Annotated in this window: 28 protein-coding genes and 1 pseudogene; 9 read left to right on the top strand and 20 right to left on the bottom strand. The window is 61.1% G+C overall.

Going from position 1 to position 42,427, the window contains the following annotated elements; all coding sequences use genetic code 11:
* Window positions 1–191 precede the first annotated feature (191 nt).
* From HX801_RS30595 to HX801_RS30585, 3 genes are read right to left on the bottom strand one after another with little or no spacing between them, the layout of a single operon-like run.
* Window positions 192–743, bottom strand: coding sequence for a GNAT family N-acetyltransferase (locus tag HX801_RS30595; protein WP_003214088.1), 552 nt, complete (start codon window positions 741–743; stop codon window positions 192–194).
* Window positions 744–747: 4 nt separating this feature from the next.
* On the bottom strand, window positions 748–1,209 hold the full coding sequence (locus HX801_RS30590; RefSeq protein ID WP_003214086.1) for an LEA type 2 family protein: 462 nt from the start codon (window positions 1,207–1,209) through the stop codon (window positions 748–750).
* 13 nt (window positions 1,210–1,222) lie between these two features.
* Window positions 1,223–2,650: a nucleobase:cation symporter-2 family protein gene (locus HX801_RS30585; RefSeq protein ID WP_003214084.1), complete on the bottom strand. Its 1,428-nt coding sequence runs from the start codon at window positions 2,648–2,650 to the stop codon at window positions 1,223–1,225.
* Between the two features lie 235 nt (window positions 2,651–2,885).
* On the opposite strand from HX801_RS30585, the gene HX801_RS30580 reads away from it, so the two are divergent.
* The gene (locus tag HX801_RS30580; RefSeq protein WP_177023337.1) at window positions 2,886–4,511 is read left to right on the top strand and encodes a methyl-accepting chemotaxis protein; all 1,626 of its coding nucleotides are present in this window, start codon (window positions 2,886–2,888) and stop codon (window positions 4,509–4,511) included.
* Window positions 4,512–4,660: 149 nt separating this feature from the next.
* Here HX801_RS30580 and HX801_RS30575 read toward each other — a convergent pair whose 3' ends face one another.
* The 5 genes from HX801_RS30575 to HX801_RS30555 form a co-directional block, all read right to left on the bottom strand.
* Window positions 4,661–5,638 carry a D-glycerate dehydrogenase gene (locus HX801_RS30575; protein WP_177023336.1) on the bottom strand — a complete coding sequence of 326 codons (978 nt, stop codon included), beginning with the start codon at window positions 5,636–5,638 and terminating at the stop codon, window positions 4,661–4,663.
* Complete coding sequence (locus HX801_RS30570; RefSeq protein WP_003214078.1) at window positions 5,638–6,933, bottom strand: MFS transporter; 1,296 nt, start codon at window positions 6,931–6,933, stop codon at window positions 5,638–5,640. The genes HX801_RS30575 and HX801_RS30570 overlap by 1 nt, the downstream gene beginning before the upstream one ends.
* Window positions 6,934–6,988: 55 nt before the next feature.
* Window positions 6,989–7,933, bottom strand: coding sequence for a sugar kinase (locus HX801_RS30565; RefSeq protein ID WP_177023335.1), 945 nt, complete (start codon window positions 7,931–7,933; stop codon window positions 6,989–6,991).
* A complete protein-coding gene (locus tag HX801_RS30560; protein ID WP_177023334.1) occupies window positions 7,926–8,708 on the bottom strand; it encodes a sugar phosphate isomerase/epimerase in 783 nt (260 codons plus the stop codon). The genes HX801_RS30565 and HX801_RS30560 overlap by 8 nt, the downstream gene beginning before the upstream one ends.
* Window positions 8,709–8,796: 88 nt before the next feature.
* Window positions 8,797–9,855 carry a LacI family DNA-binding transcriptional regulator gene (locus HX801_RS30555; RefSeq protein WP_177023333.1) on the bottom strand — a complete coding sequence of 353 codons (1,059 nt, stop codon included), beginning with the start codon at window positions 9,853–9,855 and terminating at the stop codon, window positions 8,797–8,799.
* A 276-nt stretch (window positions 9,856–10,131) separates the two neighbouring features.
* On the opposite strand from HX801_RS30555, the gene HX801_RS30550 reads away from it, so the two are divergent.
* The 3 genes from HX801_RS30550 to HX801_RS30540 all read left to right on the top strand — a co-directional run bounded on the left by HX801_RS30550 (window position 10,132) and on the right by HX801_RS30540 (window position 16,801).
* Window positions 10,132–12,123, top strand: coding sequence for a hypothetical protein (locus tag HX801_RS30550; RefSeq protein WP_177023332.1), 1,992 nt, complete (start codon window positions 10,132–10,134; stop codon window positions 12,121–12,123).
* A 144-nt stretch (window positions 12,124–12,267) separates the two neighbouring features.
* Complete coding sequence (locus HX801_RS30545) at window positions 12,268–14,301, top strand: hypothetical protein (RefSeq protein WP_177023331.1); 2,034 nt, start codon at window positions 12,268–12,270, stop codon at window positions 14,299–14,301.
* A 232-nt stretch (window positions 14,302–14,533) separates the two neighbouring features.
* Window positions 14,534–16,801, top strand: coding sequence for an autotransporter outer membrane beta-barrel domain-containing protein (locus HX801_RS30540; protein ID WP_177023330.1), 2,268 nt, complete (start codon window positions 14,534–14,536; stop codon window positions 16,799–16,801).
* Between the two features lie 67 nt (window positions 16,802–16,868).
* On the opposite strand, the gene HX801_RS30535 is transcribed toward HX801_RS30540, so the two are convergent.
* From HX801_RS30535 to HX801_RS30505, 7 genes are all read right to left on the bottom strand, one after another.
* A complete protein-coding gene (locus HX801_RS30535; RefSeq protein WP_177023329.1) occupies window positions 16,869–20,735 on the bottom strand; it encodes an Ig-like domain-containing protein in 3,867 nt (1,288 codons plus the stop codon).
* 125 nt (window positions 20,736–20,860) lie between these two features.
* On the bottom strand, window positions 20,861–21,460 hold the full coding sequence (locus HX801_RS30530) for a LysE family translocator (RefSeq protein ID WP_177021201.1): 600 nt from the start codon (window positions 21,458–21,460) through the stop codon (window positions 20,861–20,863).
* Window positions 21,461–21,649: 189 nt separating this feature from the next.
* Entirely contained in the window at window positions 21,650–25,846 is a 4,197-nt protein-coding gene (locus HX801_RS30525; protein WP_177023328.1) for a YncE family protein, read from the bottom strand.
* A gap of 125 nt (window positions 25,847–25,971) precedes the next feature.
* Window positions 25,972–26,811 (bottom strand): AraC family transcriptional regulator, encoded by an 840-nt coding sequence (locus HX801_RS30520; RefSeq protein ID WP_102369235.1) that lies wholly within the window; start codon window positions 26,809–26,811, stop codon window positions 25,972–25,974.
* An 82-nt stretch (window positions 26,812–26,893) separates the two neighbouring features.
* A complete protein-coding gene (locus HX801_RS30515; RefSeq protein ID WP_003214055.1) occupies window positions 26,894–27,535 on the bottom strand; it encodes a DUF1345 domain-containing protein in 642 nt (213 codons plus the stop codon).
* Between the two features lie 43 nt (window positions 27,536–27,578).
* The gene (locus tag HX801_RS30510) at window positions 27,579–30,671 is read right to left on the bottom strand and encodes an efflux RND transporter permease subunit (RefSeq protein ID WP_177023327.1); all 3,093 of its coding nucleotides are present in this window, start codon (window positions 30,669–30,671) and stop codon (window positions 27,579–27,581) included.
* Window positions 30,672–30,683: 12 nt separating this feature from the next.
* A complete protein-coding gene (locus HX801_RS30505) occupies window positions 30,684–31,841 on the bottom strand; it encodes an efflux RND transporter periplasmic adaptor subunit (RefSeq protein WP_177023326.1) in 1,158 nt (385 codons plus the stop codon).
* Window positions 31,842–32,146: 305 nt separating this feature from the next.
* Between HX801_RS30505 and HX801_RS30500 the strand changes: the two genes are divergently transcribed.
* The 4 genes from HX801_RS30500 (at window position 32,147) to nudC (ending at window position 36,023) form a co-directional block, all read left to right on the top strand.
* Entirely contained in the window at window positions 32,147–32,848 is a 702-nt protein-coding gene (locus tag HX801_RS30500) for a response regulator transcription factor (protein WP_008430287.1), read from the top strand.
* Between the two features lie 3 nt (window positions 32,849–32,851).
* Window positions 32,852–34,147 (top strand): ATP-binding protein, encoded by a 1,296-nt coding sequence (locus tag HX801_RS30495; RefSeq protein ID WP_003214046.1) that lies wholly within the window; start codon window positions 32,852–32,854, stop codon window positions 34,145–34,147.
* A gap of 223 nt (window positions 34,148–34,370) precedes the next feature.
* A complete protein-coding gene (locus tag HX801_RS30490) occupies window positions 34,371–35,183 on the top strand; it encodes a crotonase/enoyl-CoA hydratase family protein (RefSeq protein WP_177023325.1) in 813 nt (270 codons plus the stop codon).
* A gap of 6 nt (window positions 35,184–35,189) precedes the next feature.
* Window positions 35,190–36,023, top strand: a complete 834-nt coding sequence (gene nudC, locus HX801_RS30485) for an NAD(+) diphosphatase (protein ID WP_008430294.1) — start codon at window positions 35,190–35,192, stop codon at window positions 36,021–36,023.
* On the opposite strand, the gene HX801_RS30480 is transcribed toward nudC, so the two are convergent.
* The 3 genes from HX801_RS30480 to HX801_RS30470 all read right to left on the bottom strand — a co-directional run bounded on the left by HX801_RS30480 (window position 35,991) and on the right by HX801_RS30470 (window position 38,757).
* The gene (locus tag HX801_RS30480) at window positions 35,991–36,770 is read right to left on the bottom strand and encodes a TSUP family transporter (RefSeq protein WP_003208505.1); all 780 of its coding nucleotides are present in this window, start codon (window positions 36,768–36,770) and stop codon (window positions 35,991–35,993) included. The genes nudC and HX801_RS30480 overlap by 33 nt on opposite strands.
* A gap of 195 nt (window positions 36,771–36,965) precedes the next feature.
* Window positions 36,966–37,682: a phosphatidylcholine synthase gene (gene pcsA / locus HX801_RS30475; RefSeq protein ID WP_003208507.1), complete on the bottom strand. Its 717-nt coding sequence runs from the start codon at window positions 37,680–37,682 to the stop codon at window positions 36,966–36,968.
* Between the two features lie 148 nt (window positions 37,683–37,830).
* Complete coding sequence (locus HX801_RS30470; protein ID WP_177023324.1) at window positions 37,831–38,757, bottom strand: class I SAM-dependent methyltransferase; 927 nt, start codon at window positions 38,755–38,757, stop codon at window positions 37,831–37,833.
* A gap of 191 nt (window positions 38,758–38,948) precedes the next feature.
* Between HX801_RS30470 and mdeB the strand changes: the two genes are divergently transcribed.
* The gene (gene mdeB / locus HX801_RS30465; RefSeq protein ID WP_177023323.1) at window positions 38,949–41,627 is read left to right on the top strand and encodes an alpha-ketoglutarate dehydrogenase; all 2,679 of its coding nucleotides are present in this window, start codon (window positions 38,949–38,951) and stop codon (window positions 41,625–41,627) included.
* Window positions 41,628–41,751: 124 nt separating this feature from the next.
* Here mdeB and HX801_RS30460 read toward each other — a convergent pair whose 3' ends face one another.
* On the bottom strand, window positions 41,752–42,240 hold the full coding sequence (locus HX801_RS30460) for a DUF1289 domain-containing protein (protein ID WP_003208512.1): 489 nt from the start codon (window positions 42,238–42,240) through the stop codon (window positions 41,752–41,754).
* A gap of 52 nt (window positions 42,241–42,292) precedes the next feature.
* A pseudogene (locus HX801_RS30455) lies at window positions 42,293–42,427 on the bottom strand (ribonucleotide-diphosphate reductase subunit beta); the annotation flags it as partial.

The following is a 42,427-nucleotide window of genomic DNA, read 5'->3' as shown; positions in this document are numbered from 1 at the left end:
GGCCAGGGATGGCCCATGACGGCGGCCCACGGTCCAAAGCCGGAGTGAGGGCACACCGAGCCCAAGCGAGGTGCCGAGTGGTGGGGCAAGAGCGTTTTGCTTACTTTTGCGCTCTTCAAAAGTGAGCCGCTGTAAGAGCGGAACCAATCTCAGCCATCACCGAAATAACGGATATACACCCAAAACCCACCTCAGCCCCGCCGACTCCCCAGCCATTCCTCCCGGGTAATCTCCCAGATATCCTTGGGCAAACTCCCAGCGACAAACTGCCCCTCATCGGTCCTGACCAACCGCATCCCCGTCCGCTCGGAAATCCTGCGAGACGCCACGTTCGGCGCCGCCTTGGGCACGCGCATCACAGGCCGCTCCAGCACCTCAAACCAATACTCAGTCACCGCCGCACTGGCCTCGGCCATCAACCCCTGGCCCTGCCACTGCGGCGCCAGCCAAAAGCCGCGGTTGTTGTCCACCTCATCCATCAGGCTGACATTACCAATCAACACCCCAGGCGCGCTTTTCAGGCGGATCGACCAATGCCACTCCTCACCCCGAGCCATCGCCGGCAATGCAACATGCTCCAGATAGCTGCGCGCACCGTCCGCCGGGTACGGCCAGGGCACCAGGGCATTCAGGTAACGCACCACTTCCCAGTGCGGAAATTGCTGCTGGACACCCTCGGCATCCTCCAGCGTCAACGGCCGCAGGATCAGCCGTTCGGTATACAGCGTAGGTTGCGCATCCATGTCGTTACCATGTGGCAGTGTTGGGAAAGTCCAGGGTCCCGCGATCCACAAAACGCATGGTGCCAAACAGGCCACCCGCGAGTTTCCCGCGCAACACGTACGGCAGGTTATTCAAACTCTGGGTCTGGCTCAAGCCAAGGGTCTGGCGCAACACGGAAAACGCCGAAACGCTCACCGGCACCGTCAGCACCGTCTCCGAAAAGCGTGGGATCGAGCCACCCTGGTCACTCACCCCGGACGCCAGCGGCCGGCCATTGACCTCCAGGTCCAGGGCCACGCCGCTGTAGTCGATGGCTGTTTCATTCGGATTTTGTATCCGCAGCTTCACCGCGAAACGCACTTCCAGGTCCTGGCTCTGCAGCGGCTCGATGCCCACCACGTTGATGTTCACCGGGTCGCGATTGGGAAACAGCGCGCACGCGCTCAGGGTGAGTAGCAGCAGTGACAAAACCATGAGCTTGCGCATAAAACGGGTTCTCCTATTTCGTGACGTCCGGGTCCTGCATCACTTTGAGGGTGGAGGCTTCCGGATCAAATTCATCTTCTTCCAACTCTATGAACTCCTCAGGCAGGAAGATGTTCAGCACGATAGCGCAGAACGCCCCCACGGTGATTGGCGACTCGAAGATGTTGTGCAGTGCCTTGGGCAGCTCGCGCAGTACTTCCGGCACTGCTGCCACACCCAGGCCCATGCCCAGGGAGATCGCCACGATCAGCACATTGCGCCGGTGCAGCCCGGCTTCGGCGAGGATCTTGATCCCGGCCACGGCCACGGTGCCGAACATGATCAGCGTGGCGCCACCGAGTACCGGCTTGGGCATCAGTTGCAACACCGCGCCGATCATCGGGAACAGCCCCAGCAGCACCAGCAGCCCGGCAATGAAGTACGCCACATAACGGCTGGCCACGCCGGTCAACTGGATCACCCCGTTGTTCTGGGCGAAGGTCACCATCGGCAAGCTGTTGAAGGTGGCCGCCATCACCGAGTTGAGGCCGTCGGCCAGCAGGCCGGACTTGATGCGCTTGATGTACAGCGGGCCCTTGACCGGCTGTTGCGAGATCATCGAGTTGGCGGTCAGGTCACCGGCGGCTTCCAGGGGCGAAATCAGGAAGATCACCGCCACCGGGATAAACGCCACCCAGTCGAACGAAAAACCGTACTTGAACGGCACCGGTACGCTGATCAGTGGCAACTGGGGCAGGGCGCCCAGGTCGACGCGGCCCATCCACCAGGCCACCACAAAACCCAGGGTCAGGCCGATCACGATCGAACCCAGGCGCAGGAACGCGTTGTTGAAGCGGTTGAGCACCACGATGGTCAGCAGCACCAGGGCCGCCAGGCCCATGTTGCCGGCGGCGCCCAGGTCGCTGGCGCCATAACCGCCGGCCATGTCGGTGACGGCCACCTTGATCAGCGACAAACCCATCAAGGTAATGATGGTGCCGGTGACCACCGGGGTGATCAGCTTGCGCAGCTTGCCGATGAACTGGCTGAGCACCACTTCGATAAACGCCGCGAAGAAGCAGATGCCGAAGATCGTCGACAGGATCTCATCGGTGCCGCCGCCCCGGGCCTTGACCATGAAGCCGGCACTGAGGATCACGCTGATAAACGAAAAACTGGTGCCTTGCAGGCACAGCAGGCCCGAACCCACCGGGCCGAACTTGCGGGCCTGCACAAAGGTGCCGAGCCCGGACACAAACAACGCCATGCTGACCAGGTACGGCACTTCGCTTTCCAGGCCCAGCACGCCGCCGACGATCAGCGTCGGGGTGATGATCCCGACAAAGCTGGCCAGCACGTGCTGCAGGGCGGCAAATATCGCCGCGCTGAAGTGCGGACGGTCGTCGAGGCCGTAGATCAGGTCGGATTTATAACGGGGGCGAGGGGTTTGAGTGTCAGACAAAATACGGGCCCGGGTAGGAAAAAGGAGGCGCAGGATGCCAGAAAGTGCCAGTTGTCAGAAGTGTGAAAAAATATTTCGAATCATCCCCCATTAAATCCTCAAGCCGGCCGATACCGTTTATAGGCCCACATACCTATTACAACAGTGGCGCCAGCCGGTCAGAGCGGCGCGTTGACGCCCACTGACCGTGTCGCGGCAGGGATGCTCGCAGCCACTACTTCTAAGAGCGCCCCCTATGTCCCTTCGTAACCTGAATATCGCACCTCGAGCTTTTCTCGGTTTCGCCTTCATCGCGTTGCTTGTCGTTATTCTTGGGGTGTTTGCGGCGAACCGCATGACCCTGATTCGTCAGGCATCGGTCGACATGGGCTCCAACCAACTGCCCAGCGTCGGGTATCTGGCGACCATGACCGAAAACGTCCTGCGCCTGCGGATTCTCTCTTTTCGTGTGCTGGTAAACCGTGAGCCGGCGGCTCTGGATGAGGCTCAAACCCGCATGGGTGTGCTGGTGGACAAGGTCAAGACGGCACAGGCCGCTTATGCAGGCATGCCAGCCGGGAACGAAGAGGCGGCGCTGTACAAAACGTTCTCCCTCACGCTCGACAATTATCTGAAGGCCCAGGCCGAGATGGTTGCCTTTTCACAGCAGAACAAGGTCGAAGAGATGCGTGCCTTGATCAATAGCCGTATCAAGGACGGCACCGACCAGATGGGCGAGCAGTTGAATAAACTGATCGCCATCAACGCTGCTGACGCGAAGCAGGCCGACACCGAGGCCGGGCAAAGTTATCAGGATGCAATCACTGGCATCATCGCAGTCTCCGTGATTGCTGCGTTGATGACCGTACTGCTGGCCTGGCTGCTGACGCGCAGTATCGTGACGCCCTTGCGCAAAGCGCTGGAGGTTGCTGAAACCATCGCTGGCGGTAACCTGAGCAAAGCGATCGAAGACGACGGCAAGGACGAACCGGCCCGCCTGATCGGCGCCTTGGCCGCGATGCAGAACAACCTGCGCCAGACCATCCAGCACATCGCCGGCTCAGCCACGCAGTTGGCCTCCGCCGCTGAAGAGCTCAGCGCCGTCACCGAAGAAGCCTCCAAGGGCCTGCAACAGCAAAACAACGAAATCGACCAGGCCGCCACCGCGGTCAACGAAATGACGGCCGCCGTGGAAGAAGTGGCGCGCAACGCGGTGTCCACCTCCGAGGCCTCCAGCCAGTCTAACCAGGCTGCGCGGGAAGGGCGCGACCGAGTGGTGGAAACCGTCGGCGCGATCCAGACCATGACCCAGGACGTGCAAAACACCTCGGTGCTGATCGAAGGCCTGGCCACCCAGGGCCGTGACATTGGCAAGGTGCTGGACGTGATTCGCGCGATTGCCGAGCAGACCAACCTGCTGGCCCTCAACGCGGCGATTGAAGCGGCGCGTGCCGGTGAAGCCGGGCGTGGTTTTGCGGTGGTGGCGGACGAAGTGCGGGCCCTGGCCCATCGCACGGCGCAGTCGACCCAGGAAATCGAGAAAATGGTCGCCGGCATCCAGAGCGGTACGGGTGAAGCGGTGCAGTCCATGCAGCAGAGCAACCAGCGCACCCAAAGCACCCTGGAAATGGCGCGGGCTGCCGGTGTGGCCCTGGAGCAGATCACCCAGTCCATCAGCCTGATCAACGAGCGCAACCTGGTGATCGCCAGTGCGTCGGAAGAACAGGCTCAGGTGTCCCGCGAAGTGGATCGCAACCTGGTGAACATCCGCGACCTGGCGACGCAGTCGGCGGCGGGTGCCAACCAGACCAGCGCGGCCAGCCATGAGCTGTCGCGCTTGGCGGTGGATTTGAACGGGATGGTGGCCAGATTCGTCATCTGATCTGAAATGCGATAAAAAAATGTGGGAGCGGGCTTGCTCGCGAAAGCGGTGTATCAGTTGATGCATTCGGTGGCTGACACACCGCCTTCGCGAGCAAGTCGAGTCGTCGCACCGCCGCTCCCACATTGGCTTCTGTGGTGCTTCAGGAATCAGTGTTTCCAGGCGGCTGGGTTCACCAGGTTCTTCGGCTTTTCACCGGCCAGCGCCGCCAGCAGATTGTCCACCGCGCACTTGGCCATCGCCTCCCGCGTTTCATGAGTCGCTGAACCGATATGCGGCGTCGCCACCACATTGTTCAAGCGCAACAACGGCGAGTCATGCTGCAGCGGCTCGCGCACAAACACATCCAGCCCCGCCGCACGAATCGTGCGCTGTTGCAACGCCTCGATCAGCGCCGGCTCGTCCACCACCTTGCCCCGGGAGATGTTGATAAAGATCGTCTCCGGGCCCATCAACGCGAACTCTTCAGCACCGATCAAACCTTCGGTTTCAGCCGTCAGCGGCAAGGTCAGGCACACAAAATCGGCTTCCCGGAGCAGGTCCGGCAGGCTGCGGTATTGCGCGTCAAACCGCGCCTCCACTGCAGGTTTTGGCGAGTGGCTGTGGTAGATCACCGGCATGCCGAACCCGAAGTGCCCACGCTGGGCCAATGCTTCACCAATCCGGCCCATGCCGATAATGCCCAGGGTCTTGCCATGCACGTCGCTGCCGAAATGCAGCGGGCCGATGTTCTGGTTCCAGTTGCCGGCGCGCACCATATTGGACAGCTCCACCACTCGCCGGGCGGTCGCCAGGATCAGGGCGAAGCCGGTATCGGCGGTGGTTTCGGTCAGCACGTCGGGGGTATTGCTGAGCAGGATGCCGCGCGCGGTCAGGTAGTCAATGTCGTAGTTGTCGACACCGACCGACACGCTGGCCACGGCCTCAAGGTTTGGCGCCAGATCCAGCAGTTTGGCATCCAGGCGCAGGCTGGCACCCAGCAACCCCTGGGCCGTCGGCAAGGCTTCACGCAGTTTGGCCAGGCCGCTTTCATCCAGCGATTCAATAAGCGTGACCTCGGCCTGTTCATGCAGGCGGGCCATCAGCGGTGCTGAGAGTTTCTTGTAGAGCACGACAGACTTTTTCATCAGGTCTTTACCTTCAATTCAAGGGATTGCAGCGGGGCGCGCTCGCGGTCACTGGCGCCGGGCTTGAGAAAGATCGTCAACACCACCGACACCAGCAGCGCACCACTCATCAGCAAGTACGAGGCGCCGGGCGATCCAGTGCTGCTGTTGAGGTAGCCCACCAGGTACGAACCGCCGAACGAACCGAGGGCGCCCATGCTGTTGATCAGCGCCATGGCGCCGCCGGCGACGTTGGCCGGGAGGATTTCCGGGACGATCGCAAAAAACGGCCCGTAAGGCGCATACATACAGGCCCCGGCGATCACCAGCAGGGTGTACGACCACCAGAAGTGTTCGGCGCCGAGCACGTAGGACGCATAAAACGCGATGGAGGCGATCAGCAACGGTGGCCACACAAAACGTTTACGTTTTTGCAGTTTGTCCGAGCCCCAGGACACCGCCAGCATGCCGATCACCGCCGCCAGGTACGGCAGCGCCGACAGCCAGCCGGCCTCGACCATGTCCATTTTCAGGCCGGCCTTGAGGATCGACGGCAGCCACAGCACGAAGCCATACACGCCAATGCTCCAGCAGAAAAACTGCAGCGCCAGGATGATCACCTTGGGTGAGCGAAAGGCCTCGGCGTAGTTCTTTACCGCCTTGATGCCCACTTGTTCTTCGGCGAGGGCGGTTTCCAGGTCTTTTTTATGCTGGGCGCTCAGCCATTTGGCGTCTGCGGGTTTTTCATCCGCCAGCTTCCACCAGATAAACGCCCACAGCACCGCCGGCAAACCTTCGATGATAAACATCCAGCGCCAGCTGAAATGCTGCACCAGGTAGCCCGAGACCACCGACATCCACATCATGGTCACCGGGTTGCCGAGGATCAGGAAGGTGTTGGCCCGCGAGCGTTCCGCGCGGGTGAACCAGTGGCACAGGTACACCAGCATCGCCGGCATCACGGCGGCTTCGACCACCCCGAGCATGAAGCGGATCACGATCAGCATGTAGGCGTTGGACACCATGCCGGTCAGGGTAGCCAGGCCGCCCCACAGGATCAGGCTGACGAAAATCAGCTTCTTCACGCTGCGTTTCTGCGCGTAGATCGCACCGGGCACCTGGAAGAAAAAGTAGCCAAGGAAGAACAGCGCGCCGAGCAATGACGACATGCCCGGGGTGATCATCAGGTCTTCGGCCATCCCGGAGGCGGCGGCAAAGCCGTAGTTGGCGCGGTCCAGGTACGCCAGGCTGTAGGTGATAAACACGATGGGCATGATGTACCACCAACGGCGGGTGGCGAGTTTCAACGGTTCCATAAGGTTGCTCCTGAGCTTGTTGTAGTTGTGGCAACAGGTAACTCGGTGATGCTGATTAACCGGCTTTCTGGGTGTGGGGCAGATCGGTTCTGAACGGCAAGCCTTCCATGTCGCCACGGCTCTGCACCGCGCGGCTGCCGATCCAGTTGCCGCGCTGCACGGCTTCGCTGAAGCTCAGGTTTTCCAGGAGCGCGCTGATCATGCCCACGGCAAATCCATCGCCGGCGCCGACCGTGTCGACCACCTTGGCCACTGGCACGGCGGCGACAAACCCCTGGTCCAGCTGGGTGCGGTAATACGCGCCGTGGGGCCCGAGCTTGATGGCCACGGCTTCCACGCCCTGGTCGAGGTAAAACGCGGCGATGTCGGCCGGGTCTTCAAAACCGGTGAGCAAGCGGCCTTCGCTCAAGCCCGGCAACACCCAGTCCGCCAGGCAGGCGAGGGCGTTGATTTCGCTGATCATGCGTTGCTCGTTCGCCCACAGGGACGGGCGCAGGTTCGGGTCGAAGGACACGCTGCGCCCGGCCTCGCGCATTTGTGTCATCAACTGGCGCGACAGGTCGCGGGTGGCGTCCGACAGCGCCGGCGGAATGCCGGTGGCGTGCAGGTGCCGGGCTTGCAACAGCTCAGGCTTGATCGCCTCGACCGACAGATGGCTGGCGGCCGAGCCACGGCGGAAGTACTCCACCTGCGGATCATCGCCGGCTTCCTCGCGGGACTTGAGTTGAAAGCCCGTGGGGTGCAGCGGGTCCACCGCCACATGGGTGCAGTCCAGGCCTTCGTTCTGCAAGGTGTCCACCACGAAGCGCCCGAGGGAATCGTCACCCACGCGGCTCAGCCATGCGACGTTGAAGCCCAGGCGTGACAGGCCGATGGCGACGTTGCTGTCGGCGCCGGCAATACGCTTGTGAAATTGGGCAACCTGGGCCAGGTCGCCGGTCTGTTCGGCGACAAACATCGCCATGGTTTCACCAAACGACAGGATATCGATCTCAGACATGTGCGTTCTCCACGCGGGGCTGGCCGAGGACGGCGAGGGCGGCGACCTGCTGGGCGGTGACCTGCACCAGGTCATTGCCTTGCAGCGGAAATTCCACGGCCCGGGTAATACCTTGAGTCATGTGCTTGAGCAGTTGTTCCCACAGATGCAGGTCGGCGGCGCCCGGCGGCAAAGCCACCAGCTTGCCGTCGGCGCGGCGGGCCACGGCCTTGCAGTGCAGGTAATCCACGTGGCGGCCCAGCAGGCGTGCAGCGGTGGTCGCCGATTGGTCTTGCCATTGCCAGTTGCCGATATCGAAGGTCATTTTCACCGGCACCGCCAACCGCTCGACTTCGTTGAAAAAGCGCTGCATCGGCTCGATGCGCCCGCCGTGCAGGGTCTGGTCGTTTTCCACCAGCAGCTTGACCGGATGCCGGTTGAGCAGGGCGCTCAAACTGTCGAGGTCGTTGGTGTCGGTGAAATAGCCCAGGGAGACTTTCAGCCAGCGGGCGCCGAATGCCTGGGCGCGGTCGAGGGTGGCGGCCAGTTCGGCATTGGGCTGCGAGCGACCGGCCACCCATAGTTCCAGGGGCGATGAGAACACGCACTCCAGGCCTTGATCGGCTGCAGCTTGCGCCAGCTCATGGGGTTGTTCGGTGGTCAGCAGCTCTTCGCGCCATTCGATGCGTTGCGCGCCGGCGGCAGCCAGCACCTCGACGAAACTCAACTGGCCTTGCTGGCGGACCAGGTCGGCACCGTAACTGGAAAGGCTGATGGAGACGGGGTATTTATGCATTGTTGTGGACCTCTGAAACCGGTTTCATTTTTATTCGCAAAATAAACGTGTGGGAGCTGGCTTGCCTGCGATGGCGGCGGTCAGCCGCCTACTGCTTCGCCGGAGAAACCGTTATCGCAGGCAAGCCAGCTCCCACAAGGGATTGGGTCGAGCCCCGGATAATCAGTTGTGGCAAGAAGTCCAGGGTGCGTGGGGGCTGGCTATCGCCGCGCAAACGCTTGAGTAAACAGTCAAACGCACTGGCGCCAATGGCCTCGGTGGGCTGGGCGAGGGCGGTGATGCCGTTGCCCACCAGCGGGTACCAGTCGAGGTCATCCAGGGCGATCAGGCCCACGTCATCAAACAGGTTGCAGCCTAGATTTTTCAACGCACGGGTACAGGCCAGTGCCGCGATTCCGTTGGCGCAGAACAACGCCTTGGGGCCGGATTTGCCTAGAAACTTTTGCAGACGCTGTTCCAGTTCGCCGTCCAACTCCAGTACGGCGCCGGTCAACGTCGGACGGTTGGTCATCTCCGCCTTGAAACTGTCCAGGCGCTCAAGCCGCGAGCTGGTGCCGTCGGTGGCTTCAGTCACCAACAGCAGGTCGCGATAGCCTTGCTGTTCCAGATGCTCCACGGCCATGCGCACCGCCACCGGGTTGTCCAGCCCTACCAGGTCGCTGTGCAGCGGTTCGACCTTGCGGTCCACCAGCACCAGGGGCATTTCCCGTTGCAGTTCCAGCAATTGGTCCAGGTGATGGCCGAGGGTATTCACGATCAGCCCTTCGATATTGTAGGCACGCAGGGCCGCCAGGTGCTGGCGCTCCTGCTCGTCATCGCGGTCGGTGTTGCACACCACCAGGCTGTAGCCGTGCTGGCGGCAGGCGGTTTCCACGCCATGCATCACGGCAATTGAATAGGGGTTGCGGATATCGGCTACCAGCATGCCGATCAGGCGGGTGCGCCCGCGTTTCAGGCCGCGGGCCATCTGGTTGGGGCGATAGCCCAGCTCATCGATGGCCTGCTCGATGCGCAGGGCGATGGCATCGGAGAGCAGGGCACGGTCGTCGCCGATAAAGCGCGACACGCTGGCCTTGGATACACCGGCGCGCTCGGCGACGTCCAGCATGGTCACGCGGCTGCGTTGGGCGGCGGAAAAAGTAGTCACGGCGGCGGCCTTTCTTATTGGATTTATCTGGGTTCCAAGGCGAAACCAATTGCTGAAACCGGTTTCAGGAAACACCAAGTAGGAAATTTCGTCAAGCGCTGCTCAGTAACCGCCCTGGCAGCAAGGCCGAGCAAAAAGCGACGAATGGAGGGGGCTACCTGTTAATTCTGACAGTATCCGGCCGGAGGAATCGGGCGCTTAATTCTCTCAACGCCACTTGGTATACACACGCCGCCTGCCGGCAGGCCACTGTCCACCGTGTTGAGGATTAAACCCATGTCTGACGTCTCTGAATCCACTTACCTGATCAAACCCTTGGGCGCGGACGACGGGGGCACTGTGTTGCTGGACCCGATGGACATACCCGGCGTCGACAGTGGTGACCCCCGGGGCGTGATCCCGCGCTCGCGCCTGCAGGGCCCGCTGCAGGTCAACATTCCGATGTGGAACCCGCGACCTGAGCCGCTGCTGGATGAGCCGCACATCGTGCGCCTCCGCTGGGTGTGGGCGGGTGTCGATGAGGAGGTTGATTCGCGGCAGGTGTTTGGCCCGCCACCCCCTTTGCCTGCGATGATCTCACTGGAGGTGCCCCTGTCACGATTGACTGATGAGGGCTCCGGCACCGCGCAACTCTACTACACGGTCCAGGACTCCTTTGGCGGCGTCAGTGTGCTGAATCCCAGGAGAACACTCACCATCGATCTGGACTCGCCTGAGTTACTGAACCCTCTGGATACTGTGGATTTTGTAGTTGCCCCGACCCCGAACGTCGATGAGCAATACCTGCTCGATAACGTGCCGGTGGCGTTCAATATTCCGTTCTACACCGTGCGCGCGGACAGGGACCGGATTGAATTCTACCTGTCCAACCGGGATAACCCGCCGCTAAGCGCGGCGGACGCCGAGTACGTGATCGCGTTAGCCTCAGACCCGCTGGTTGCTTACGTGGACCCCGATATTTTTCGCAGGTTGAACAACGGTGACGCCTATATTTTCTACCGCATTTTTGACGAGGCAGGCAATTTCAGCAGCCAGAGTGCCGGACTGCTGTTTCAGCTGGCACTGACGCCGTTGCCGAGCAACTTGCCGCGTCCGCAAATTCGGCCACCGGCATACGACGACGGCCTGATCAAGCGCGATGATGCACGTCGTGGCGTGTTCATGCGCATTGACCCCGCCTACGACGATTGGGCGCCGGGGGACCAGGTAATCGCCTACTGGAATGCCCGTCCGACAGTCCCGCAGCCAGTACTGAGCTTCCCTTGTGATGTGGAAATTCCATGGCTGACCCTCAGGGGGCCTGCGCCTGTACTGATTCCCGAAGCGGCGGTGGTGCGCTACGAAATCATTCGCGGAGCCCTGCCTCCATTTCGTTCCTTATCGGAACGGTTCAATGTCGACCTGACGATTGCCGGCCAGGACCATCCCAATGCGCCCGCATTGCTTAACCCGACCCTGGCCAGCGTCACGGTGATAGGGCGCGGCTCCAAGACTCCCAATCAGCTCAATCATCTGGATCGTGGGCTGGCTGCCCAGGCATATGTTCCTTTGTTTGCAGATCCGGTTGCGGGTCAATTGCTCAGTCTGTTCTGGAACGGTGTTGGCCCGGTGGCCAGCCATCCCGTGCAGTTGGGGGAGGTAGGAGGGCAGTTGGTGTGGTTTACCGATATTCCCTGGAATCTGATCGAGGGGACGGTCAATCCACGTCTGCCGGTCCATTACCTCACCAGTAATGGGGTCAACGAACAACAGTCGCCGCCAACTTTTGTGAATGTCGATGTGACGGCGCTGATTGATTTTACTCCTCCGCAAGTTCAGCACACCCTGACTAGCGAGTATGTGACCTGTTGTTCTTCGCCTTCGCCTTTATATGGCGTGCATTGGTTGATTCCGGGCAATATCGGCCTGCAACTTAACGACGAGGTGCGTTTTCACTGGCAAGGCTATGCGCGTAATAACTGGGTTGATCCTATTGCTGGCACTGAATACGAAGAAACCATCCAAGTGCTGCAACCCCATATTGATAACGGTATTAAAGTTGTGGTGGAACCGTTCGACCGGACCTTGGAGCCTATGCGCGAATACGGTTCAGCTGTGGCCAGTTTCGAAGTGTGGCGCAACCTGGGCAAGGTGGGTGACTCCCGGCCAGACGTCAAGGGGAGCGGACACATCCGTGTCGACCTGACCTTTCCAACGGGTGGGTTTTGTAAACCCGGGGATGTCATTAGTTGCACCAGTGATGGAAAGGCAACGTTGGTCAAAGATTAAAGGACTGGGTGTATTTGTTGTTGTGCAGGGAATAGTCGGCGTGTGATAGGCGTGCAAGCGCTTTGTCTCGCGACGCGAACGGCTACGTCAATGGTAGGGAAGTGTGGGTGAGATGTAATTCGTCTTAATATCTGGAGACACGTAATGAAAAAGGACACGCTCGACTTTATCCGTAACTATGCAAAGAATCGAAGTGCCAATACGAGTGATGACGCCTTGCCTGATGGTATTCTTGAAGGTGAGGTGCCTGGCTACCCTGGATTGCTTTCACGGGAGTACAACCTGCGTGAGAATTTGAATTTCTCTATTCCACTATGGCCTGACGCCGATACCCATCCGTTTCTTGACGATCAAGTCAGTGTTTGGTGGAAAAATTTCGATGACACCGAGTGGGGCACGCCCATTTATAATTTCACCGTTGTTGCCCCAGGGCCTGAGACAGTGGTGAACATTGCTCAAGGTCGGCGGCCCGCGGGGCGGTACCAAATCAAGTACGGAATTAACGTACGTGGCGTTGACAACTATTCCGAATCAGATCCGCAGACCATTGTCGTTGACCTGACACCACCGTATGCCATTTCCCCCGATGCACCGCCGGCGCCGATTCCGCCTGCCGACCTGCCGACACCTGCCGACCGCGACTACTTTGAAAGCAAGCCCAATGAGTCTGCAGTGTTTACGATCCCGGATTATGTGGCGCATGGTCGGGCAGACGGCGATTGGGCGTATCTTTACTATAATGGCTCCGATACGCCCTATGCACCCAACCCGCCCGATCCTTCGCCACGCTGGAATCTGCCTGCGGACCTGAGCTTTCCATTGCCATTATCCGTGGTTGACGCCAATCCGGATGGCCTGCGCAATTTGCGGTATGAGTTGTTCGACGCGGCAGGGAATTGGGCGCGGCTTTCGACTGCCTACGAGATGGACGTGGGCCTGTTTCCAGCGCCCGAGAACCTGCTGGCCCCCCTGGTTGACCGAACCTCTCCCCCCGGCGATGTATTGATTGATCGGGCGGACGTTGCGCTGGACGGCGGCATGATCGTGCGTATTCCTGAATATACGAACTTTCTGCGCGGCGTCGATGGAGATGAATTCCTCGTCACATTGAGGACAAGCATCACCACCGTTAACTTGGAGGCCCAGCCACTGGGCAACAGCCGTTTCCCGGCGGAGGTTTACGTTCCGTACAGGGTGCTGGAAATCCTGTATGGGGCCACTCGAGGGCTATTGCCGTTGACGGTTTCCTATGTGGTGCGGCGGCGGTCTGTCAACAACCCGGCGACACCGACCACCACCGTCAACCTGGACCTGTTTGTTGTCGGCCCCACTCCCATTGGCCCGGACCCGATCAACGATGACCTGCTGCCCGTAGTCGTGAACGGGGTGGACGCAACCGGTACCGAGGGCCCCGACGACGAACTGGAGCGCGACCACGCCAACCGGCCTGCAATTGCTCGGGTAACGTTATGGAGTACGGCACCCACACCGGATGCCAGCGACTTTACGATCCGCCTTTACTATTCGGGCGAACTCGTTGCTACCCAACCGGTGACCGGCGCCTCGGCTGGCCAGGTGATTCCGCTCTCAATCCCGTGGAGCTTCATTGAGCGTCATGGCAATGGCCGCAAGACGGTGTTCTACACCATTGCCCAAGGGGCCAGCACCAACCGCCAGTTTTCCCCTGACACGACGGTGACGGTGAATGCCAACTTCAAAGAGCTTGCCCCGCCGGTGGTACGACATCTGTCGGACGGAGGGGCGATCAACTGCGCTACGTTCAGGCCTGAAAATCCTCCCGGAAACGTTGTGGTGTTTATCCCGCCTTCGGAGCACTTTGAACTGAGGATGGTGGTTACGCTGCACTGGCAAGGCTACAGCGACAATGCAGGAATGGTAGCGGTCCCGGCAGCAGTGGGTCGTGTGGACTCCATACCGCTCACGCAAGCCATGATCAATTCTGGGTTCGAGTTGCTCCTGGGGCCCTATGAGACCATCTACAAACCCATCCAGCCCAACTCGGGTGCAAGGCTGGCCGGCTCCGCGCGGATCTGGTACACCATCAACCTGCCTGAAGGACCATTACCTTCCGATGAAGCGCATCCTCTTGTTCGCGGGGTTCGGATAGGTGGAACGAATGGCTTTTTCTGCGACGGTACTGCCGTCCCGCTTCCTTGATACTTGTTTGAGCCCTAATGCCAAAGAGGAGCCTTGCTCCTCTTTGGCATTTTTGCCGTTGGGTCGACTACAAACTGCATTCACTTTCAGCACAGCACCTTGGGATTAGTCCTACAGATGTTGGGAACAGCTCTGGGTACCTTGGGCGCCGCTTGATTGGCAGGGTCCACACGCTTTTCGGAACCGGCCAGTTTTTTTCCGTAAAGGAACGCCAACCCAGAGGTCCGTAAAGATGTCAGCTCCATTCAATTTCAAACCAACTCCCTTAAGCCTTGCCTTCAAGGCCAAGGCCGTCACACTGCTGATGCTCATGGCGCAGCTGTCCGAAGCGCGTGTCGTGACCGGCCCGGATGAAACGGTGGGGCCTGGCCCGCGCCCTGACACTTTTGAATTGCGTGCAGGTTCCCGCCTGACGGTTCATGGAGTGCCCACCCTGCAAATCACTGCCAATTCCGCAACCCTGATTGTCAATGCCGGCAGCAGCACCCGGGACATTGCCGCAATCAACTCCGACATCCGCATCGATGGTTCGGACGTCATTGCGCGGGATTCGGGAAGGGCCGGGGTTCATGTCACGGGCAGCAACGTGCTGATCACCAACAGCAACGTTACCCACAACAACGGAACCGGGCTGGCAGCGGCCCGTTCCCTGGGCGCCACCAATGGTTCCAGCGTCACGGTCCTCAACAGTCACATCACCGGCAGCACCCGCGGTGCCTCGGCCAGTGCCCACAGTGTGCTGGACCTGACCGATTCGCGTGTCGAGGCGACCGCAGATGATGGCGTGGGTATCGAACTGTTCAATGGCCAGGCCCGTGCGTTCAATACCAGCATCGTTGGTGGAGACATTGGCGTGAAGATGGGCGTGGATAACGACCCGACTTTGGCCAGCAGCCTGATCCTCGACCGCTCGAGCGTCGAGGGCAAGACCGGTTCGGCGATTCAGGTCGGCTCGTTCAGGCCCGGGGAATCCACCCTTGCTGATATTCATGTACTCAATGGCTCCACGCTGACCGGCGCAAACGGTGTGCTGCTGGAAGTCATGAACGGCGCCACCGCCAACATGAACGTCGACCGCAGCTTCCTGGTCGGTGACGTGGTGGTCGAAGACGGCAGCACCGCCAGGTTGCAGCTCAACAATGGCTCCTGGCTCACCGGCAAACTGCAGAACGTCGCCGAGTTGAGCGTCAATTCAGCGTCCCACTGGATGCTGGTGGATGACAGTTCAGTCGGCGACTTGATCATGGGCGGCGGCACCGTGCACTTTGGCGGCGCCGATGAGTTCTTCCAGTTGGACGTCAACAGCCTGTCGGGTGACGGCAGCTATGTGATGCACACCGACTTCAGCACCGGCCAGACCGACTTGCTCAACGTCAACGGGGTCGCCACGGGCAACCACAGCCTGCTGTTGGCGGCGACCGGCTCCGAGTTGGCGAGTGCCTTGCCGATTCGTGTGGTGCACACCGAAGGTGGCGATGCGCACTTCTCGCTGGACGGCGACACCGTGGATGTGGGCGCCTATTCCTACGGGCTGAAGAAGGAAGACACCGACTGGTACCTCGATCCTAATCGTCGTGGTACCAGCAACAGCACCAAAACCGTAATGGCGTTGTTCAACACGGCCCCCACCGTGCTGTACGGCGAGATGTCCCTGCTGCGTACCCGCATGGGTGAACTGCGTTTCAGCGACGGCCAGAGCAACGGGTTCTGGATGCGTGGCTACGGCAACAAATACGAGGTAGCCGGGAACAAGGACGGTGGTGGCTACACGCAAAACCAGCGTGGCCTGAGCCTGGGGGCCGATGCGCCATTGTCGGGCGGAGATGGCCAGTGGATGGCCGGTGTCATGGCGGGTCACAGCACGTCCGACATCAGCGCCAACACTTCCGGCAGCGGCAAGGTCAACAGCTACTACCTGGGGGGGTATGCCACCTGGATCGACGACGAGAGCGGGCTGTACTTCGACGGCGTGGTCAAGCTCAACCGCTTGCACAACGAGGTCAACGTGACCATGAGCGACGGCAAGCGTGCCAAGGGCAACTACACGCAGAATGCCGTGAGCGCATCGGCGGAAGTCGGCCGGCATATCAAGCTCGACGATGGTTACTTTGTAGAACCGTACTCGCAACTGAGCACAGCGATTATCCAGGCGCAAAGTTACGAGCTGGACAATGGCCTGCAGGCCAAGGGTGATCGCACCGCCTCCGTGGTGGGCAAGCTCGGCGTGACAGGTGGCAAGAATATCCAGCTGGAGAGCGGCGGGGTGCTGCAGCCCTACCTGCGTACAGCGTTGGCCCATGAGTTCAACCACAGCAACAAGGTCAAGGTGAACGACCAGCGCTTCAACAACGATGTGTTCGGTTCGCGTATTGAAGTGGCAGCGGGCGTGGCGATGTCGGTGTCGAAGAACGTCAAGCTGCACGCTGATATTGAACATGCCCAAGGCAAGAAGGTGGATCAGCCGTGGGGGGTTAATGTGGGAGTGCGTTACGATTTCTAGGAAACAGGGGTAAAGAAAAAAGGAAGCCGAGGCTTCCTTTTTTTGTGGGGTTAAGTATCTTGATTTTTTAATAGGGAGTCATGCACCACGCTGACATGTTGTAATGCCCGCGCACAGCCACCCAGTATAGCGGTCCGGTTCCTATCGTTATGAAGTTGTACCAATCACCATTGAATGAACAAAGTCCATACTCTCTGAGTCTTGGAGGAGGGTTGTATATAGAGCTTAACGCGGAAATTATCGATCCATTTCCGCTGTTGCCTATTACAAGTGGGCGTCCTCCTATTGAGTTCATCCAGTTAATAGCAGCAGTAGGAGACTGGTGTGTTTCATTGACTTGTAGTTGGAAGATGTTAGAGACAACGACCGTATAGGACCGCGAAATATTATTTCTGTCTCTCGCGGTGATCGTCGCCGTACCATTACGATTGCCTATTACTTTTCCCGTGGTTAAGTGTACTGAAGCAATAGTAGGTGCGCTGGACGCGTAGGAATAAGAACCAACCCCTCCGCTGGCTACTCGTGTCTGCGTATTGCCCGCCCAATCCCTCCCGGTTGCGGGCCAGTTGGTGAGCACCCTTGTACCGTTCAAGTTCATTTGACTCTGATCAATCCTCAGCGAAGTAATTACCGTATAGGTCGCAGTGGGGAACGTAATGGCCGTGGATTCAACGCTGCTGCCATCAAACGTTACCTTGCACGTTACGGTGATGGTGCTGTTGTTAGGCAGCCCGTCCAGCCATGTGCGCAGTACCGCCTTGTTCACCAAGCCGGTCGATACTTCTCCCGCCAGCAGGCTGTAGTTTGTCAGCACATTCAACGGCGCGCTGCCCGCCCTGGTCAGTTGCACCCAGACCTTCTGGCCCGTTGCGGCCAAAGGCCAAGGGGCAACACTCAAGGTGGCATTGGTGCTGAAGTTATTGAGGTTCAACTCACCGCCTGTAGGGACGCCATTGATCAGCGGCCGAGGCAGCGCCGAGGACGGAACACGGTTGACGGTCAGCTTCTGTGTTTCTGACGGGACAATAGTCGTCCCTATCGTCGCCATATAACGGAGCTCGATCAATTTGCCCGCGCTGTTGGCGAGGATGTCCCGGCTGATCTGAAAGTCGACGCGCTTATTGGTGTTACCGTTCTGCGCCGGGATGGTCGCCATGGTGCCGTTCGGGTAAATCCACTCGAGGGCGATGCGGTGGGCCGCGGTCATTTCGTTATAGGCCACCGCCACATAGGCGTTGTTCTGCCAGTCCTGTGGGTCGATGGTCAAGGTGGCGCCCTGCAGATTGGCAAAGGCCGGGCGCGGCAATGTGGCGGGGATCGACTGGATAATATGCTCGCGTACACCAAACAATACTGCGGTGTTTTTATCAGTGCTTTCGGCCAGGCTGACCCAGAAGCGAATGGTCAGGTGCGACTCGTTCCTGAGACCTTGCAGCTCCGCCAACGGTATGGGTTGCGAGACACCCAGGGTGGCGCTTTCTCCAACAGGGGCGGCGATAAAAGTGTCCAGGTTGAACGCACTGCCGTCGGTGTTGGTACCCGTGTATTGCAGCCACATGAACTGCTCTTCAAAGGCCAAAGGCCAGGCCGCCACACGGATGCGGGCTTGAGCAACAAGCTCGTTCGTCGGCAGGATCACGCTGTTGCCGACCCCGTCGATGGTTGGTGTGGGTAACCCACTCAACGGCAGCAGGTCCAGGTTCAGAGTATCCGACTCATGGAGAAACCCGCTGCGGGTAAAACTGTATTGCACACTGATGCGGTTACGCTCGTTGCGAATGCCCTTGGCAATGGTACGGGCCTCTATCGGCACACCCACTTCATTGGTGTCGGGGTTGCCCCAACCCGTTTCGACGGTGCTGCCCAGCAGATCGGCCGTCACCCATTTCACTGAAAACGATTCGCTCTCGCGCATGCGCCGGTATTTCACCAGCACCGTTGCACCCGATTGAGCCGCCAGCGGGTCAAGCCGGTCAGGGTACTGCTCGGCTTCCACGACTTCAGGCGCGTCCAGTTCCACGCCACGGCCCACGGTCAGGAGGGTTGTAAACGAGCGCAAGGTGAGTTTGGGCAGCGGGGTTTCGCGTTCCAGGCTGTAGGTGATGCGCAGTTGGCCATCGAAGTTGTTATCCAGCACCGCACGGCTCACCGGCAGTACCAGTGGCTGGCCCTGTGTCGCACCGTTGATCGTCACCGAACCGCTGGCGGAACCGCCTGTGCCCGTGCCCACAATGTTCCATTGGATATGGTCGCGGCTCCTGGTTGCCGTATAGGGTAGCGTCAGCAGCACGCTGTCGCCCACTACGTCAACCGGGTCAACGTTGTCGTCAATCGCACCCTGCAGGGTGGGGGCAGGCATGGTTTCGAGGCGTTCGTCGATGCGTACTGTCAGCACCCGTGATTTGCGTTCAATCAGCGCACCGTAGGCATGCAACTGGGCATCCGCGCCGTCGTCGACAAGGTAATACACTGCGACGTCACCCAGCCCCTTGAACTGTTGCAGTATTTCGCTTGGAACCCGGCGCGTGCCACCCTGGTCCCCGGCCAGTTGCGGGTCGGAATAGCGCATTCCACCGCCCCCTGGAACAATCTGCTCGATGACCAGGGTTTCCAGCGAGTCGTAGGCGTGTGGCTGGTAGGACGGGATGCTGATAAACGCATCATCGTCCGGGTTGATCAGGCCCAACTCGCTCGGGGTCACGGTCACTGCCGGCATCGAGGTCGGTGTACCCACCACCGTCACGGTGACACTGCCAGACTGCCCGAGGTGGCCACCGGTGGCGGTGTGCCAGACGAATGAAGCCCTGAACGAGCCGCCGATGACGCGCTCGATCAAATCGCGGTCCACCGGGAAGATCTCTTCCCGACCGTTCCTGACTTCGACAGGATCAAGCACCAGTTCTTCGATCGTGCCGTCCGCCAGTGTGGCCGTCAGGGTAATCGTGACCTGGTTTGGGGGCAGCGGGGCCGGTGTCACCCGTGGGGTCTGCAACAGGATTTCGAACAGTGAATTACTTTGCGTGTCGTAATCGATTTGCCGGCTTTCCGCGTCATCCACCAGGAAAAACGGCGCGCTCATCAAGCTGGGGTCCAGTTCGGCGACCAGTCCATACGGCTTGGAGTACTGGTATTTTTCCCCTGAGTAATTCTGAACCACATCGAACACCCTGAAGCGCAGGGTGAGTGCGCCGTTGAGGCCGCCCTTGAGAATATTTTCCTTGCTGATAAATACCCTGATCGGCTGGATACCGCCAGCCTCGGCGGCCGTGACCAGGTGCCTGATCTCAATTCCGTCCCAATAGAACTCAATGGTGTCGTTCTTGCGCACGTTCGGATAGGGCGCAATCACGGCGTATAACCCGCGACTGATCGTGTCCATGTTGATCGTGCTGCTTTCGGGCAAGCCGTCGACACTCAGGCTCAGTTTACTGTGCCATTTGTCGTCACCATTGTTCTCTATCCCGCCGGGACGGGTGGTCTTGATCAATATGCTTTGCGGCGGCGAGGTGCTTTCCTGGCCGCTGCCTGCGCGCAGTACCCGCGCGCGCACTTGCACTTCACCTTCAGGCATGCGTTCGGCGATGACGTACATGCCATAACGATCCTGGTCCATCTCGACGACACCAGATACCTGAAGATCGTTATTGAGGTACAACTCAAAGGCGTCGAAGATGGCCCAGGTGTGCCATTTTTCCAGGACGAAATACGCATAGGGCTGAACATGCCGAATGCCCAGGCCATAGGCGTAAGGTTCATCGGGATACCGGTCAAGCGAGACCGGCGGGAACGCCGAATAGGGTGGGGCCAGGTCTTCAGCCGTGATCACCGGCAGGGGCGCGGGCTCAAGGAGGGCCAGGGGGCTGTCGGAAACAGGTACACCTGGGTCTTCAATGACCGAGGCATTGTCATCGGGGTCGATCGGTTGGTTGGGCATGCTGACCACTCCTTGCTGGAAGTCACGCACAGCGCTGGCTGTGCATATAGGCAAGGGAAATCAAACACCCGCAGCCCCGATAGCGGATAGCTGTGAAAACTGACAGTGCCGACGAACGGTTGTGTCTACACCCAGACGCTCAGCCAGCTTGAGACCAGCAACAACACCGCCATGCAGCGGTTGAACCGTTGCATGGCCTTGGGCGAGCGAAACACCCGGCTGCTTCCAACCCCCAGCAATGCCCACGCGCCGAGGCACGGCAAGGCGATCACAAAGAACGCCAGCGACAGGTACAGCACATGGCTCTGGCGTTCATCGCCATTGCCGGCAAACACGCTCACCACCGCCAGGGCCATCATCCAGGTCTTGGGGTTGACCAGTTGCAGGCTGGCGGCGCCGGCCAAGCCCAGGGGTTTTTGCACGGCAGCCGGGTCGATTGACTCGGCGGGGGCGCTGAAAATCTGCCAGGAAAGGTAGCTGAGCCAGGCGACCCCCAGCCATTGCATCGCTGCCTGCACCCGGGGCCAGTGCGCCAGCGACTGGCCAACGCCGGAGCCTACCAGCAGCACAATCCCCGCCGCCCCCGCGCATGCGCCCAGCACGATAGGCAGTGCCGCTTTGAAGCCATACCGTGCGCTGTTACTCAGCACCAGGATATTGGTGGGGCCAGGGGTGATGGAGGCTACAAAAGCGAATAACAGGAAGGGCAACAGGGTAGGGAACATGGTGGGGCGACTTCGTAAATGGGGGCGATGGAGTCGATGGTTGCAGGTGCGTGGTGGCGTGTCTGGAAGGTTTGAGCAGGGGCGGGCGGACACGGGGAGGGGATAGTGGCGGGAGAGCTATAGGGGACAAAAAAAGGGACAAGTCCATGGTTTAGATGGACCTGTCCCGGTTATACCTCGGTTAGTTAGTCAATAACGCATGACGTAGAGTCCTTGCGAGTCACTGCTGGTGAAATAAGCTTTTGAACCGTTTGGCAGTACTGCAATATTGCCAGATCCAAACCCAATATCCGCGGGTACAGTCGCTATAAGCCTGTCCGTATTTGTGTCAAATATGTTGAAGGCGCCGAACCCTGCCGTATAGGCATGAGGAAGTACCGGGTTGACTGCAACCGACCTTCCCGATCCCGCCCCAATCACGGTCACCAAACTGTTGGTGTTGGTGTTTATTATCCCCAAGCCATCAGCTCTCGCCAAATAGAGGCGAGGGGTGTTGGTACTTAAAGCCATGGGCCCAATCACTCCCTGAATGACAGTTACAACACTATTGTTTGCAGTGTTGATAACAGTCGTATCAACCGCGTTGAAACCGCCGCCATAGGTCGTAAGGTAGGCACGCGTATTATTAGGTGAGCGGGCGATGTAGCGAGACTGACCCGCTATTTGAGCTATCCGATTGCCGGTGGCGGCGTCGTAAGTATAAGCACCGCTCCCCGCAGTAACATATAGCCGAGTGCCTGCAGTATTGATCGCCAAGTCCACTATAATTTCATTTACGGTGGCATAGGTCGCAACTCTGGCGAAGGAGGTTGTACTGATTACCGCTATGCTGGTGCGGACCAGGTCCAGGTAGAGTCTTGATCCGTCCGGGTGAATTGCAAGGTGCCCACTGGACTGAATGTCATACGAAGCCGAGTGAATAACGGCGTCCGTTGCTGTGTCGATAACGTAAATCGCAGTTCTACCACCCGCGCCAACAGCGACATAAACGCGGCGCCCGTCAGGGCTGACGACGACCCCGTTTGATGAGTGGAGGAGGGTAGGAATAAATTTGACCTCCGCTAGCCATGTCACGGTATAGGTACTTTGCAGGAGCGGGATGGCTTTTGACTCATCGTCACTGCCGTCATACGTCACTTTGCAGGTCACCGTGAACGTAGTGTTTTTCCCCAGGCTTGCCAGCCAGCTGCGGGAGACAGCTTGGTTGGTGATGCCGTTGGCCGCTTGAGCAGCAGTAATGGCGTGTGCCCTCAGCACCGACAAAGGTTCTACACCTGCCGCCTCCAGCGTGATCCATACACGTTGACCTTGCTTGCTCAATTCCCATTTGGCTACAGAGGCGTGTGCATCCCCGGTGAACGCCTGGAGGTCCAGGGTTGTGCCGCTGTTCATGTTATTGATTCGCGGTTGTGGCGGTCTGCCCGCCGGGATCCTGGCCACTGTCAATACCTGCGTTTCTGAAGGCACCGGGCTGCCATTGATGGTGGCGACATAGCGCAACTGAATGGTTTTGCCGACGCTGTCTGCCAGCACTTCATTGGTAATGACGAAATCCACACGACCGCCGTCCAGGCCGTCCTTGGCGCCAATATCCGCAACACCGCCATCCGGGAAAATCCATTGCAACTGGATGGAATGGCTTGGATTCATGCCGCCATACGCCACCGTGACACTGGCGTTGTCTACGTGGTCCAGCGGCTGAATGGTCAGCGTTGCCCCGGGCTGGTCGTTGAACCGTGGGTGCGGCAGCACGGCGGGCAGGGTTTGCACACGGTGTTCACGCACGCCAAACAGCACGGCGGTGTTCTTGTCGGGGCTTTCTGCCAGGCTGACCCAGAAGCGGATGGTCAGGTGCGAGCCATCCATCAAGCGCTGCAGTTTGTCCACTGGCGCGGGTGGCGAGATACCGTTGGCGGCACCGTTTTCGGTGACCAGGTTGGCGGTGTAGGTGTCCTCGCGGTACGGGCTGCCGTCGGCAAACGTGCCCTCCCAACTCATCCACATAAACTGCCCGGCATCGATAAACGGCCAGACGGATACACGGGCGCGGGCCTGGTCATTGAGTTTCGACAGGTCGAGCAGGGTGCTGTCGCCAATGCCGTCGATCGTCGGTGTGGGCAGCCCGGTGAGGGGAAGCAGGTGCAGGTCGACAGTGTCCGAAGGGTACGGAAAGGCGCCACGGTTGAAGTGGTATTGCACGCTGATCTGGTTGCCACCGGGGCGAATACCCCTGGCGATGGTGCGCGCCGGGATGGTCACGAATACTTCGTTGGTGGACGGGTTGCCCAGGGTGTACTCGGTGGCACTGCCCAGCCCGTCGCGGCTCAACCAGTCGACCTTGATCTGGTCGGTGGCCTGCATCGGCCGGTATCTCACGATGACCTTGGCGCCGCTCAATGCGGCCAGGGGGTTGAGTGCGTCGGGGAACAGGGTGGCGCCGTCGATAACCGGACGCTCCAGTTGCACGCCGCGGCCCACGGTCAGGTTGAGCACCTCGGAGCGCAATACCAGGCGTGGCGGGCCGCTGCGTTCGAGGCTATAGGTAATGCGCAGGCTGCCATTATTGTTGTTGTCGAGGATCGCCCGGCTCACCGGGAAAACCAGGGGCTTGCCTGCCGTGCCGCCGTTGATGCGCACAACGCCACTGGCCGAGCCGTCAAGGCCGGAGCCGATGGCGTTCCAGTGGATCAGGTCACCTTCTTCGGTCTGCCCGTGCGGGGCGGGCAAGGTCAAAGGCAGGGTCAGCAGCAAGGTGGGCGTGGTCACATGGCTGGGGTCGATGTTGTTGCCCAGGGCGCCTTCCAGGTGTGCAGTCGGCATGTTGCCGATGCGCTCACCCACGTGGGCGAACAGCTCGCGGGACTTGCGAGTGGTCAATGCGTTGCCGTCCAGGACGTGGCCGGCGCCATCGTTGACCAGGTAATAAAACGCGATGTCGCCCACGCCTTCAAACTGTTTCAGGTTTTCTTTGCTGACGTAGCGCGTGCCGCCCTGGGCGCCCGCCAGTTGTTCTTCCTTGTAGATTTCGCCACCGCCGCCCGGGCGGATATGCTCAATCACCAGGGTTTCCAGCCAGTCCGAGTCGTGGGGTTCGTAGAAGGGGATTTGCACGGTGATGTCCTGATCGGGCTCGATCAGCCCCACCTCGATCGGTGCGACCGTCACTGCCGGCATCGCCACCGGCGTGCCCACCACGCTGACGGAGGTACTGCCGGATTGCTCCACGCGGCCGTCGTTTTTCAGCCACTGGAACGAGACCCGAAAGGACCCGCCCACCAGTTGTTCGATAATCTCGCGGTCGACGGTGACAAATTCAACGCTGAGGTTTCTGTCCACCACCGGGGCCAAGGGGAACATCTGGGTCGAACCGTCGGCCAGGGTACCGAACAAGGTCACCGCCAATTGGTGCCGCGGCAGGGGCGCCGGGGTTTGCCGAGGCACCGTCACCAGCACTTCGAAGGTTGCCTCGCTCTGGGTATCGAAGTCGATCTGGGTCGCCTCTTCGCCATCCACCAGGAAGATCGGTGCAAAAAGCAGGTTCGGATCCAGCTCGCTGTCCAGGAAGTAGGGTTTGGAATACTGGTACTTATCCCCGGAGAAGTTTTGCACCACGTCCGAGACCCGGAACCGCAGGGTCAGCTTGCCGAAATGCCCCCCCTGCAAAATGATGTCCCTGGAGACAAAGACGCGAATCGGCCCTGAACCCGCGACTTCGGCCGGGCTGACGATATGCGTGACTAAAACCCCATCCCACGACAGCTCGATCTGGTCATTCTGGCGCAGGTTTTCATAGCGCTGGATCAGGCACCAGACCCCGCTGTTGGCATTATCTATATTAACGGTGGAGCCCTCAGGCAGGCCTTCCACCGTCATCACCAGGCCCGGGTGCCATTTGCTGCCGGGGTCGTTATCGCGGCCACCGGGGCGGGTGGTCTTGATCAGGATGGTTTGCAGCGGCGACGTACTCTCCTGGCCGCTGCCGGCCCGCACTACGCGGCCGTATATCTGGACGTCGCCTTCGGGGATGAATTCTTCGGGGACGAACAAGTCGTAACGGTCCCGGTCTTCAAGCGCAATATCGGCGGCGACTGCATTGACCAGGTCGTTGAGGTAGAGGGCGTAGAAGTCGTAATTGAAGTTGAACCAGCGTTCGAAGGTCCACTGGGCAAAGGGGCGCACGTGGCGGATGCCCAGGCCGTAGACCCCTCTTTCAGGATACAGCGTGGCATCCAGCGGGACCGACGGATAGGCTGACTTGGGCGGGTCGAGGTCTTCGACGCGGCGCGACGCCAGGCCTGACGATGGGGTATGCAGCACGAGGGCGTTGCCGGGCGGGTTGTTGTCGCCCAGCGGCGCATTATCCGGGGCTATGGGAAAATTGGGCATGGACAGGCTTCCTTGAATGAGGCGCGGCCCTGAGTGGCCGACTGCTGACAAGGAGATCAAACACCTATCGGGGGGCGTGGCGAACCTGTGAGAATTGACAGTGCCGACGAGTGGTGGTGGCGCAGCTAGCGCTGCAAAACGCTTGAACACCGCTTGCGATACGCCGCCGGCGTCAGGCCATACGCCCTCACGAACCAGCGCCCCAGGTGACTCTGGTCGGCAAAGCCCAGGGCAATCGCTACGTCGGCGGGTTGCTTGCCGTTGGCCAGCCAATGCCGGGCGCGGGCCAGGCGCAGTTGCACCAGGTAGGCATGGGGTGGCAGGCCGAAGGCGCTCTTGAAGGCGCGGGTAAGGCGAAAGCGATCGACGCCGCAGGCCCGCGCCAGTTCATCCATGCCCACATCTTGCTGCAGGTGCGCATGCAGGTATTCCCGGGCCTTGTGCGCCACCCGTGGCAGGCGAGGGTCTTCATGGTAGCGGGTGCGCCAGTGCAGTTGCGCAGTGAGGCGTTCGAGCAGTTGGTCCATCGCCTGTTGCCGCACGATGCGCAGCTCACCTCCGTGCAAGGTCTGGAAGGCCCGGCTGGTGGCCAGGGCCAGGCGCGGGTCGCTGGCCAGGGTGCTGGCAAACCCCAGCTGGCTGTCGAGCGGCGCTTCTTCGAACACTGCGCTGACTTCCCGCGCCAACCACTGCGGGTCGAGGTAAAGCATGTGGTAGGTAAAACCGTCCGCCGTGGGCGCATCGCCGTCGTGCAGCTCGCCGGGCTCCACCAGGAACACCTGGCCGGGCACGCTGTTATGGCGGGTGCGCCGGCAGTTGAACTGCTGCACACCTTGTTCCGTGACGCCCACCAGGTAGCTGTCGTGCCAGTGCGGGTCGTAGGCGTGGCCCTCGAAATGCGCGCGCAGGGTCTCGATGCCGGTGTCGGCGTCCTGAGCCAGGTCGATCCAGTTGTGGGCGGCCATAAAATACCTATGGGGTGGAACACTGCAAGAGCGAACAAGCTCGCTCCTGCAGGGGCTTAGCGTCTAGAAGGTTTGTGCAGCCTCATCCAAACAATCCGGCGGCGATGTTGATCGAGAACCCCAGGATCGCCGTGTTGAACAGAAACCCGATCAACGATTGCCCCAGCACCACCTTGCGCATGGTACGCGTGGCAACCCCGACATCCGCCGTTTGCACCGCCACGCCGATGGTGAACGAGAAGTACAGGAAGTCCCAGTAATTGGGCGTGCGTAAATCCTCGGCAAAGCGCAGTGCCGGCTCGGGGCCGTCCCAGGTGTAATACAGGCGCGCATAGTGCACGCTGAAAATCACCCCGATCAGCAGCCATGAGCCAACCACCGTCAGGCCGGTAAAACCGTAGTGCAACAGGCGCTGGCTATCGCTCAGGTCCTTGGTGCCCACCAGGTTCAGGGTGATGGTCGCCAGGCTGGCAATCGCCGCGATGCACACCATGAACAACACCAGGCCGGCGTTCTCGTCCTCGATCTCGGCGATGCGTTTCACGTCGTCGGCCCGGGAGTGGCTGGTGAGCCACAGCATCAGCACCAGGTAGGTCCAGACCCCGGCGTTCCAGCCGATGAGGATTTTGCTGATGATCGTGTCGGCGGGAGCCAGGAGCCCCACCGCCAGGCCCAGGACGGCGGCGGAGGACAGGCGAGGGTGGGTGCGTGCGAGGAAGGGCATGGCGCTCACAAATCAGGGATGTGTAAGCACCATAGCGCATTTATTACGTGTGGCGCTTGCGCACCAGCTTCATGACCACGACGAAGAACACCGGCACAAACACCACCGCCAGCGTCGCGGTAATCATCCCGCCGATCACCCCGGTACCGATGGCCTGCTGGCTGGCCGAGCTGGCGCCCGTGGCAATCGCCAACGGCACCACGCCGAGGATGAACGCCAGGGACGTCATGATGATCGGCCGCAGGCGCAGGCGTGCGGCTTTCAACGTGGCGTCGATCAGGTCTTCACCCTGGTCATACAGGTCCTTGGCAAACTCGATGATCAGGATCGCGTTCTTCGCCGACAGCCCAATGATGGTAATCAGGCCGACCTTGAAGAACACATCGTTGGGCATCCCGCGCAAGCTTACGGCCAATACCGCGCCGAGCACGCCGAGGGGCACCACCAGCAGCACCGAGGTCGGAATCGACCAGCTCTCATACAGCGCCGCCAGGCACAGGAACACGATCAGCAGCGACAAACCGAGCAGCAGCGGTGCCTGGGAGCCGGACAAGCGTTCCTGCAACGACAGGCCAGTCCATTCCTGGCCCAGGCCGGCGGGCAGTTGGCTGACCAGGCGCTGGATTTCCTCCATCGCCTCGCCGGTACTGTGGCCCGGTGCCGATTCACCGGAAATCGCGATGGCCGGGTAGCCGTTGTAGCGGGTCAACTGGGCGGGGCCCTGAATCCAGCGCGCCTCGACGAAGGCCGACAGCGGCACCATCTTCCCGGCATTGTTGCGCACATGGATCTTCATCAGGTCGGCCACCTGGCTGCGCTGATCACCTTCGGCCTGCACCACCACCCGCTGCATGCGGCCCTGGTTGGGGAAGTCGTTGATATAGGCCGAACCGATGGCCGAGGACAGCACATTGCCGATATCGGCAAAGGAAATGCCCAGGGCATTGGCTTGCTTGCGGTCAACTTCCAGCTGTACCTGAGGTGCCTCGGCCAGGGCGCTTTCACGCACGTTGGCCAGGATCGGGCTTTTCTCGGCGGCGGCCAGCAGTTCGGTACGGGCCTCCATCAACGCGGCATGGCCGACGCCGCCACGGTCCTGCAGGCGGAACTCGAAACCACTGGAGGTGCCCAGGCCATCCACCGGCGGCGGCAGGATTGCATAGGCAATCGCGTCCTTCAGCTCGGTAAAGGCCGCGTTGGCACGGTCCGCAATGGCCGAGGCGGAATCCTTGCTGCTGCGTTCCGACCAGTCCTTGAGCGTGGTAAACGCCAGCGCGGCGTTCTGCCCCGAACCGGAAAAGCTGAAACCCATGATCATCGTGGTATCGCCCACGCCTGGCTCGCCGGCGTTGTGTGCCTCGATCTGCTCGGCCACCTGCACCGTGCGGTTTTTGCTGGCGCCCGGCGGCAGCTGGATATCGGTGATGGTGTAGCCCTGGTCTTCCACCGGCAGGAAGGACGAGGGCAGGCGGGCGAACAGCACCCCGAGCCCCACCACCAGCACTAGATAGATCAACAGGTAACGCCCGCTGCGCTTGAGGGCGTAGGCCACCCAGCCTTCATAGCGGTCGGTGAACTGCTCGAAGCGCCGGTTGAACCAGCCGAAGAACCCGCCTTTCTCATGGTGCTCGCCCTTGGCAATCGGCTTGAGCAAGGTCGCGCACAGGGCTGGGGTCAAGGTCAGGGCGAGGAATGCCGAAAACAGGATCGAGGTGGCCATCGACAACGAGAACTGCTGATAGATCACGCCTACCGAACCCGGCATGAACGCCATCGGCAGGAACACCGCCACCAGCACCAGGGTGATGCCGACAATCGCCCCGGTAATCTGGCCCATGGCCTTGCGGGTGGCCTCCTTGGGCGACAGGCCCTCGGTGACCATGATCCGCTCGACGTTCTCCACCACCACAATCGCATCGTCCACCAAAATGCCGATGGCCAGCACCATGCCGAACATGGTCAGCACGTTGATCGAGAAGCCCAGCAACAGCATCGTTGCAAAGGTGCCCATCAGCGCGATGGGCACTACCAGCGTCGGGATCAATGTGTAGCGGATGTTTTGCAGGAACAGGAACATTACCGCAAACACCAGCAACATCGCCTCGCCCAGGGTGTACACCACCTTGGTGATCGAGACCTTCACGAATGGCGAAGTGTCGTAAGGGATCTTGTATTCGACGTTGGCCGGGAAGTAGCGCGCCAGTTCGTCCATCTTCGCCCGCACCAGGGTCGCGGTGCTCAAGGCGTTGGCGCCCGGTGACAGCTGCACGCTGATGGCGGTGGACGGCTTGCCGTTCAGGCGGGTGGAGAACTGGTATTCCTGGCTGCCGATTTCCACCCGCGCCACGTCACCGACGCGCACGGTGGAACCGTCCGGGTTGGCCTTGAGCACGATGTCGGCAAATTCGGCCGGGGTCGACAGTTGGCCTTTCACCAGGATCGACGCGGTGATTTCCTGGGTCTTGGTGCCCGGCAAATCGCCGATGCTGCCGGCCGACACCTGGGCGTTCTGCGCCGCAATCGCCGCGTTGACGTCGGCCGGGGTCAGGTTGAAGCCGATCAGCTTCTGCGGGTCGATCCAGATGCGCATTGCGCGTTCGGCGCCGTACAGCTGGGCCTTGCCCACACCGTCCAGGCGCTTGAGTTCGTTCATCACGTTGCGCGCCAGGTAATCGCTGAGCGCCACGTCATCGAGCTTGCCGTCACTGGAGGTCAGGGTCACCAGCAGCAGGAAGCCGGCGGAGACTTTCTCCACCTGCAAACCTTGCTGCGTCACGGCTTGGGGCAGGCGCGGCTCCACCGCCTTGAGACGGTTTTGCACGTCAACCTGGGCCATCTCCGGGTCGGTGCCCGGCTGAAAGGTGGCGGTGATGGTGGCCGAACCGAGGCTGCTCTGGGATTCGAAATACAGCAGGTGATCGGCGCCGTTAAGCTCCTGCTCGATCAGGCTGACTACGCTTTCGTCCAGGGTTTGCGCGGAGGCACCCGGGTACACCGCATAGATCTCGACTTTCGGCGGCGCGACGTTGGGGTACTGCGCGACTGGCAACTGCGGGATGGCGAGGGCGCCGGCCAGCAGGATAAACAGGGCGACCACCCAGGCGAAGATCGGGCGGTCAATAAAGAACTGCGGCATGTTTAACGATCCTTATTGGCCGGATGCCTGGGCGATTGGCGCGGGGCTGTCGTCGACCTGGACTTTCTCGCCAGGGCGGGCGTGTTGCAGGCCTTCGACGACGATACGGTCACCGGCCTTCAGGCCGCGGGTCACCACCCAGCGGTCATTGACCACCGAACCCAGTTCTACCGGCTGCTGGCTCACGGTTTGCTCGGCGTCCAGCAGCAACACCATCGGGATCCCGGCGCTGTCGCGGGTGATCGCCCGTTGCGGCACGCTGATCCCTTGCTGGTCGACGGCTTGCTCCAGGCGCACGCGGATAAAGCTGCCGGGCAGCAGGTCGAGATCCGGGTTGGGGAACTCGCTGCGCAAGATGATCTGCCCGGTGCCCGGGTCGACGCTGATCTCGGCGAACAGCAACTTGCCCGGCAGCGGGTACGGGCTGCCGTCATCCTGGATCAGCGTGGCCTTGGCCTGGTCCTGGCCGACTTGCTTCAAGTGCCCGGCGCGAAAGGCCCGGCGCAGGTCGTTCAGCTCGCGGGTGGATTGGGTCAGGTCGGCGTGGATCGGGTCCAGTTGCTGGATCAGCGCCATCGGTGTGGCTTCGTTCTGGCCCACCAGCGCACCTTCGGTCACCAGCGCACGGCCAATCCGACCGGAAATCGGCGCAGTCACGGTGGCATAACCCAGGTTCAATTTGGCGCGCTGCACGGCGGCCTGGTTGGCGGCCACATCGGCGGCGGTTTGCCGGGCGGCGGCGCGGGCGTTGTCGTATTCCTGGCCGCTGATGGCGTTGCCTTCCACCAGTTGGCTGTAGCGCTGCTCTTGCAAGCGCGCCTGGAATGCATTGGCCTCGGCCTTGCGCAGGCTGGCCTGGGCGCTGTCGAGGTCGGCCTTGAACGGCGCCGGGTCAATCCGGAACAGCACATCGCCCTGTTTGACGTCATGGCCTTCCTTGAACACCCGTTGCAACACCACGCCGGCCACCCGGGCGCGCACTTCGGCGATGCGTGGCGCGGCAATCCGTCCGCTCAACTCGCTGGTGATGGACAGGGGCTTGGCTTCCAGGGTTTCGATCCGCACCTTGGCCAGCGGCGCCTCGGCGGCGTCGTCCGCCGACTTGCCACACGCGCTCAACGCCAGTGTCAGGGCCAACAGGCAAAACGGCGCAAACAGATTCTTCGACATGCTCATATCCCAATATTGACTGGCGCATCCTACGGGCGCCCCCGCCACAGTGCTGTGAAGCTCTGTAGGTGGTGTGTGAAGAAATGTAAGGTGCGACCCATAGATGCACGCGGGCGTATATCCTTCATAACCGCCGAACCTTACACGATCTTCCTGACACCGAAGATCAAATGTGGGAGCGGGCTTGCTCGCGAAGGCGGTGTGTCAGTCGCCGTGTGCGTTAACTGAAACACCGCTTTCGCGAGCAAGCCCGCTCCCACATTGGATTTGCGTACTACTCAGAAATTGTATTATTTGGAAATACCATGCCCAACATTCTTCTGGTGGAAGACGACGCCGCGCTCTCCGAATTGATCGCCAGTTACCTGGAACGCAACGGCTATCACGTCAGTGTGCTCAGCCGTGGCGACCACGTGCGTGAGCGTGCGCGGCTCAACCCACCGGACCTGGTGATTCTCGACCTGATGCTGCCGGGCCTCGACGGCCTGCAGGTCTGCCGGTTGCTGCGGGCCGACTCGGCCACGCTGCCGATCCTGATGCTCACCGCCCGCGACGACAGCCACGACCAGGTGTTGGGCCTGGAAATGGGCGCCGACGACTACGTCACCAAACCCTGCGAGCCGCGGGTATTGCTGGCGCGGGTGCGAACCTTGCTGCGCCGCAGCAGCCTCACCGAACCCCAGGTGGCCAACGACCAGATCCTGATGGGCAACCTGTGCATCGACCTGTCGGAACGCACCGTGACCTGGCGCGGCCAGCCGGTTGAGCTGTCCAGCGGTGAATACAACCTGCTGGTGGTGCTGGCCCGGCACGCCGGCGAAGTGCTCAGCCGCGACCAGATCCTGCAACGCCTGCGCGGCATCGAGTTCAACGGCACCGACCGTTCGGTGGACGTGGCGATTTCCAAGCTGCGGCGCAAGTTCGACGACCACGCGGGCGAGGCGCGCAAGATCAAGACGGTGTGGGGCAAGGGCTACCTGTTCAGCCGTTCCGAGTGGGAATGCTGAGCCATGTTTCGCGTCCTGATTCGGCTGTACCTGATCACCATCGTCACCTTCGCCGCCGCGATTTACCTGGTGCCCCGGGCGGTGATCCAGCTGTTTGAACACCGTTACATGAACTACAACATCGAGCAGTCCCGAGGCATGCAGAGCCTGATCGTCAAGGAGTATCGACGGGTGCCGATGGAGCAGTGGGCCAATGTCACCGTGCGACTGTCGGCGGATTTCGCGCCGCTGAAGGTGCAACTGCTGCGTATCCAGGACGCCAGCTACACCCCTGAAGAACAGCGCCTGCTGGAAAAAGACCAGATGGTGATTCGCCTGGGCGAGTGGGGCTGGGCGGACGACGTCAGCTCGGCCCTGGACGACCAGTTGGTGGTCAAGGTCTCGGTACCGCCGGACCCGCTGGACATGAACCTGCTGTACTGGAGCATGAACGTGCTGATCGGCGCGGCGCTGCTGGCATGCCTGCTGTTCTGGCTGCGGCCCCACTGGCGCGACCTGGAGCGCCTGAAAAGCACCGCCGCGCAACTCGGCCAGGGCAACCTTGCGGCCCGCACAAAAATCCCGCCCAGCTCCAACATCGGCAGCCTGGCGGCGGTGTTCGACACTATGGCCAACGACATCGAACAGCTGCTCAACCAGCAACGCGACTTGCTCAATGCCGTCTCCCATGAACTGCGTACGCCGCTGACGCGCCTGGACTTCGGCCTGGCCCTGGCGCTGTCCGACGACCTCCCGGCGGCCAGCCGTGAGCGGCTGCAAGGGTTGGTGGCGCACATTCGCGAGCTGGATGAGCTGGTGCTGGAGCTGCTCTCCTACAGCCGTTTGCAAAACCCGGCGCAAACACCCGAGCGGGTGGAAGTGGTGCTGGATGAGTTCATCGACAGCATCCTGGGCAGCGTCGACGACGAACTGGAAAACCCGGATATCGTGATGGACGTGGTGCTGGACTGCGCCGTGGAACGCTTCACCCTGGACCCGCGCCTGACCGCCCGGGCCCTGCAAAACCTGCTGCGCAACGCCATGCGGTATTGCGAGCGGCGAATTCAGGTGGGGGTGAAGGTGTGTCCCAGGGGGTGCGAGATTTGCGTGGATGATGACGGTATTGGCATTCCGGTTGACCAGCGGGAGCGGATTTTCGAGCCGTTCTACCGGCTGGATCGCAGCCGGGATCGAGCCACTGGCGGTTTTGGCCTGGGATTGGCCATCAGCCGGCGGGCGCTGGAGGCGCAGGGCGGAACATTGACGGCCCAGGCTTCGCCATTGGGTGGTGCACGCTTCCGGCTCTGGCTGCCGAGTTAAAGAACACCACAAAACCATTGTGGGAGCTGGCTTGCCTGCGATGGCGGTGGGTCAGCTTGCATCTTTGCTAACTGATACACCGCCATCGCAGGCAAGCCAGCTCCCACATTTGATCTTCATCGTTCTTCAGTCCCGAATTTGGCGTTTGCACAGCCTTACCACCTCACGCGGTGCCTTGTTATAGTTCGGCCCCTATTCCAGCCGCCAGTCAAGGATCACTGCCATGTCCGAATACCAAGCCTTTGTCGTCGAACTCAGCGGCAACGTCGCCCATGTGCAGCTCAATCGCCCGGAAAAGATCAACGCGATGAACGCGGCGTTCTGGACCGAGATCATCGACATCTTCCAATGGGTCGAAGACACCGACGCGGTGCGAGCCGTGGTCATCAGCGGCGCCGGCAAGCATTTCTCCTCCGGCATCGACCTGATGCTGCTGGCCTCGGTCGCCAACGAGTTCGGCAAGGACGTGGGCCGCAACGCGCGCCTGCTGCGGCGCAAGATCCTCGAACTGCAAGCTTCCTTCAACGCCGTCGACAACTGCCGCAAGCCGGTACTCGCGGCGATCCATGGCTACTGCATCGGCGGCGCCATCGACCTGATCAGCGCCTGTGACATGCGCTACGCCGCCGAAGATGCGCAATTCTCCATCAAGGAAATCGACATCGGCATGGCCGCCGACGTCGGCACCCTGCAACGCCTGCCGCGCATCGTCGGCGACGGCATGCTGCGCGAGCTGGCCTACACCGGCCGCCAGTTCGGTGCCGAAGAGGCGCGCAGCATCGGCCTGGTAAATCGGGTGTACAGCGATCACCAGAGCCTGCTGGCCGGCGTGCTGGACATCGCCCGGGAAATCGCCGCGAAATCGCCGATCGCGGTCACCGGCACCAAGGCGATGATCAGCTACATGCGTGACCACACGATCAATGACGGTTTGGAATACGTTGCCACCTGGAACTCAGCTATGTTGCAATCCAACGACCTGCGCGTGGCCATCGCGGCCCATATGAGCAAGCAGAAACCCGACTTCGTGGATTGACTGAACATGACCCCAGGCTGGATTACCACAACGCTGCTGGACAACGACGCCCCGGGCGGCTGGGCCGTGGCCCGCAGCCGTGAAGGCTTTTTACACGACCAGAACGGCCCGCTGTTTCCCCGGGAATGGCTCAAGCGCCAGGACCTCTCGGTGTTCGCCGAGCATGGCATCGGCCACCTGGACGGCGAGCCGGTGTACCTGCTGGAACTCAACAGCCCCGCCGACGTGCCGGGCTGCGGCTGGCAGGGCCTGCGGGCATTCATGCTGCAGGGCGATCACACGCTGTACAAAGTCCTGGGCTACGCCGCGCAAATCGGCACCTGGGCCCGGGAGCATCGTTTTTGCGGCAGTTGCGGCCAGGCGATGGTGCAGGTGCCACGGGAGCGGGCGATGTTCTGCCAGGCCTGTGACCTGCGCAGCTACCCGCGGATCTCGCCGAGCATGATCGTGTTGGTGACCCGTGGCGACGAGATCCTGCTGGCCCGTTCGCCGCGCTTTGTCACGGGTGTCTACAGCACCCTGGCGGGGTTTGCCGAGCCGGGCGAGTCGGCCGAGGACTGCCTGATTCGCGAGGTGCGTGAAGAAGTGCAGGTGGAGGTCAAGAACATCCAGTACATGGGCAGCCAGTGCTGGCCGTTCCCGCACTCGATGATGCTGGGCTTTCACGCCGAGTACGCCGGCGGCGACATTGTGCCCCAGGCTGACGAGATCGAAGACGCGCAGTGGTTCAACATCCATGAACTGCCACCGTTGCCGGCGTCGCGCTCGATTGCGCGCTACCTGATCGACCTCTACCTGGCCCGTCGCCTAGGTCACGCTGAACCAGTGCTGCCAGGCTAGGCGCACCGTCAGGCCGAGCACCACGGTGATGAACACCGGGCGAATGAACTTGGCGCCGCCGCTGATGGCGCTGCGTGCGCCAAAAAAAGCGCCGCACATCACCGACACGCCCATGCACAGGCCGACAATCCAGTCTACCGAGCCATTGAAAATGAACACCGTCAGCGCCGCCGCGTTGCTGACGAAGTTCATGCTGCGCGCCACGCCGCTGGCCTTTACCAGGTCGATGGGGTGCAACAGCATGGTACTCACGGTCCAGAAGGCCCCGGTGCCCGGGCCGGCGACGCCGTCGTAGAAACCCAGGCCAAAGCCCTGGGTGGACTGCCATTTCTTCTTGATCGGTGCGTCGTTGTCCAGCGCCGCCTTGGGCGTGCCGCCGAACAGCAAATACAAACCGCAGCCGAACACAATCACCGGGAGCATCTTGTTCAGGGTTTCTGCCGGCAGGTAATGGGCCACGACCGCGCCGGTGAGTGCACCGACCAGGGTGCCGACGATGGCGTGCACCCACTGGCGCGGATGAAACAGCTTGCGCCGGTAGAAGGTAAAGCTGGCAGTGGCCGAGCCGAAGGTGGAACTGAGCTTGTTGGTGCCCAGCACCAGGTGGGGCGGCATGCCGGCGGTCAGCAGGGCGGGCGTGGTGAGCAGGCCGCCACCGCCGGCGATGGCGTCGATGAAACCGGCGATAAAGGCAACCACGGCGAGGATCGCCAGGGTGGTGAGGTCAACGCTGAGTTCGAAAGGCATGGGCAAGACTTAATCGGCAGGGCGCAGCAAGGGCTGCGCGAAAGGCCGGTATCTTACCCATAACCCTGGGTCGAGGCGATCCAAATGTGGGAGCGGGCTTGCTCGCGAATGCGCAGTGTCAGTCACCGGATAGAGTGGCTGATCCACCGCCTTCGCGAGCAAGCCCGCTCCCACATTTCAACCGTGCCCGCTTGGCTATTTATGTGTTTCGACCCACTCCAGTGCGGTCCGCCAGATGCAGATCCCCAGGAAGTACGCCGACATCAGCAACCACAGGCCCAGGGTCAGGCGATTGGTGTACGGGAAGTCGATCACCAGCAGCAGGCTGCACAGCAACCAGATGGTGGTCACGGCAATATTGATCGGCATGAAGCGCTTGACCCGGAACGGGTGCAGGAACTTCATCGGCGTCACGGTCAGCAACGCCAGGCCGATCACGGTGAGCAAGGTGACCCAGGCTTCCGGCTGGATGATATAGACGCACAGCGCCACCACGTTCCATGCGGCGGGGAAGCCGACGAAGTAGTTGTCCTTGCTCTTCATGTTGACGTTGCAGAAGCAGAACAGCGACGACACCAGAATCACCGACACCGTAAACAACGGGGTGAAGTCCGGCAGGGCGATATAGCGATAGATAAACAGCGCCGGAATAAACACGTACGTCAGGTAATCAATCACCAGGTCCAATACCGAGCCATCGAAGCTTGGCAGCACTGTTTGCACATTCACCCGTCGCGCGAGAGAGCCGTCGACCCCATCGACGATCAAGGCCAGGCCCAGCCACAGCAGGCAAGCCTTGGGCTGGTTGTCGAGCAGTGCCAGGGTGGCCAGGAAGGCCAGCACCACGCCGGTGGCGGTAAAACCATGGGCGCCCCAGGCCTTGAGACGGGCTACATGCAGGGTCGATATCACAGGGGCGTTCTCCAAAAGGTGAAACAGGGCAGCCGACGGGGTAGCACCGTCGAATCTGGCCAGAGTGTGCAGGTATCGACCGGGAAGGGTGGGATAAGGTTCACCACCCGGCGTAGGTTAAGCGTAGCAAGCGCAGGACGTTTCGGCATCAGCCTTGGCGAAACACCAGTGCCTTTAATCCGCTTTGCGGGTCGATATCGGGGAATTCCGGCGGGTTTTCCAGCCGCTGGTCAAAGCGCAGGCCAGGCGCTTCGCGGGTTACGCCGTCGATCAGGAAGTCTTCGCCGAACGCCGGGTCGTTCATGCACGCCAGCACCGTACCCTGGGCCGTGAGCAAATCCGGCAGGCGACGCAGCACCCGCTGGTAGTCCTTGGTCAAAAGGAAACTGCCTTTCTGGAACGAGGGCGGGTCGATGATCACCAGGTCGTACGGGCCGCTGTTGGTGACCTTGGCCCACGACTTGAACAGGTCGTGGCCGAGGAACGTCACCTTGCTCAGGTCGTGGCCGTTCAGGCGGTGATTGTCACGACCACGGCTCAGGGCGCCTCGGGCCATGTCCAGGTTCACCACATGCTCGGCGCCGCCTTCGATGGCCGCCACGGAGAAACCACAGGTGTAGGCGAACAGGTTCAGCACCCGCAGGCCATGAGCCTGTTCGCGTACCCAGTTGCGGCCGTAACGCATGTCTAGGAACAGCCCACTGTTCTGCTTTTTGCCCAGGTCGATCAGGTAGCGCAGGCCGCCTTCGGTGATGGTCAGTTCGTCGACCACCTCGCCCAGCAGCCATTCGGTGGTGCTTTGCGGCAGGTAGCGGTGTTGCAGCGCCACGGTATGGGCGCCGAATGACCGCCAGTCGATCTGCACCAGCATCTGCTTCAAGGCCTCAAGCTCCGTGGCTTCTGGCTCCTTGAACAGCGAGACCAGCACCACGCCTTGCAGCCAGTCCACCGTCAGTTGCTCCAGGCCCGGCCAGCAGCGGCCACGCCCGTGAAACAGGCGCCGGGTCTCGGCGGGGACGGTTTGCAGGGCGTTCAGCAAATGGGTGTGCAGGGTGGCGAGTGCGTCTGGGTTCATCGGGCAACGTCGGTCATTGAGCGGGCGGCATTTTAAACACAGTTGCGGGGTGTTCGGGAGTTGAAGCACAACGTGCTTTGAATTTGCTGATTGGCAGTGATTTATGCTCAAAAGGCCCCGAGAGGCGGCGAACAACAGTCAAAAAATCCCTTGGCACCGACATAAACTGGAAAAAAAGCCCGGAGGTGCCCATGAACGGTTTCGCGAGTGCAGTGAGTCAGACAGCGATGGACCAGGAAGAACTGGCCGAATGGCGCGATGCCCTGGCCTCCCTGGTGGCCAACGCCGGCGCGGCGCGCGCACGGGAGATCCTCGACATGCTGGCGGATGCCGGCGGCGCGCCGCACATCGCCTGGAAACCCCGGCATGGCACGCCCTACATCAATAGCATCGCCGTGGAGCAGCAACCGCCGTTTCCCGGCGACCTGGCCACTGAAGAACGCCTGGCCTCAGTGGTGCGCTGGAACGCCCTGGCCATGGTAGTGCGCGCCAACCAGGCCTATGGCGAACTGGGCGGGCATATCGCCAGCTACGCCAGCGCGGCGGATTTGTTCGAGGTGGGCTTCAACCACTTTTTCCGGGCCCGAAGCGACAGTTTTGGCGGCGACCTGGTGTTCTACCAGCCGCATTCCGCCCCCGGCATCTATGCTCGCGCCTTCCTTGAAGGGCGCCTGACCGAGGCCGACCTGGCCCACTATCGCCAGGAAATCGGTGCCGGCAAGGTGGGCGCCCGAGGTTTGTCCAGCTATCCCCATCCGTGGTTGATGCCGGACTTCTGGCAATTTCCCACCGGGTCCATGGGCATTGGCCCCATCAGCTCGATTTTCCAGGCGCGGTTCATGCGCTACCTGCAACACCGCGGCTTGCAGGACAGCACCGACCGCCACGTATGGGGCGTATTCGGCGACGGCGAGATGGACGAACCGGAAAGCATGTCGGCCCTCACCCTGGCCGCCCGTGAAGGCCTGGACAACCTGACCTGGGTGGTCAACTGCAACCTGCAACGGCTCGACGGCCCGGTGCGTGGCAACGGGCGAATTATCGACGAGCTGGAGGCGTTGTTCGCCGGTGCCGGCTGGAACGTGATCAAGCTGGTCTGGGGCTCGGACTGGGACGCCTTGCTGGCCAAGGACACCGACGGCGAGCTGGCGCGCACCCTGTCGCAGACGGTGGACGGACAATTCCAGACCTTCGCCGCCAAGGACGGCGCCTATAACCGCGAACATTTCTTCGGCCAGAGCGAGGCGCTGTCCAAACTGGTCGAGGGCCTGAGCGACGAGCAGATCGACCGGCTCAAGCGTGGCGGCCATGACATGGTCAAGATCCACGCGGCCTATCACGCGGCGCGCCGGGTCGCCGGCAAACCCACGGTGATCCTGGCCCAGACCAAAAAGGGCTTTGGCATGGGCGAGGCCGGGCAGGGCAAGATGACCACCCACCAGCAGAAGAAGCTCGACCGCGAGGCCTTGATCGCCTTCCGCAATCGCTTCCAGTTGCCGCTGTCGGATGAACAGGCCGAATCCCTGAGCTTCTACAAACCGGCTGAAGACAGCCTCGAAATGCGCTACTTGCACCAACGCCGCGCCACCCTCGGCGGGTATGTGCCGAGCCGTGGCCAGCAGGCGCCCACCGTGAGTGTCCCGCCGGTGTCGGGCTACGGCGCGTTTGCCACCCAGGCGGAGGGCAAGGAAATGTCCACCACCATGGCCTTTGTGCGCATGCTGACCAATCTGCTCAAGGACAAGGCCCTCGGCCCGCGCATCGTGCCCATCGTCGCCGACGAAGCGCGCACCTTCGGCATGGCCAACCTGTTCAAGCAGATCGGCATCTATTCCAGTGTCGGCCAGCGCTACGAGCCCGAAGACATCGGCTCGATCCTCAGCTACCGCGAAGCCACCGACGGGCAGATCCTTGAAGAAGGCATCAGCGAAGCCAGTGCCATCAGTTCCTGGGTCGCGGCGGCCACCAGTTATTCGGTGCATGGCCTGCGGATGCTGCCGTTTTACATCTACTACTCGATGTTCGGTTTCCAGCGCGTGGGGGACCTGATCTGGGCCGCCGCCGACCAGCGTGCCCGAGGTTTCCTGCTGGGCGCCACTGCCGGGCGCACCACCCTGGGTGGCGAAGGCTTGCAGCACCAGGACGGCAGCAGCCACCTGATGGCCGCCACCGTGCCCAATTGCCGTGCCTACGACCCGGCGTTTGCCGGCGAGTTTGCGGTGATCCTCGACCATGGCATGCGCCAGATGCTGGAGCACGATGTGGACGAGTTCTACTACGTGACCCTGATGAACGAAAACTACCCGCAGCCGAGCCTGCCGGAAGGCGTCGAAGCGGCGATCATCAAAGGCATGTACCGGCTGAGCGGGCAGCCTGGCGGCAAGGTCCGGTTGCTCGGCTCCGGCACGCTGGTGCGCGAAGCCCAGGCAGCGGCGCAATTGTTGGCGGAGGATTGGCAGGTTGACGCTGAAGTGTTCAGTGTCACCAGCTTCAGCGAACTGGCCCGGGACGCCCGTGACGTGGAACGCTGGAACCGCCTGCATCCGCAACAGCCGGCGCGGCGCAGCCACCTGGCGGAGTGTTTGCCCAAGGGCGCGCCGGTGGTGGCCGTATCTGACTATGTAAGGGCGGTGCCGCAGATGATTGGGTCATACGTGGATTCGGCTTACACCGTGCTGGGGACGGATGGCTTTGGTCGCAGCGATACCCGGGCGGCGTTGCGGGATTTCTTTGAGGTGGACCGGTATCACATTGTGCTGGCGGCGCTGACGGCGTTGGTGGAGCAGGGGAGTCTGGACAGGCAGATTTGCCAGCAGGCGATAGAGCGTTATGGGGTGCAGACCGATCGCGAGCCGTCCTGGACCTCCTGAGCGACAAAGATCTAAATGTGGGAGCGGGCTTGCTCGCGAATGCGGTGTGTCAGTCAATATATCCGGCAACTGATACACCGCTTTCGCGAGCAAGCCCGCTCCCACACTGGTTCTGTGTGGTTGTCTAAATACTGGCTATCAACGGCGCCCCAAACGATTCCCGCAGAAACCCCGGCGCGATATACCGCTCGTAATGCGCCTCGGACAACAGGAAAAACTCCCGGTCAATCGCATCCCGCAAATCTGCCAGATTGCGCTCGCGAAACTCCGGCAACAGCGCCAACCCATACGCGTCCAGCTTCGAAATCACCCGCGCGCCCCGGGCAATCAACTGGTACGCCCAGCAATACGGCGACTGGTGGGGCACAAAGCGGATCTTGCGATCTTCCAGTTGCTGGCGCAGGCGCTGCGGGTCCAGCACCTGCAGCTTGCTGGTCATCACCTGCACCAGCAGTTGTTCCAGGCGCAGCCACACCGCCTGTTTCTCCTCGGCGTTGTAGCCGTTCCACTGAATCACCTCATGGTGATAGCGCTTGCAGCCCCGGCATACCAGGTCTCCGTAAACGGTGGAGCACAGGCCGACGCAGGGTGTCTTGATGGTTTGATTGGGCATAAAAAAACATCGACAGGTGAAACAACACGGCCCCCGAAGGGGCCGCTTTAAATCAATCCCAGCTCAGCGCGCCGCCAGTCTGGTACTCGATCACACGGGTCTCGAAGAAGTTCTTCTCTTTCTTCAAGTCCATGATCTCGCTCATCCACGGGAACGGGTTAGTCGTCCCTGGATACTCTTCCTTCAA

This window comes from Pseudomonas sp. G1002, from assembly GCF_013385455.1.
Lineage (GTDB): Bacteria > Pseudomonadota > Gammaproteobacteria > Pseudomonadales > Pseudomonadaceae > Aquipseudomonas.
Note: the sequence above shows the minus strand (reverse complement) of the source record. Positions and strands in the feature narration are given on the sequence as shown.

Bases quoted from the DNA above. Each gene is read 5' to 3' on its own strand.
- HX801_RS30575 (WP_177023336.1), bottom strand. From the start codon at position 5,638: ATGAAAAAGTCTGTCGTGCTCTACAAGAAACTCTCAGCACCGCTGATG.
- HX801_RS30500 (WP_008430287.1), top strand. From the start codon at position 32,147: ATGCCCAACATTCTTCTGGTGGAAGACGACGCCGCGCTCTCCGAATTG.
- HX801_RS30550 (WP_177023332.1), top strand. From the start codon at position 10,132: ATGTCTGACGTCTCTGAATCCACTTACCTGATCAAACCCTTGGGCGCG.
- HX801_RS30545 (WP_177023331.1), top strand. From the start codon at position 12,268: ATGAAAAAGGACACGCTCGACTTTATCCGTAACTATGCAAAGAATCGA.
- HX801_RS30560 (WP_177023334.1), bottom strand. From the start codon at position 8,708: ATGCATAAATACCCCGTCTCCATCAGCCTTTCCAGTTACGGTGCCGAC.
- HX801_RS30515 (WP_003214055.1), bottom strand. From the start codon at position 27,535: ATGCCCTTCCTCGCACGCACCCACCCTCGCCTGTCCTCCGCCGCCGTC.
- HX801_RS30525 (WP_177023328.1), bottom strand. From the start codon at position 25,846: ATGCCCAATTTTCCCATAGCCCCGGATAATGCGCCGCTGGGCGACAAC.
- HX801_RS30520 (WP_102369235.1), bottom strand. From the start codon at position 26,811: ATGGCCGCCCACAACTGGATCGACCTGGCTCAGGACGCCGACACCGGC.
- HX801_RS30470 (WP_177023324.1), bottom strand. From the start codon at position 38,757: ATGAACCCAGACGCACTCGCCACCCTGCACACCCATTTGCTGAACGCC.
- HX801_RS30540 (WP_177023330.1), top strand. From the start codon at position 14,534: ATGTCAGCTCCATTCAATTTCAAACCAACTCCCTTAAGCCTTGCCTTC.
- HX801_RS30505 (WP_177023326.1), bottom strand. From the start codon at position 31,841: ATGTCGAAGAATCTGTTTGCGCCGTTTTGCCTGTTGGCCCTGACACTG.
- HX801_RS30510 (WP_177023327.1), bottom strand. From the start codon at position 30,671: ATGCCGCAGTTCTTTATTGACCGCCCGATCTTCGCCTGGGTGGTCGCC.
- HX801_RS30530 (WP_177021201.1), bottom strand. From the start codon at position 21,460: ATGTTCCCTACCCTGTTGCCCTTCCTGTTATTCGCTTTTGTAGCCTCC.
- HX801_RS30460 (WP_003208512.1), bottom strand. From the start codon at position 42,240: ATGCCCAATCAAACCATCAAGACACCCTGCGTCGGCCTGTGCTCCACC.
- HX801_RS30590 (WP_003214086.1), bottom strand. From the start codon at position 1,209: ATGCGCAAGCTCATGGTTTTGTCACTGCTGCTACTCACCCTGAGCGCG.
- HX801_RS30565 (WP_177023335.1), bottom strand. From the start codon at position 7,933: ATGTCTGAGATCGATATCCTGTCGTTTGGTGAAACCATGGCGATGTTT.
- HX801_RS30480 (WP_003208505.1), bottom strand. From the start codon at position 36,770: ATGCCTTTCGAACTCAGCGTTGACCTCACCACCCTGGCGATCCTCGCC.
- HX801_RS30570 (WP_003214078.1), bottom strand. From the start codon at position 6,933: ATGGAACCGTTGAAACTCGCCACCCGCCGTTGGTGGTACATCATGCCC.
- nudC (WP_008430294.1), top strand. From the start codon at position 35,190: ATGACCCCAGGCTGGATTACCACAACGCTGCTGGACAACGACGCCCCG.
- mdeB (WP_177023323.1), top strand. From the start codon at position 38,949: ATGAACGGTTTCGCGAGTGCAGTGAGTCAGACAGCGATGGACCAGGAA.
- HX801_RS30495 (WP_003214046.1), top strand. From the start codon at position 32,852: ATGTTTCGCGTCCTGATTCGGCTGTACCTGATCACCATCGTCACCTTC.
- HX801_RS30580 (WP_177023337.1), top strand. From the start codon at position 2,886: ATGTCCCTTCGTAACCTGAATATCGCACCTCGAGCTTTTCTCGGTTTC.
- HX801_RS30490 (WP_177023325.1), top strand. From the start codon at position 34,371: ATGTCCGAATACCAAGCCTTTGTCGTCGAACTCAGCGGCAACGTCGCC.
- HX801_RS30595 (WP_003214088.1), bottom strand. From the start codon at position 743: ATGGATGCGCAACCTACGCTGTATACCGAACGGCTGATCCTGCGGCCG.
- HX801_RS30535 (WP_177023329.1), bottom strand. From the start codon at position 20,735: ATGCCCAACCAACCGATCGACCCCGATGACAATGCCTCGGTCATTGAA.